Source organism: Planomonospora alba, from assembly GCF_039534085.1.
GTDB classification, from domain to species: Bacteria; Actinomycetota; Actinomycetes; order Streptosporangiales; family Streptosporangiaceae; genus Planomonospora_B; species Planomonospora_B alba.
On the sequence record NZ_BAAAUT010000032.1, the window covers coordinates 1 to 54,667 of the forward strand.

General features: G+C 75.0%; 54 protein-coding genes and 3 tRNA genes (1 of these 57 cut by a window edge). 25 read left to right on the plus strand and 32 right to left on the minus strand.

The features are described 5' to 3' along the window. The first annotated feature begins 260 nt into the window (after positions 1-260). A complete protein-coding gene (locus ABD823_RS19920; RefSeq protein WP_344861746.1) occupies positions 261-1,880 on the plus strand; it encodes an MFS transporter in 1,620 nt (539 codons plus the stop codon). Positions 1,881-2,027: 147 nt separating this feature from the next. Here the strand turns inward: ABD823_RS19920 and ABD823_RS19925 are convergent, their stop codons facing one another. The 6 genes from ABD823_RS19925 to ABD823_RS19950 all read right to left on the minus strand — a co-directional run bounded on the left by ABD823_RS19925 (position 2,028) and on the right by ABD823_RS19950 (position 10,239). Next, complete coding sequence (locus tag ABD823_RS19925; RefSeq protein WP_344861748.1) at positions 2,028-4,862, minus strand: DUF5682 family protein; 2,835 nt, start codon at positions 4,860-4,862, stop codon at positions 2,028-2,030. Beyond that, entirely contained in the window at positions 4,859-5,962 is a 1,104-nt protein-coding gene (locus ABD823_RS19930) for an ATP-binding protein (RefSeq protein WP_344861903.1), read from the minus strand. The genes ABD823_RS19925 and ABD823_RS19930 overlap by 4 nt, the downstream gene beginning before the upstream one ends. Before the next feature lie 27 nt (positions 5,963-5,989). Continuing rightward, the gene (locus ABD823_RS19935) at positions 5,990-7,555 is read right to left on the minus strand and encodes a vWA domain-containing protein (RefSeq protein ID WP_344861750.1); all 1,566 of its coding nucleotides are present in this window, start codon (positions 7,553-7,555) and stop codon (positions 5,990-5,992) included. Further along, a complete protein-coding gene (locus ABD823_RS19940) occupies positions 7,552-8,952 on the minus strand; it encodes a hypothetical protein (RefSeq protein ID WP_344861752.1) in 1,401 nt (466 codons plus the stop codon). Before ABD823_RS19940 ends, ABD823_RS19935 begins: the two co-directional genes overlap by 4 nt. Further along, on the minus strand, positions 8,952-9,455 hold the full coding sequence (locus ABD823_RS19945; protein ID WP_344861754.1) for a hypothetical protein: 504 nt from the start codon (positions 9,453-9,455) through the stop codon (positions 8,952-8,954). Before ABD823_RS19945 ends, ABD823_RS19940 begins: the two co-directional genes overlap by 1 nt. A gap of 118 nt (positions 9,456-9,573) precedes the next feature. Beyond that, positions 9,574-10,239 carry an SDR family NAD(P)-dependent oxidoreductase gene (locus ABD823_RS19950; RefSeq protein WP_344861756.1) on the minus strand — a complete coding sequence of 222 codons (666 nt, stop codon included), beginning with the start codon at positions 10,237-10,239 and terminating at the stop codon, positions 9,574-9,576. 86 nt (positions 10,240-10,325) lie between these two features. On the opposite strand from ABD823_RS19950, the gene ABD823_RS19955 reads away from it, so the two are divergent. The 4 genes from ABD823_RS19955 (at position 10,326) to ABD823_RS19970 (ending at position 13,230) form a co-directional block, all read left to right on the plus strand. Continuing rightward, positions 10,326-10,688 (plus strand): MerR family transcriptional regulator, encoded by a 363-nt coding sequence (locus ABD823_RS19955; RefSeq protein ID WP_344861758.1) that lies wholly within the window; start codon positions 10,326-10,328, stop codon positions 10,686-10,688. 138 nt (positions 10,689-10,826) lie between these two features. Then, positions 10,827-11,375 carry an RNA polymerase sigma factor gene (locus ABD823_RS19960; protein WP_344861760.1) on the plus strand — a complete coding sequence of 183 codons (549 nt, stop codon included), beginning with the start codon at positions 10,827-10,829 and terminating at the stop codon, positions 11,373-11,375. Then, positions 11,372-12,334 carry a hypothetical protein gene (locus ABD823_RS19965; RefSeq protein WP_344861762.1) on the plus strand — a complete coding sequence of 321 codons (963 nt, stop codon included), beginning with the start codon at positions 11,372-11,374 and terminating at the stop codon, positions 12,332-12,334. The genes ABD823_RS19960 and ABD823_RS19965 overlap by 4 nt, the downstream gene beginning before the upstream one ends. Positions 12,335-12,489: 155 nt before the next feature. Continuing rightward, complete coding sequence (locus tag ABD823_RS19970) at positions 12,490-13,230, plus strand: Long-chain-fatty-acid--CoA ligase (protein ID WP_344861764.1); 741 nt, start codon at positions 12,490-12,492, stop codon at positions 13,228-13,230. A 142-nt stretch (positions 13,231-13,372) separates the two neighbouring features. Here the strand turns inward: ABD823_RS19970 and ABD823_RS19975 are convergent, their stop codons facing one another. Continuing rightward, positions 13,373-14,356, minus strand: coding sequence for a BtrH N-terminal domain-containing protein (locus ABD823_RS19975; protein ID WP_344861766.1), 984 nt, complete (start codon positions 14,354-14,356; stop codon positions 13,373-13,375). A gap of 165 nt (positions 14,357-14,521) precedes the next feature. Here ABD823_RS19975 and ABD823_RS19980 point away from each other — a divergent pair, with 165 nt between their 5' ends. Next, complete coding sequence (locus ABD823_RS19980) at positions 14,522-14,965, plus strand: hypothetical protein (protein ID WP_344861768.1); 444 nt, start codon at positions 14,522-14,524, stop codon at positions 14,963-14,965. Between the two features lie 284 nt (positions 14,966-15,249). Here ABD823_RS19980 and ABD823_RS19985 read toward each other — a convergent pair. The 3 genes from ABD823_RS19985 to ABD823_RS19995 all read right to left on the minus strand — a co-directional run bounded on the left by ABD823_RS19985 (position 15,250) and on the right by ABD823_RS19995 (position 17,688). Then, positions 15,250-15,322, minus strand: a tRNA-Ala gene (locus ABD823_RS19985). Between the two features lie 235 nt (positions 15,323-15,557). Beyond that, on the minus strand, positions 15,558-17,054 hold the full coding sequence (locus ABD823_RS19990) for a vWA domain-containing protein (RefSeq protein ID WP_344861770.1): 1,497 nt from the start codon (positions 17,052-17,054) through the stop codon (positions 15,558-15,560). A gap of 100 nt (positions 17,055-17,154) precedes the next feature. Beyond that, positions 17,155-17,688, minus strand: a complete 534-nt coding sequence (locus ABD823_RS19995) for a TIGR03086 family metal-binding protein (RefSeq protein WP_344861772.1) — start codon at positions 17,686-17,688, stop codon at positions 17,155-17,157. Between the two features lie 73 nt (positions 17,689-17,761). On the opposite strand from ABD823_RS19995, the gene ABD823_RS20000 reads away from it, so the two are divergent. Next, positions 17,762-19,537 (plus strand): asparagine synthase-related protein, encoded by a 1,776-nt coding sequence (locus tag ABD823_RS20000; RefSeq protein WP_344861774.1) that lies wholly within the window; start codon positions 17,762-17,764, stop codon positions 19,535-19,537. Between the two features lie 119 nt (positions 19,538-19,656). Here ABD823_RS20000 and ABD823_RS20005 read toward each other — a convergent pair whose 3' ends face one another. After that, on the minus strand, positions 19,657-20,115 hold the full coding sequence (locus tag ABD823_RS20005; RefSeq protein WP_344861776.1) for a rhodanese-like domain-containing protein: 459 nt from the start codon (positions 20,113-20,115) through the stop codon (positions 19,657-19,659). 139 nt (positions 20,116-20,254) lie between these two features. Here ABD823_RS20005 and ftrA point away from each other — a divergent pair, with 139 nt between their 5' ends. Beyond that, entirely contained in the window at positions 20,255-21,244 is a 990-nt protein-coding gene (ftrA, locus tag ABD823_RS20010) for a transcriptional regulator FtrA (protein WP_344861777.1), read from the plus strand. Between the two features lie 52 nt (positions 21,245-21,296). Here ftrA and ABD823_RS20015 read toward each other — a convergent pair whose 3' ends face one another. After that, on the minus strand, positions 21,297-21,719 hold the full coding sequence (locus ABD823_RS20015) for a MerR family transcriptional regulator (RefSeq protein WP_344861779.1): 423 nt from the start codon (positions 21,717-21,719) through the stop codon (positions 21,297-21,299). A 60-nt stretch (positions 21,720-21,779) separates the two neighbouring features. Here ABD823_RS20015 and ABD823_RS20020 point away from each other — a divergent pair, with 60 nt between their 5' ends. Together ABD823_RS20020 and ABD823_RS20025 are read left to right on the plus strand one after the other, a co-directional pair. Beyond that, on the plus strand, positions 21,780-22,334 hold the full coding sequence (locus ABD823_RS20020) for a class I SAM-dependent methyltransferase (RefSeq protein ID WP_344861781.1): 555 nt from the start codon (positions 21,780-21,782) through the stop codon (positions 22,332-22,334). Positions 22,335-22,476: 142 nt separating this feature from the next. Continuing rightward, the gene (locus ABD823_RS20025; protein WP_344861783.1) at positions 22,477-23,748 is read left to right on the plus strand and encodes a serpin family protein; all 1,272 of its coding nucleotides are present in this window, start codon (positions 22,477-22,479) and stop codon (positions 23,746-23,748) included. A 43-nt stretch (positions 23,749-23,791) separates the two neighbouring features. On the opposite strand, the gene ABD823_RS20030 is transcribed toward ABD823_RS20025, so the two are convergent. Together ABD823_RS20030 and ABD823_RS20035 are read right to left on the minus strand one after the other, a co-directional pair. Next, complete coding sequence (locus ABD823_RS20030; RefSeq protein ID WP_344861785.1) at positions 23,792-24,625, minus strand: SCO6745 family protein; 834 nt, start codon at positions 24,623-24,625, stop codon at positions 23,792-23,794. Positions 24,626-24,743: 118 nt separating this feature from the next. Next, positions 24,744-25,484 carry an SAM-dependent methyltransferase gene (locus ABD823_RS20035; protein ID WP_344861787.1) on the minus strand — a complete coding sequence of 247 codons (741 nt, stop codon included), beginning with the start codon at positions 25,482-25,484 and terminating at the stop codon, positions 24,744-24,746. 174 nt (positions 25,485-25,658) lie between these two features. Between ABD823_RS20035 and ABD823_RS20040 the strand changes: the two genes are divergently transcribed. Continuing rightward, positions 25,659-26,477 carry a MerR family transcriptional regulator gene (locus ABD823_RS20040; RefSeq protein ID WP_344861789.1) on the plus strand — a complete coding sequence of 273 codons (819 nt, stop codon included), beginning with the start codon at positions 25,659-25,661 and terminating at the stop codon, positions 26,475-26,477. On the opposite strand, the gene ABD823_RS20045 is transcribed toward ABD823_RS20040, so the two are convergent. Next, positions 26,464-27,414: a diacylglycerol/lipid kinase family protein gene (locus tag ABD823_RS20045; protein WP_344861791.1), complete on the minus strand. Its 951-nt coding sequence runs from the start codon at positions 27,412-27,414 to the stop codon at positions 26,464-26,466. The genes ABD823_RS20040 and ABD823_RS20045 overlap by 14 nt on opposite strands. 304 nt (positions 27,415-27,718) lie before the next feature. Between ABD823_RS20045 and ABD823_RS20050 the strand changes: the two genes are divergently transcribed. Continuing rightward, positions 27,719-28,387, plus strand: coding sequence for an enoyl-CoA hydratase-related protein (locus ABD823_RS20050; RefSeq protein WP_344861793.1), 669 nt, complete (start codon positions 27,719-27,721; stop codon positions 28,385-28,387). Between the two features lie 22 nt (positions 28,388-28,409). Here ABD823_RS20050 and ABD823_RS20055 read toward each other — a convergent pair whose 3' ends face one another. Then, the gene (locus ABD823_RS20055) at positions 28,410-28,796 is read right to left on the minus strand and encodes a nuclear transport factor 2 family protein (RefSeq protein WP_344861795.1); all 387 of its coding nucleotides are present in this window, start codon (positions 28,794-28,796) and stop codon (positions 28,410-28,412) included. Further along, on the minus strand, positions 28,793-29,437 hold the full coding sequence (locus ABD823_RS20060; protein WP_344861797.1) for a GNAT family N-acetyltransferase: 645 nt from the start codon (positions 29,435-29,437) through the stop codon (positions 28,793-28,795). Before ABD823_RS20060 ends, ABD823_RS20055 begins: the two co-directional genes overlap by 4 nt. Before the next feature lie 251 nt (positions 29,438-29,688). On the opposite strand from ABD823_RS20060, the gene ABD823_RS20065 reads away from it, so the two are divergent. The 7 genes from ABD823_RS20065 to ABD823_RS20095 all read left to right on the plus strand — a co-directional run bounded on the left by ABD823_RS20065 (position 29,689) and on the right by ABD823_RS20095 (position 37,253). Continuing rightward, positions 29,689-30,612 carry an RNA polymerase sigma-70 factor gene (locus tag ABD823_RS20065; RefSeq protein ID WP_344861799.1) on the plus strand — a complete coding sequence of 308 codons (924 nt, stop codon included), beginning with the start codon at positions 29,689-29,691 and terminating at the stop codon, positions 30,610-30,612. Positions 30,613-30,726: 114 nt separating this feature from the next. Then, positions 30,727-31,164, plus strand: coding sequence for a S26 family signal peptidase (locus tag ABD823_RS20070; RefSeq protein WP_344861800.1), 438 nt, complete (start codon positions 30,727-30,729; stop codon positions 31,162-31,164). A gap of 11 nt (positions 31,165-31,175) precedes the next feature. Next, positions 31,176-34,049, plus strand: a complete 2,874-nt coding sequence (locus ABD823_RS20075) for an AfsR/SARP family transcriptional regulator (RefSeq protein WP_344861801.1) — start codon at positions 31,176-31,178, stop codon at positions 34,047-34,049. A 73-nt stretch (positions 34,050-34,122) separates the two neighbouring features. Next, positions 34,123-34,317, plus strand: coding sequence for a hypothetical protein (locus tag ABD823_RS20080; protein ID WP_344861802.1), 195 nt, complete (start codon positions 34,123-34,125; stop codon positions 34,315-34,317). A gap of 58 nt (positions 34,318-34,375) precedes the next feature. Continuing rightward, positions 34,376-34,897, plus strand: coding sequence for a MauE/DoxX family redox-associated membrane protein (locus tag ABD823_RS20085; protein ID WP_344861803.1), 522 nt, complete (start codon positions 34,376-34,378; stop codon positions 34,895-34,897). Positions 34,898-34,911: 14 nt separating this feature from the next. Further along, a complete protein-coding gene (locus ABD823_RS20090) occupies positions 34,912-35,406 on the plus strand; it encodes a TlpA family protein disulfide reductase (RefSeq protein WP_344861804.1) in 495 nt (164 codons plus the stop codon). Then, complete coding sequence (locus ABD823_RS20095; RefSeq protein ID WP_344861805.1) at positions 35,403-37,253, plus strand: ABC transporter ATP-binding protein; 1,851 nt, start codon at positions 35,403-35,405, stop codon at positions 37,251-37,253. The genes ABD823_RS20090 and ABD823_RS20095 overlap by 4 nt, the downstream gene beginning before the upstream one ends. Before the next feature lie 131 nt (positions 37,254-37,384). On the opposite strand, the gene ABD823_RS20100 is transcribed toward ABD823_RS20095, so the two are convergent. Further along, a tRNA-Ala gene (locus ABD823_RS20100) sits at positions 37,385-37,457 on the minus strand. Positions 37,458-37,570: 113 nt separating this feature from the next. Here ABD823_RS20100 and sigJ point away from each other — a divergent pair. Then, positions 37,571-38,551, plus strand: a complete 981-nt coding sequence (gene sigJ / locus ABD823_RS20105) for an RNA polymerase sigma factor SigJ (RefSeq protein WP_344861806.1) — start codon at positions 37,571-37,573, stop codon at positions 38,549-38,551. Positions 38,552-38,686: 135 nt separating this feature from the next. Here sigJ and tuf read toward each other — a convergent pair whose 3' ends face one another. Then, a complete protein-coding gene (gene tuf, locus ABD823_RS20110) occupies positions 38,687-39,886 on the minus strand; it encodes an elongation factor Tu (protein WP_344861807.1) in 1,200 nt (399 codons plus the stop codon). 320 nt (positions 39,887-40,206) lie between these two features. On the opposite strand from tuf, the gene ABD823_RS20115 reads away from it, so the two are divergent. Continuing rightward, a complete protein-coding gene (locus ABD823_RS20115; RefSeq protein ID WP_344861809.1) occupies positions 40,207-41,370 on the plus strand; it encodes an NAD(P)-binding protein in 1,164 nt (387 codons plus the stop codon). Between the two features lie 12 nt (positions 41,371-41,382). Here the strand turns inward: ABD823_RS20115 and ABD823_RS20120 are convergent, their stop codons facing one another. The 5 genes from ABD823_RS20120 to ABD823_RS20140 form a co-directional block, all read right to left on the minus strand. Continuing rightward, positions 41,383-42,231, minus strand: coding sequence for an alanyl-tRNA editing protein (locus tag ABD823_RS20120; protein WP_344861811.1), 849 nt, complete (start codon positions 42,229-42,231; stop codon positions 41,383-41,385). Positions 42,232-42,295: 64 nt separating this feature from the next. Beyond that, complete coding sequence (locus ABD823_RS20125; protein WP_344861813.1) at positions 42,296-43,528, minus strand: CynX/NimT family MFS transporter; 1,233 nt, start codon at positions 43,526-43,528, stop codon at positions 42,296-42,298. Positions 43,529-43,715: 187 nt separating this feature from the next. Further along, positions 43,716-44,234, minus strand: a complete 519-nt coding sequence (locus tag ABD823_RS20130) for an SRPBCC family protein (RefSeq protein WP_344861815.1) — start codon at positions 44,232-44,234, stop codon at positions 43,716-43,718. Between the two features lie 61 nt (positions 44,235-44,295). Further along, positions 44,296-44,745, minus strand: a complete 450-nt coding sequence (locus ABD823_RS20135; protein WP_344861817.1) for a hypothetical protein — start codon at positions 44,743-44,745, stop codon at positions 44,296-44,298. After that, on the minus strand, positions 44,742-45,104 hold the full coding sequence (locus tag ABD823_RS20140) for a hypothetical protein (protein ID WP_344861820.1): 363 nt from the start codon (positions 45,102-45,104) through the stop codon (positions 44,742-44,744). Before ABD823_RS20140 ends, ABD823_RS20135 begins: the two co-directional genes overlap by 4 nt. An 86-nt stretch (positions 45,105-45,190) precedes the next feature. Between ABD823_RS20140 and ABD823_RS20145 the strand changes: the two genes are divergently transcribed. After that, a complete protein-coding gene (locus ABD823_RS20145; RefSeq protein ID WP_344861822.1) occupies positions 45,191-45,706 on the plus strand; it encodes a 2-thiouracil desulfurase family protein in 516 nt (171 codons plus the stop codon). Positions 45,707-45,784: 78 nt separating this feature from the next. On the opposite strand, the gene ABD823_RS20150 is transcribed toward ABD823_RS20145, so the two are convergent. Continuing rightward, positions 45,785-46,492 (minus strand): hypothetical protein, encoded by a 708-nt coding sequence (locus ABD823_RS20150; protein WP_344861824.1) that lies wholly within the window; start codon positions 46,490-46,492, stop codon positions 45,785-45,787. A gap of 50 nt (positions 46,493-46,542) precedes the next feature. Here ABD823_RS20150 and ABD823_RS20155 point away from each other — a divergent pair, with 50 nt between their 5' ends. Continuing rightward, on the plus strand, positions 46,543-47,220 hold the full coding sequence (locus ABD823_RS20155; RefSeq protein WP_344861826.1) for a response regulator transcription factor: 678 nt from the start codon (positions 46,543-46,545) through the stop codon (positions 47,218-47,220). Beyond that, positions 47,217-48,557: a sensor histidine kinase gene (locus tag ABD823_RS20160; protein WP_344861828.1), complete on the plus strand. Its 1,341-nt coding sequence runs from the start codon at positions 47,217-47,219 to the stop codon at positions 48,555-48,557. The genes ABD823_RS20155 and ABD823_RS20160 overlap by 4 nt, the downstream gene beginning before the upstream one ends. Positions 48,558-48,769: 212 nt before the next feature. On the opposite strand, the gene ABD823_RS20165 is transcribed toward ABD823_RS20160, so the two are convergent. From ABD823_RS20165 to ABD823_RS20175, 3 genes are all read right to left on the minus strand, one after another. Further along, complete coding sequence (locus ABD823_RS20165; protein WP_344861831.1) at positions 48,770-49,963, minus strand: NAD(P)/FAD-dependent oxidoreductase; 1,194 nt, start codon at positions 49,961-49,963, stop codon at positions 48,770-48,772. 92 nt (positions 49,964-50,055) lie between these two features. Further along, positions 50,056-51,000 carry an RNA polymerase sigma-70 factor gene (locus ABD823_RS20170; RefSeq protein WP_344861833.1) on the minus strand — a complete coding sequence of 315 codons (945 nt, stop codon included), beginning with the start codon at positions 50,998-51,000 and terminating at the stop codon, positions 50,056-50,058. A 46-nt stretch (positions 51,001-51,046) separates the two neighbouring features. After that, the gene (locus ABD823_RS20175) at positions 51,047-51,610 is read right to left on the minus strand and encodes a GNAT family N-acetyltransferase (RefSeq protein WP_344861836.1); all 564 of its coding nucleotides are present in this window, start codon (positions 51,608-51,610) and stop codon (positions 51,047-51,049) included. Between the two features lie 293 nt (positions 51,611-51,903). On the opposite strand from ABD823_RS20175, the gene ABD823_RS20180 reads away from it, so the two are divergent. Continuing rightward, on the plus strand, positions 51,904-52,260 hold the full coding sequence (locus ABD823_RS20180) for an ATP-binding cassette domain-containing protein (RefSeq protein WP_344861906.1): 357 nt from the start codon (positions 51,904-51,906) through the stop codon (positions 52,258-52,260). 54 nt (positions 52,261-52,314) lie between these two features. On the opposite strand, the gene ABD823_RS20185 is transcribed toward ABD823_RS20180, so the two are convergent. From ABD823_RS20185 to ABD823_RS20200, 4 genes are all read right to left on the minus strand, one after another. After that, positions 52,315-52,387, minus strand: a tRNA-Ala gene (locus tag ABD823_RS20185). 129 nt (positions 52,388-52,516) lie between these two features. Then, positions 52,517-53,149, minus strand: coding sequence for a histidine phosphatase family protein (locus tag ABD823_RS20190; protein WP_344861838.1), 633 nt, complete (start codon positions 53,147-53,149; stop codon positions 52,517-52,519). Between the two features lie 67 nt (positions 53,150-53,216). Next, entirely contained in the window at positions 53,217-53,633 is a 417-nt protein-coding gene (gene rsfS / locus ABD823_RS20195; RefSeq protein ID WP_344861840.1) for a ribosome silencing factor, read from the minus strand. A 153-nt stretch (positions 53,634-53,786) separates the two neighbouring features. Further along, on the minus strand, positions 53,787-54,667 hold the 3' portion of the coding sequence (locus tag ABD823_RS20200) for a lytic transglycosylase domain-containing protein (RefSeq protein ID WP_344861842.1). Its footprint extends 202 nt past the window's final position; only the last 881 of its 1,083 coding nucleotides appear in the window; the start codon falls outside the window, past its right edge; its stop codon occupies positions 53,787-53,789.

Consider the following 54,667-nt stretch of genomic DNA (forward strand, 5'->3'; position numbering starts at 1 on the left):
GCCCGCTGCCGCGCCCGGATCGGCGCCGCCGCCTACGACGCCGCCCACGCGCGGGGGGCCGAGGCCGTGCGCCGCAGGACGGCGCCCGCGCCCGCCACGAGATCGCTGACCGTCATCGCCGAGCACCTGTCGGCGCTCGGCAGGTGACCGGTGCGCGGGAGGACCGGCGGTCACCCGCGCACCGGGCCCGTCAGCGGCCGTTAGGCGGCCGTCAGCCCGCGGTAGGCGGCCCGTCAGCGCCGGCCGCGACGCTGACGGGCATGAGGAACGACTCCCGCAAGTGGGGCACGCTGGTCATCGCGTGCCTGGCCATGCTGATGCTCTCCGTGGACCTGACCGTGCTGCACCTGGCCGTGCCCAAGCTGGTCGAGGACCTGGACCCGTCGGCGCCGCAGCAGCTCTGGATCGCCGACGTCTACGGCTTCGCACTGGCCGGCCTGCTGGTGACCATGGGCAACGTGGGCGACCGGATCGGGCGCAGGCGGCTGCTGCTGATCGGCTCGGCCGCGTTCGGCGCCGCCTCCCTGCTGACCGCCTACGCGCCCAGCGCCGAGCTGCTCATCGCCGCCCGGGCGCTGCTCGGCGTGGCGGGCGCCACCATCATGCCGTCGACGCTCTCGCTCATCCGCAACGTCTTCACCGACCCGGTGGAGCGGACCACCGCGGTGGGCGTCTGGAGCAGCATCGGCGCGGCGGGCTTCGCCCTGGGCCCGCTGGTCGGCGGCGCGCTGCTGAACGAGTTCTTCTGGGGCTCGGTCTTCCTGATCAACGTCCCGGTGGTCGCGGTGATCATCGGGGTGGGCCTGGCCGTGCTGCCCGAGTCGCGCAACCCCGCCCCCGGCCGGCTCGACCTGCCCAGCGTGCCGCTCTCCGTCGCCGGTGTGATCGGGATCATCTACGCGATGAAGGAGGCCGCCCACGGCGGCGCCGGCCGGGTCCCGGTGATCGCCGCCGCGGTGGTCGGCGTCGCCGCGCTGGCCGTGTTCGTCCACCGGCAGACGCGGCTGGCCGAGCCCCTCATCGACGTGCGGCTCTTCCGGAACCGGGCGTTCTCCGCCTCGGTCGGCTCCGCGCTCATCGCGATGTTCGCGATGATCACCATGTCGCTGGTCTTCGCGCAGTACTTCCAGCTCGTCCTGGGCTGGTCACCGCTGGTCGCGGGCCTGGCGGGGCTGCCGGGCGGCCTGGGCGCGGCCATCGGCGGGTCCGCCGCGGGGGCGCTGGTGGCCCGGCTGGGCCGCAACGGGACCGTGGCGGCGGGCCTGGGCCTGGCCGCGGCGGGCTTCGCGCTCTACAGCCGGATGGGCCTCGAACTGGCCTACCCGTACCTGCTCGCGGCCATGATCGTCACGAGCGCGGGCATCGGGCTCACCTTCGCCGTCGTCAACGACACCATCATCGCCACCGCGCCCAGGGAGCGCGCCGGAGCCGCCGCGGCGATCTCCGAGACGGCGGGCGAGATGGGCGGCGCCCTGGGCATCGCCGTCCTGGGCACCGTGCTGAACACCGCCTACCGGACCGCGCTCGACCTGCCGGCCGGGCTGCCCGCCGCGGCCGCCGAGCAGGTCCGCGACACCCTCGGCGGCGCGCTCGCCGCCGCCGCCGCGCTGCCGGAGGAGCTCGCCGGGACCGTCGCCGCCTCGGCCCGCCGGGCGTTCGTGGACGGGCTGCAGGCGACCGTGCTCACCGGGGCGGGCATCCTCGCCGTCCTCGCGGTGGCCGCGCTGTTCGCCCTGCGCGGGGTGCCCAAGGTCCTGGACGGGGCGGCCACCGAGCCCACCGAGCCCACCGAGCCCACCGAGCCCCCCGAGTCCACCGGACCCACCGGGCCGGGCGAGAGCGGCGAGACCGCCCGGGACGCCCGGACCGGCCGGGTCTGACCCCCGCACCCGGGCCCGGACCGGACGCGCGGCTCCCACCGCGCGCCGGCCCGGGCCCGGCCGCGGCCGACGTGTGACCGCGCCGCGTCCGGGCCGCGTCCGGGCCGCGTCCGGGCCGTGGTCACCGCCGCTCCCCCGGGCCGGGGCTCAGCCGCCGAGCAGCGCCGCGACCGCGCCGGCCGCCTCCGGGTGGCGGGCGATCAGCTCCCGCACCCGCGCGTCCCGCGGGGCCGGCTCCCCGTCCGCGCGCCACTCCCCCGCGCAGCCGAGCAGTCCCGCCACGGCATCGCACGCCTGCGGGTGCCGGGCCAGCAGCCGGGCGACCGGCCCGCCCGGCGCGGGCGCCGCCCGGGACGCCCGGGCCGGAACGGCCGGCCGCTCCCACGGCGGAGTCCACCCGTCCAGCTCGGCCAGGCCGCCGGGGAAGGTCCGCCCCGCCTCCCGCACGAGCACGGGCACCAGCTCCGCCGCGTGCCGGCGCAGCGTCGTGATCAGCGTCGGCAGCCACGGCAGCAGGACGGAGTCGGGCAACCGAGCGAATGCCTTCGACAGCACCTCGACCACGAACGGCGCCAGCGCCGGGACGGACTCCAGCGCCTGGACGAACCCGCTCAGGTAGAGCGGGAAGGACGGCACGACGAGCGGGTTGTCCAGCAGCCCGTCGCAGCGGGCGCGCAGCTCCTCGCGCGGCAGCAGGCCCAGCTGCGTCTGCGCCGCCCACAGCAGGGCCGTCTTCTCCGGCGCCTGCGGGTGCGACTGCCGTACGGCCAGCTCCAGCTGGGCCCGGTCGCAGCCCAGCGCGAGCGCCAGGCCCTCCATGGAGAACAGGAAGCCGAGCATGGCGCCGACCTGGCGGACGCCGGTGCCGTCGTCGGTGAAGGCGGTCGGCAGCAGCGTGCAGTAGTGCGCGTACCCGGTGGTGACGAACGCCTCGCACCAGGCCGGCAGCTCCGGTCCGATGGCCCTGTGGTGCGCCAGCAGCCGCCGGATCCGGCGCAGCACCTCGGGCGCGTCGTCGACGGTGCGCTCGGCGGCCAGCAGCTCCACCGCGCGGGCGCCGAGCTCGTCGGCGAGGCGGCGGCCGCCGAGGTAGAGGAGGGCGTCCTCCACCGCCTCCAGCGCGGTCCCCGCGGTGGCCCGCGGCTCCCACACCTTCCGGCGGAGCCGCTGCTCCAGCACCTGCTCGACGGTGACGCCCTCGTAGCCCAGCTCGATGATCGAGCGCTGGTGGCGGCCGATCGCCAGGTCCCAGCTCTCCTGGATCGGCCGCTCGCCGAGCCGGCGCGCGCCCATGACGGGCCGGACCGCGTCGTCGGGCAGCAGGTAGCGCAGCCGCCACAGCAGGTCCGAGCAGGGCTCCAGCTCCGGGTCCGAGCGCAGGTCGAGCAGGACCCGCTGCTGGGTCCGCCTGGTCAGGTCCACTCCGAGCGGTTCCAGCCGGTCGTGGACGTCACGGGCCAGCGGGGGCAGCGAGTGGTAGCCGACCTGGCCGATCCGGTCGCCGCCCAGCAGGATCTCGCAGAGGCGGCGGACGTCCCGGCGGCCCGGGACGACGTCCTTCTCGATGCAGGTGACCGCGGCGTCGGCGAAGTCGTACGGCGTCGGCCTGGCCCGGCCGCGCAGACCGGCCAGCAGGATCGACGTCTCGAACACCGCGATGGCGTCGGCCGTGCTGGCGAGGTAGCCGTTGCGGCGGGCCAGCCGCACGATGTCGACGCACCACCCGCGCAGCTCGTCCTCGTCGAGGCCGTCCGGCGCGGGCGCGGCGGCCAGGAACCCCGTCAGCCGGTCGGCGGCCGGGCCCGGCGGGGCGGGCGGCGCGGCGGCGCCCCCGGCGGCCTTCGCGCCCTTGGCCGCCTTCGACCGGCTCCCGCCGCCCTGCCCCCCGGCCAGCCGGTACGGCGTGAGCCCGTCGCGGGCGACCGCCTTGGCCCAGGTCGCCGCGGCGATCGACACCGACCCCTGGGCCAGGCCGAACTGGGCCTCGATGGCCGAGTGGCTGGAGGGGATGAGCCCGTACAGCCAGCGGGTGGCCGTCCGGGGGGTGATCGTGTAGGGCGGCGCGCCGGACGCCAGGCCGGACTCGGCGACCCTGCTGACGGCGTGGAAGGCGCCGCACACGTACACGCACTCGGCGGGGTCGGCGCCCGAGGCGGCGAGGTGCTCGCGGATCCGGGTCCACATGTAGCGCTCGCGCTCCTCGTCGCGGGCCAGGCGGCCCGTGTCGGAGGGGCGCAGCCGCCGGAACAGGCTGCCGATCAGCGCCATGGCCTGCCGGTAGGTGTCGTGGTCGGCGCCGGTCAGCGGCTGCTCGACGTACTGGTCCCACCACTCGGACCAGTGCCGGACCTTGCCGTGGTGGAGCAGGTGCTCCTCCAGCTCGGCGAAGCCGGGCCGCAGGTCGCCGATCTCTACGCCCACCGCTCCGCCGTGCAGGGCCGCCTCCTCCCCGTGCCCGCCGTCGTCGCCGGCGGTCCCGGCGGGCGGGGCGGGGACGGGCGTGCCGTCCGCCTCCCGGGGCAGCCACTGGAAGACGTGGTCCACCGAGCGGTCGACCAGGACCAGCTCCACGCCGGGGGTGTCGAGCGCGTAGGCGATGGCCTGGTACTCCGCCGACGCCTCGGTGACGGGCGCCACGACGCTGAGCGGGCCGGAGCCGGGCGGGAAGCCGTCGAGGTCGGTGGCGTAGGCCTGCAGCGCCACCGGCAGGCGGCAGTTGCGCAGCTCGTCCAGGAGCGGCCGCAGGTCCTCGCAGAGCTCCAGGTAGACGACCTTGGGCCGTTTGGCGCGCAGCCGCCGGGTCATGGCGAGTGCGGAGGCCGGCGAGTGGTGGCAGACCGGGAAGATCTCCAGCTCCTCGCGGAGCATCCGGTCGACGTCGTCGACCATGCCGGACAGGATGCCGGACAGGGCCTCCCCGCCGCCGGAGAAGGCCTCGGCGGCGGAGAGGAGCTGCTCTCTCAGTGCGTCGAAGGTGCTCATGACAGCGTGGAGATCGCCTGGCGGCCGCCCTCGAGGAAGCCCGTCCACTCGCCGCCGTCCTGCTTGCTGCGCGGCTCGACGACGCCGTGCCAGTACTTGTTGAGGATGGCCAGGTCCTCGGGGGCGCGCCGGGCCAGCGAGCCGACCAGCGCGCCGGCGAGCGTCTCGGCGCGCAGCGTGCGGTCGCCGAAGAAGTGGCTGTGCAGGATGGCGTCCTCCAGGACGCCGATCTGCTCGGCCGTCGACAGCGCCGACTCCAGCTTCTCGTCCTCGCTCGCCGCCGAGGCCGTCGCGGCCCGCAGGTCGGCGAAGCTCTGCAGCAGGATGTCCAGGAGCGTGGGCGGCACGTCCAGCTCGATGCGGTGCCGGCGCAGCAGCTCCGTGGTGCGGAAGCGGACGATCTCCGCCTCGGCGGTCCTGCTGGTCACCACCGGGATGCGGACGAAGTTGAAGCGCCGCTTCAGCGCCGAGGACAGGTCGTTCACGCCGCGGTCGCGGCTGTTGGCCGTGGCGATGATCGAGAAGCCGGGCTTGGCGAAGACGGTGTTGTCGGTGTCGAGCTCGGGGATGGAGACGTACTTCTCGGACAGGATCGAGATCAGGGCGTCCTGCACGTCGCTGGTCGAGCGGGTCAGCTCCTCGAATCGGCCGATCATGCCCCGCTCCATCGCCGTCATGATCGGCGAGGGGATCATCGACTCGCGGGACTGCCCCTTGGCGATCACCATGGAGACGTTCCACGAGTACTTGATGTGGTCCTCGGTCGTGCCGGCCGTACCCTGCACGACCAGGGTGGAGTTGCGGCAGACGGCGGCCGCCAGCAGCTCCGCCAGCCAGCTCTTGCCGGTCCCGGGGTCGCCGATCAGCAGCAGGCCGCGGTCGGAGGCGAGCGTCACGATGCTGCGCTCGACGAAGCTCCGGTCGCCGAACCACTTCTGCGGGATCTCGCGGTCCAGGCCGTCGGAGCGCTCGGATCCGAGGATGAACAGCCGGACCATCCGGGGGCTGAGCCGCCAGGAGAACGGCTTGGGACCGTCGTCGACCGACTCCAGCCAGTCGAGCTCCTCGGCGTACTTCACCTCGGCGGGGGCGCGCAGCATCTCATTGGCGGTCAAGGGGGATCACTCCTAGGCGAGGAAGTTCTTCAGTTCGGTGACGAGCTTGCGGATGTGGCCGGACAGGACCGGTGTGCCGAGGTCCTTGAGCTTCTGCCGGAACCACGGGTTGACGCTCTCCTGGCCGCCGCCGCTGACCGAGCCCACGGGGATGACCCGGACGCCGGAGCGGTGCAGGGACTCCAGTCCGGCGTAGACGGCGTCGCAGTCCCACTCGTAGAAGTCCGAGATCCACACGACCACGGTGTTGCGCGGGTCGGCGATCTTGGGCCGGGTGAGGGCCAGGGCGGCCGTGCCGTCGGTGCCTCCGCCCAGCCGCGTGCGGAGCAGCACCTCGAACGGGTCGTGCACCCACGGGGTGAGGTCGAGGGCGCGGGTGTCGTAGGCGACCAGGTGCACGTCGACCTTGGGCAGCCCGGCGAAGATCGACGCCAGGATGGTGCAGTTCACCATGGCGTCGACCATGGAGCCGGACTGGTCGACGACCACGATCAGCCGGGCCGGCGTGATCCGCCTGGCGGTGCGCCGGTAGTAGAGCCGGTCGACGTAGAGCCGCTGGTCCTCGGGGTTGTAGTTGACGAGGTTCTTCCAGATGGTCCGCTCGACGTCGAGGTTGCGGAAGACCCGCTTGGGCGGGACCGACCGGTCGATGACGCCCGCGGAGGCCTTGGCGACCTGGGTGCGCAGCACCTCGGCGACCTCGTCGACGAACCTGCGGATCAGCGCCTTGGCGTTGGCCAGCGCCGTCCCCGACAGGTTCGCCTTGTCGCGCAGCAGCTGCTCGACGAGCGACATGCTGGGCGTGAGCCGCCGCGCCAGCGCGGGATCCGCCAGGACCTCGCGCAGCCGCATCCGGCTGACCAGGTCGGCCTCCAGGCCGGCCAGCACCGCGGCCAGCTGGCCGTCGAGGTCGGCGCCCACGCCCGGGCCGGGGCCGTACCCCGCCCGGGGTCCGCCGCCCGCCGCCGTGCCCGTGCCGGAACCGCCCGCCGCCGTGCCCGCTCCCGGGCCGTCCGCGCCGGGGCCGTCCTCCGGGCCGGAGGCGCCGCCCGCCCCCTCACCGGGGCCGGTGCCCGCCCCGCCGCCGGCGCACAGGGCCCGCCTGAACCAGCCGGCGTCCTGCTGCCAGGCCGCGAGCCGCGCGGCGGTGACGTCCCCCGTCCCGGTGGCGAAGACGTTGAGCAGCAGCTTCGAGACCAGGGCGGCGCTGCGCACCTCGTCATCCGGCAGGTGCTCCGCGGGCCGCCCGTCCCGCCCGGCGGGTGCGAGCAGGTTCGCGAAGTCGGCGGCGAGCTCGGGGAAGCGCTGCACCAGCGTGTCGACCGAGACCGAGGGGTCGAGCAGCGCCCCGGGCAGGCCGAGGTCGCCGACGACCGCCATGGCCGCGGTCTCCAGCGCGGGCTGCTCGTCGTGGTCGAAGAGGCGGGCGAGCAGCCGCCAGTAGAGCACCTGGCGCCGGTTGCGCGCCGCGGCCGCCGCGCCGTCCGTGCGCTCCGGAGCGGCGCCGTTCCCGGCGGGGGCGCCCGCGGGGACGTCTGCGGGAGCGCCGGCGGCGCCCGTGAGGATGTCGTCGCTCATCGTCGCAGCAACCGCCCGGCCCGCTCGCGCAGCACGGCCACGGCGTCCCCCGCCCTGGCCTCGGCCTTGACCACCTTGGGGTCGGTGGGGCCCAACGCCCAGTCACCGGTGGTGATCGCGGTCGTCTGCCTCTTGACCTTCGCCTGCACGGCGAGCGGTTGCAGCAGCCAGCGGCCGCCGTCCCAGCGGACCAGTCCGACGCACGCCGTCGAGCCCGCCACCAGCTCCGGGGTGAGGGGGCCGCAGGAGGGCAGCCGCTCGGTGTCCACGGCCAGCACGGTGCCGTCCAGGTCGAACGAGCCGTCCGCGGTGACGGTGTAGCCCTCCACCAGCACGGGCTCGGCGATGCGCACCGGGTGGCGGTCCAGGGGCGGCTCCGCGGGGGCGAGCGCGCCGTCGAGCAGCAGCCGGGCCGTGGTGAACGGGTCGGCGGGCTTGCCCAGCACGGCCCGGTCGTCGTGCCAGACCAGGTCGCCGCCGCCGAGCAGGGGCAGGTCCGTGACGTCCACCGCACGGCGGTCCGTCAGCGCGCCCAGCAGCACGCGGTGGCGGTGCAGCAGCTTCCACAGCGCGGGACCGGTGATGGTGTCCACCTTGGCGGCGGCGGCGGAGGCCCGCACCAGCCGGGCCCGGCCGCCGTCGGCGGGCTCCAGGACGGCGTGGACCTGCACCTGGACGGCGGTGGCGTGCTCGTGCACGTCGGCGCCGAGGATCAGCAGCCGCCCCGACACCGTGCCGACCGGCTCGCCGGCGCCGGGCGGGGCGCCGTCCTGCGCCAGCAGCAGGGCCCGCGTCCACAGATCGGCCCAGCGTCGCACCGGCAGGCGCTCGGCCGTACCGGCCGGGCAGCAGGCGCGCAGTTCGGCCGCCAGGCCGTCCAGCAGCACCGCGAGCCTGCGCCGCCCCGGTACGGCCAGCAGCGCCTCGGTGATCTGGTCCGCGGCGGTGACGAGGTCGTGGTCGACGCCGCGCCAACCGGTGATGGCCAGCTCGCGCAGCCAGGACCGGGCGCCGCCGAGCAGGTGGGCGGCCCCGTCCGCCTCGGGCTCCGGCGCGGCCTGCCAGGGGGCGCGCTCCCGTCCCAGCGCGGCGTCCAGGTCCGCGAGCAGGGCGTCGTGCACGGCGCCGAGCAGCGCGGCCCGGCCGCCGGCCAGGGCCGTCAGGTGCTCGTCGGCGACGGAACCGGAGGCGACCTTCTCGGAGGACTCCGCCAGCCGCTCGCCGAGGGGGGTGCCCGCGAGGGCCGCGGCCAGGGCGGCCGGCGCCTCGGCGCGCTCCGCGGAGAGCCGGGCGAGGCCGTGCACCAGGGCGTCGTCGAGGCCGTTCACCAGGGCGAGCGCCTCCTGCACGCCCTCCGGGTCTCCGTCCGGCAGCGCGGCCAGCTGTGCGGCGAGCATCAGCGCCTCACCCCCGCGGCCGGGAACCAGTGCAGCTCGGGGATCGGCACGGTGGTGTCGGGGACCTCCAGGTAGGCCAGGTGGCGCAGGAAGCGGCTGAACACCATGGCGGCGGGGGCCGGCTCGTGGGACCCGTCCAGGCAGTCGACCAGGTCGGCGCCCTCGGGGACGTCGGCCCGCAGGTAGCGGGCCACCCGGTCGAGGCCGTACTGCAGGACGGCCTCGGCGGCCAGGGCGCGCAGGTGCTTGCAGGGGCTGCCGTACAGGCCGCCGCACGGGCGGTTGTTGTTGGTGCTGCAGTTGTAGGCGTGCGTGCCGGAGGCGATCGAGGAGACGTAGACCCGGCCGATGTCCGAGCCGCTCGACACCACGCCCTGCAGCCTGCCGTCCGCCAACTCGACGAAGGGGACCTTCGCCAGCTTGCGGGGCTGGACGGGCGGCACCACCCGCACCCTGCTGTGTTGTTCCCACACGGCTCCGCCGTCGGGTGAACGTTCGATCATGAACCGGGAACGTAGCGGACCGATCCGACAGAAACCGGGTGCGCGGCGCTCCTCCTGGCGGCCGGATCCGCCCGGGACCGCGCCGGAGCGGTGGCGCGGTCCGGGACGGCGGCGCCGCTCAGCCCGGGCCCGCGGCTCCCGCGTGGACGACCTCCCGCTCCCACCCGGGCCGCTGCTGCGAGTACAGCCGCCAGTAGTGCTCGGCGATGTCGTCGGGGTCGAAGTCCGTTCCGGGGGCGACCGGACCGGCCACGGTGACGCTCGCCACGTGCACCCCGAAGGGCCCGTACTGCTCGTCGAGGAGCGCGACCAGGGTGCGGACCCCGGCCTTGCCCAGCGAGAGGCTCAGGTAGCCGGGCTTCGGCTCGGGCATGCCTCCGGTGATGAGGAACGTCCCGCCGCCACGGGCCGCCATCCCGGGGACGACGTGCGCGGCGGCGGTGAGAGCGCCGACCACGTTGACCGCCCAGGCGTCCAGGTGACCGCGTGCCGGCAGCTCCCCCAGGGCGTCGGCCTGGATGACCGCCGCGTTGTAGACGACGACGTCCGGCTCGCCGAGTCCGCGGGCGATCGTGTCGAGAGCCGCGCGCAGCGCCTGCTCGTCGGTGCTGTCGGCCGCCGCGGTGACCACCGGGACGCCGCTGGGGGCGAGGGCCTCCGCCGTGAGCCGCAGCGACCGGTCGCTCCGTGCGATCAGGCCGATCGGCAACCCCTCCCGGGCGAACCGGCGGGCCACCGCCCGCCCGATCCCCGGTCCCACCCCGATGACCACTGCTCCGGGCATCGCTGTCTCCTTCGCTTCCCTTGATCGGTGACACTGGGGAAGCTAAGGCGTCACATCCATGTGAAGGTCAAGCCGGAAGGAGCCGCATGCGCATCGGCGACCTGGCCCGGGAGACCGGGGTGAGCAGACGGTTGCTGCGCTACTACGAGGAGCAGGGCCTGCTCAGGCCGGTACGGCTGGGCAACGGGTACCGGGAGTACACCGAGGCGGACGTCGAGGCGGTGAACCGCATCCGCGCCCTGCTCGCCGCGGGACTTCCCACCGCGGTCATCGCCCGGCTCCTGCACTGCGTCCACGAGGAGGACGGAGAGGCGGTGCCGTCGGGCTGCCCGGCCATGATCGACGGCCTGCGGCGGGAGCGCGCCCGCATCAGCGAGGCGATCACCCGGCTGCAGGCCTCCCGGCAGGCGCTGGACTCGCTCCTCGACACCGCTCTGCGGGGGTCCTAGTCCCGCCCCGCCCGTCCGCCGCATTCGGCGGTGCGCGGAACGATCTCCTGACGGCCGGAAATGATGGGCCGTCGGCGCACATAGACGGAATCGTCCACTCAAGTACGCCGACGAGGAGATCTGTGATGGGAACCGCCCGTGGATGACGAGCGGCTGGCCAGATTCGAGGCCGTCTACGAACACGCCTATGGCCGGATCACCGCGTACGCCGCGCGCCGCTGCGACTCGCCGCAGGACGCGGCCGACGTGGTGGCGGAGACCTTCACGGTCGCCTGGCGCCGGGTCGACGAGCTGCCGGAGGGGGCGCAGGCCCTGCCGTGGTTGTACGGCGTGGCACGCAAGGTGCTGGCCAACCACCACCGCAGCGACAACCGCCGGCGGGCGCGGACGGTCGAGCTCGACGCCGAGATGACGGACCTGTACGGGGGCTCCCCGGACGGCGGGGCCGAGCTGGCGGCGATCGGCCAGGCGTTCCGGGCCCTGTCCGACGACGACCGCGAGCTGCTGTCGCTGCTCGCCTGGGAGGGGCTGGACCGCCACGAGATCGCGGCGGTGCTCGGAGTGTCGCGCAACGCCGTGCGCATCAGGCTCCACCGCGCCCGCAGGCGCTTTTCCCGGGCGCTCGCCGAGGCGGGCGTCCACCACACGTCGACGAGCCGGTTCGTCCCGGCGGGGAGGTCGCTGTGAAGGACATCGACGAGATCGCCGCGATGGGGTCGCTGGCCAGGGTCGCCCCCGGAAGCCGGGGAGGCGACCCGGCCGGCGCGGGGGCCCGGGCGCTGCTGGCCGCCGTCACGTCGGAGGAGCCGCCGGCCGCGCCGGCGGGAACCCGCACACGCGCCTACCGGCGGCCCCTCCTGGGGCTGGCGGCCGCGGTCGTGCTCGCCGCGGGCGCCGTGGTGGGCCCGAGCCTGCTGGAGAGCGGCCCCGGCCTGCCGAGCTCCTACGCCGTCACCCGGTCCCCCGACGGGGCGGTGACCATCTACGTCCGTGACTTCAGCGACGCCGCGGGGCTGGAGAGGAGGCTGAGGGAGCTCGGCGTCCCCGCGATCGTCGACCGCGTCCCCTACGGGAAGATGTGCCGCGAACCGCGGGGCAGGCACGTGCTGGACATCCCCAAGGGCCTGTACAGCGTCCCGGAGGGCATCCCCGGGGAGGAGTGGGGCTGGAGGATGCGGATCGACACCAGGTTGTTCCGGCCGGGCCAGACCTTCGTCTGGACCGTCAGCGCCCATCCGAGCGGGGAGGGCGGCAGCACCACCACCTACCTCATGGAGGGCCCGGTGGCCCCCTGCGAGCCCGTTCCCGCTCCCGAGCCGAAGGTGCTGAAGCCGGAGTTCCAGGTGGCGACCTTCGAGGGCGGCTCGCTCGAGGGGTTCCGCGTGGACGAGAAGACCGTCGGCGAGGTCCTGCCGGAGCTGCGGAGGCGCGGCAGGAAGGTCCTCTTCGCGGTCATCTCCGTCCCACCGGGCAACCCCGGAGGGTACGGCGTGCAGCGCGTCCAGGACGAGCCCGTCGGCGACCACTGGACCGTCTGGGAGGCGGAGGAGAACGACGAGGGCGTGATCCGCCTGCTCGTCTCGGAGGAGCGCCACGACAGGAACCCCGTCTACGGAGGCCCGAGAGACGCCACCTTCCCCGAGTGACCGCGCCTCGCCGATCCGCCCCCGCCGTCGCTCCCTGCCCGTCAGCGGGCCGGGAGCAACGGCGGGCAGCGGCCGCCCGCGCGGACCGGATTCCCGTAAGATCGTTTCCGCAACAGCGGTGATCATGTTCCGACGACCTTGCGGAGGTGGCCCGGATGCCCGTCGAAAGTCTCGCCACACGGCCGGACCTCCTCGGGCCCGCTCTGGAACTCGGTGACATCGGCGCCGAGTTCATGCAGCACGACCCCGTCGCCACCCTGACCAGGGCGAGGCGGCTGGCCGAGCGGTGGCCGGACTACTTCCTGGTGGTGCTCGACGGCGACGTCCCCGTGGCCCGGGCGGTCGGCGTACCGGTGGCCTTCCCGACGCCCGAGCGGACGGAGCTGCCCGACCACGGATGGGACGGTGCCATCCTCTGGGCGGCGGAGGACGCCCTCGACGGCCGGCCGCCGACCGCACTGGTCGCGCTGGACGTCCAGGTCGCCGGGCACCTGCGCGGCCGGGGCATCGCCTCTCAGGCGCTGGAAGGGCTGCGGGCCCGCGCCCGCGACCGGGGGCTGAGCAGGCTGGTGGTCCCCGTACGCCCGACGGGCAAGGTGCGTCATCCCACGCTGACGATGGAGGAGTACGTCGCACGGCGTCGCGCCGACGGGCTCCCCGAGGACCCGTGGTTGCGCACCCACGAACGGCTGGGCGCGCGATTCGTGAAGATCGCCCCGTTCGCCATGACCATCACGGGGACGCTGGAGCAGTGGCGCCGGTGGACCGGCGCACCGCTCGCCCCCGGGGCCAACCTCGTCGAGGGAGGCATCGCCCCCGTCCTGGTCTCGCCCGAGCAGGATCTCGGCGTCTACGTGGAGCCGAACGTCTGGCTGGAGCACCCCCTCACCGGGTGACCTCCCCCGCCGGCCGGATCCGGCGGCCGCGGGACACGGGCCGGGCGGTCGCCGCCGGCCGCCGGCGCCGGGCACCCCGGAACGACGCGCGGCGGGCCGCCGCGACCCGGACCGTCCCCGTACGGCCGGCTCCTCTCCTGCGCTACAATCGGCTCAGCACCCGCATGGCCTCCCTCTCGATGCGCGCGAGATCGCGGAGGACGGCCCCGGCCCGCTCCAGGTGCCCCGCGTCGCCGCTCTCCCCGGCTTCCGCGATCAGGGCGGCCACGTCCGTCCACAGGACGGCGGCCTCGGCGTACAGCCGGTGACCGGTGCGCAGGCGGCCGTCGTCGACCAGCCGGGTGCACTCTTCGAGGAAGTCGCGGTAGAGGGCGCGGAACAGGGCGCCGCCGGTGCCTCCCCGCTCCATGAGGAGGGCGGCCTGCGGCAGGTCCCGCTGCGGCTCGCCCGCGCGCAGCAGCCATCCGGGCACCTGCCTGCCCGCTTTCTCGATGCCGCGGTGGCCCAGGTTCGCGATGGGAGGGGACAGGAAGGCCTCGGCGCAGTCCCTGACGGCGGGGACGATCCGCTCCTGCCAGCGGACCGGGTGAGCCGGCAGGGCGATGGTGAAGGACCGGTTCCTGGCGGTCATCGGGCCGCGTTCGGCCCGCGCCCTGGCGAGGCCGGCCCGGCTGGTGCGCACCGCCCCTCCCTGCGGACCGGTGTCCACCAGGTGGGCGTCGTGCTCGTCGTAGCCGTACATGGCGACGATATGACCGCCGAAGTGCACCTTGGAGGTGAAATAGTCCAGGTGGTAGCAGTCGAGCTGGAGGCCGACCGGCCGGCCGGCGTCGATGGGGGCGGCCACGTTCTCCCACGCCTTGCGCGCCGAGGCGGTCTCCGCGACCGTCAACGTCAGCCCCAGCCTGGCGGCCAGGTTCCTGGTGAGCTCGAAAGGCTTGACGCGGCCTCCCAGGAAGGGGAACGCCATGCCCTTGCCGTCCCAGTAGACGAAGGACAGGCCCGATCCCAGCCCGAACAGCATGGGCTCGGACAGGTCGAGTCCCTCGTGCCGCAGCAGCACCCCCAGCGCCGTCGTCTCGCAGTGGTGCGTGCCGCGGGCCTCGATGCCCTCCACGATGGTCATGCGTCGCCCTCTCCACGCCGGTGCGGCGAACGGTCACCCCGTCCCCGCCCCCGGCGTCTCCATGATCGACCGCTGGGAACAGCATGAGGTCTCCCACGGTGGGAGGGTCCAGCCGCACGACGGGACGGCGGCCGCGCCGGCGGCGCCGATGACCGCCGCGCGCCGGTGCTCGACCGCGCCACCGCCGAGTCGGGCACGTCGGTCGCGGGCACGAGGCGGCTCCCCGCCCGGGACGAGGGTTCAGGCTTCGGCCAGCGCGGCGTCGGCCCTGTCCAGGACGGTTCCCAGGACGCGGCCGGCGACGGCCAGGTCCTCGGCGGGCAGGTCGCCCAGAGTCTCTGGGTGATCGGACCGAGGGCGTTGCGGACCTCCGTCCACCGGGTCCGCCCCGCCTCGCTCACCTCGACGACGCCGCCGTCCCCGTCGTCGCACAGCAGTCCCGCGGCGGTCAGCTCGCGTCGGCAGCTGCGCCGGCTCGACAAGGTCCTGGACGATCTCCACGACGAGCTGCTCGCACCGCTGACCCCGGCCGAACGCGACCAGCTCGTACGGTTGCTCATCCGCCTGGTCGACCACCACACCCCGGGCGGCGCGTCCCCGCCCTCCTGAGCGGCAGGACCTCCGGGCGGGCGCGGCCCGGCCGACCACCCGGTGGTAGTCGGCGTGGACCGTGGTGATGGCCGCGAGCACGCCCTGTCCCGGCCCGTCCACGGCGAACACGGCCATGCCCCGGCGCGGCAGGGCGTCGGCCACATCGTGGAACCCCCCTCGCCGGAGTCCGGCCCGGGGACCACGACCGCACCGGCCCGGGAAACGAAGAGATCCCGCCCGGTCGAAGTGATCGGGCGGGATCTCGTCAATCCTCTTCGGGCCGTTTCGGGAACGGCCCCGCGTGGAGCTATGGGGATTCGAACCCCAGACCTCTTCCATGCCATGGAAGCGCGCTACCAACTGCGCCATAGCCCCGCGGAGTGCGCGTCCGGGGCGTTCACCCCGGCGGCACCCCGCCAGTGTATAGGACATCGCGCGGCACTCCGTAATCGTCGTCCGCGCGGGTGCGGTCCCCGGAGACGGGGCGTGCGCCGCACCCGGGGGACCGTGCCGGCCCGGAGGCCGCGCCGCCGGATCCACCGCCCGGCCCGCCGCCGAGCCCGCCGGGGAGGTCGGCGCGCGAGGAGGCCGGGGAGCCCGGCGGGCGGGGTCAGGCGAGCCCGGCGGCCCGGTCGATCAGACCGGCCAGCTCCCCGACCATCGGGTCCTCCGTGGTCTCCGCCAGGCGGTCCGCGCGGTCGCCGAGCTCCCGGAGCCCGATCCCGGCCGTCTCCTCGCGGCTGCGCAGGTACTCGGCGAACGAGGCCGCGACCACGGACACCTGGAACCGGGGCGACGGCCCCTCCCACGGGGAGCCGGCCAGGTCCCCGGTCTCCAGCGAGCGGCTTGTCTCGGCGGGCCCGCGGGTGTCCGGGTCCTGCCAGCGCACGGTCGCCGCGGCGAGCTGCCCGGAGGCGCCGCCGCGCAGCGTCACCCGGTACAGGGCGGTCACCGAGTGGCCCGGTCCGATCTCGCCGCCGTCCTTGGCGTCGTCGCGGAAGTCCTCCGCCGCCAGCGCGCGGTTCTCGTACCCGATGAGCCGGTAGGACTCCACGACCGCGGGATTGAAGGCGACCTGGGCCTTGGCGTCGCGGGCCCGCAGGTCGAGGGTCGTGGCGAGCCTTTCGGCGAAGACCCGGTGCGCGTCGCCGGCCGAGCCGACGTAGACGGCGGCGCCGTCGCCGTTGTCGGCGAGCTGCTCCATCAGCGCGTCGCCGTACTCGCGGCCGACGCCGACGCAGAGCAGGGTGATCCGCCGTCCGGCGGACTCCTTCACCCGGTCCAGGATGCCCTGCCAGGTCGTGTCGCCGGTGTTGGCCAGGCCGTCCGAGAGCAGGATGACCCGGTTGGTGGCCATCGGCCGGAACGACCGGGCGGCCTCGCCGTACCCGGCGACCAGCCCCGCCTCCAGGTTCGTCGACTCCTGTACGGCCAGCCGGTCGACGGCGGCGTGCAGTGCGGCCCGGTCGGTCACCGGGGTCATGGGGACGAGCGTCTCGGCCTCGCTGCTGAAGGCCGTGATCGCGACCCGGTCCCCCGGTCCCAGCTGGTCGACGAGCTTGTGCAGCGCCTCCTTGACCAGGTCGAGCCGGCCGGGCTCGCCCATCGAGCCGGACACGTCCACCACGAAGGTCAGGTTCGCCGGGCGCCGCGTCTCCGGGTCGGCCCCGCGGGTCTGCAGGCCGACCCGGACCAGCGCGGTGCCGCCGCCCGGCAGGCGCGCCCCGTCCAGGTGCACGGCGAAGCCGTCGCCGGAGGGCTCGGCGTAGTCCTGCCGGAAGGAGTTGACGAACTCCTCCGGCCTGACCTGGGAGGGATCGGGCAGGCGGCCCTCGGTGAGGGCCTGCTTGGCGTAGCCGTACGAGGCGGTGTCCACGTCGAGGGCGAAGGTGGACAGCCGCCCGGGGTCGGTGTCCCGCCGCTCGGGGGCGCCGGCCGGCGCGGGCTCGGCCTCCGCGTCGCCCTCCCCGGGCGACGCCGGGGAGGGGGCGGCCCGGCCGAGGTCGTCGATGGGCAGGCTGGTGCTCTGTTCCGAGGAGCCGCCGCAGGCGGCGGCGAGCAGCAGGGCGAGTACGGCGAGGGCGAGGGCGAGTGGACGCATCTTCATGTCGCCTCCTGGGGGATGCGCGTCACCCCCTACGACGACCCCCCGCCGGCCCGCGCCGGTGGCTTGACCCAAGCGAGCGCGAACCGTGTCCGGTGTGTGATCAGGGCTTCCAGGCGGGGTCGCGCCCGCTGAGCCCGAGCGCCCGCTCGAACGGCGGAGCGTCGGCAGGCACGGCGACCTCCTCGCCGATGACCCCGTTCTGCCGCGCCATCGGCGCCATCTGCTCGATGTAGGCGAGCGTCGCCTCAGCGGTCTCGGTGTCCACCTCGTAGTCCTGCCCGGTGGCGCGGGCCAGGTCCCAGCCGTGGAAGACCAGGTCGCCCAGGCCCATCTGGAACACCACCGTCATGGGCAGCCCCATCATCGGGCTCTCCCCCTCGAACGCCGCCGGGTCCGCCCAGGCGGCGACCATGTCGCGGACCCGCCCCTCCAGGGCGGCGGGCTCGGTGTCCTGCGGCGGCACCTGCTCCTTGCGGGCCAGCGCCGCCATCATCGCCGCCACCCAGGACAGGTGGCCGAGCAGGGCCCGCACGTCGTACTCCGTGCAGGGGGTGGGCAGGCCGAACCGGTCGTCCCCGATCCCCCGCACCACGCCGATCGTGCGGTCGGCCGCACGCGAAAGCATCTCGTTCATGGCGTCCATGATCCCCCACCGGCCCCGGCCCGTCCCGGAGAAAGCCCGGAAACACCGCATATGATCCGGGGCCATGCGCGTGTATCTCGGACTCGCGGCCAAGGACCCCGCGGCGGGCGTCCCCGACGCGGTGCTGCACACCGTCAGGAACGCGATCGACGCCGCCTTCCCGGTCCCCCCGGAGGTCATCAGGGCCCGTGAGTGGCACCGGCCCGGCGTCTCCCTGTTCGCCTGGACCAACGAGCCCGACGACTCCCGGCAGCCCACGCTGCTGTTCACCGAGCCCGACCGGGTGACCGGGGTCAACGGCCACCTGGCCGAGCCGCGTGACGTGGAGTGCCTCGCGCACGCCCCCCGCCTGCGCACCGAGGGGGTGGGCGGGTGCTTCTCGGTCTTCCGGGCGGCCCCCGGCGAGCTGTCCGCCGCCACCGCGATCAACCGGGTCTGCCCCGTCTTCCACGCCGAGACCCCCGAGCTGCACGTGGTCGGCAGCCGCGCGCTCCTGGTCCACCTCGCCTGCGGCGGCGACCGGGTCACCTGGGACGTGCCCGCACTGCAGACGATGATCCGCCAGGGCTTCTTCGTCTCCGACGAGACGCCGTACGCCGGGGTCTCCGCGCTGCCCCCGTCGGCGACGGTCACCATCCGGGACGGCCGGCGCACGGTCACCGCGGACCCGCTCCCGGCCGCCGCGCCCGCGCCCACCTCCCGCAGGCGGAAGCGGGCGCTCATCGAGGAGCTGGCCGACGCGCTGCTGGCGACCGTGGCGCCGCTGCGCGAGGCGGGCGAGCCGGTGAACCTGGCGCTGACCGGCGGCCGGGACACCCGGGTGCTGGCCGCCCTGCTGCACGCCGCGAAGGTGCCGTTCCGGGCGACGACGAACGGGCTCGACACGCACCCGGACGTGATCCTCGCCGGGCGGATCGCCCGCGCGCTCGGCGTCCGGCACACCGTGATCCCGCCGGCCCGCGCCGAGAAGAAGGACGCGGTCCTGGTGGAGCACCCGCTGGCGCGGGCCTACGAGACTCTGCGCACCTGCGAGGGCATGACCTCGGCCTACGAGTCGATCGTCACCTACCTGCCCTACAGCGCCAAGCCCACCATGTCGGGGCAGAGCGGGGAGACCCTGCGCGCCGGGAGCCTGCTGCTGCTTCAGAGCGACCTGAGCGACGCCGCCCTGCGCAAGCGGATCGACACGACCTTCTTCGCCAAGGACGCCGCGCTCTTCACCGACGCCGCCAACGAGCACGCCCGCGCGCTGGCGCAGCCGTGGCAGGCCCGGCCGGACGCCATGGAGGCGCTCGACCACATGTACGTCTGGTACAAGGTCGGGCGCTGGCAGGCCAGCGCCCGGGCGGGCTCGCTGCGCCGGGGCGACCCGGTCCGGCCGTTCCTCGACAACCGGGTGGTCCGGGCCGCGCTGGGCCTGGACCAGGGGTGGCGCCTGTCGGAGGAGGTCATCCACGAGCTGATCACGGCGTTCGCGCCGCAGCTGAGGCACGTGCCGATCGAGGGCAAGCCGTGGCGCTTCGCCGCGGGCCGGAAGTACTACCCGTGGCAGCGCAGGCCCGAGGTCCTGACCGCGCCGAAGACCGGCGGCGGCTGGAGCTGGCGGACCAGCCCCGGCGAGGCGCTCAGCGCCGTGCTCCGCGACCACGTCCTGGCCCGCCTCGACCTGCTGGCCCCCATCGTCAAGCCGGACGAGGTGCGCAGGCTCTTCGCCGACCCCGTGGTGAAGAAGCCCGCTACGGCCTGGCACCTCTACACGGTGGCGACCATGCTCGGCGGCGCCTACCCCGGCAAGGAGCCCGAGGGGCTCGAACCGGTCCAGGTCCCCGTCCCGTCCTGACCGCTCTCACGTGCCCCGCCCGGCGCCCCGCCTCGCCGGGCACCGGGGCCCGCCCGGAGCCACGGGGGCCATCGGAGGCACCGGAGGCACCGCCCTCCCCGCTCCCGGCGGCCCGGGGCTCAGCAGGCGCAGGAGGCGCCGGAGACCGGGGCGGTCAGGGGGTCGGCCGGACGGCGTGCGACACCGGCCGGCGTCTCCACCGGGAAACCCTCCCGCGCCCAGTACTCGAAGCCGCCCAGCATCTCCTTGACCGGGTGGCCGAGCCGGGCGAACTCCAGCGCGGCGCGGGTGGCGCCGTTGCAGCCCGGCCCCCAGCAGTAGGTCACCACGGTCGCACCCGGGGGGACCACCTCGGCCGCGCGGGCGGCGATCTCGGCGGTGGGCAGGTGGACGGCTCCCGCGATGTGCCCCTGCTCCCAGCTCTCCCGGCTGCGGGAGTCGACCACGACGATGCCGGGGACCCCGGCGGCCAGGTCGGCCGCGACGTCGGACACGTCGGTCTCGAACGCCAGGCGGGCGGTGAAGTGGGCGACGGCGGCGGTGCTGCCTGCGGCGGGGACCGCGGTGACGGCGGACATCTCGGGCGTCCTTTCGCTCGTGCTCGGTGGCGTGCCCGCGGTCGCGGCCGGCCGCGACCGGGGCGGTCGGAACAGATCCTTCCGCTCCCCGGCCGCGCGCGACAGCGGCGTGAATGCCGCATGTCGCTAAGATCCCGCCATGACGCCCCTCCTCACCGCACCGGAGCGGCGGGCCGCCCGCCGTACGGTCTCCGTCCTCGCCGCCGACGGGATGTCGGTCTTCGAGCTGGGCTGCGTGGTGGAGATCTTCGGCATCCCCCGGCCCGAGCTGGACGTGCCCTGGTACGAGCTGGCCGTCTGCGCCGAGACGCCGGGGGTGGAGCTGCGGGTGGTGGGCGGGTTCGGCCTGCGGGCCGAGCACGGGCTCGACGTGCTGGCCGGAGCCGACACGGTGATCGTGCCGGGTGTGCCCGACGTGCGGGACGAGGTGCCGCGGGCGCTCGTCGCGGCCCTGCGGTCGGCGCACGGGCGGGGCGCCCGGATGGTGTCGATCTGCTCGGGGGCGTTCGCGCTGGCCGCGGCCGGGCTGCTGGACGGGCGGGAGGCGACCACCCACTGGAAGTACGCCGAGCTGCTGCAGCGGCGCTTCCCCCGCGTCCGGGTCGACCCCGACGTGCTCTACGTGGACGGCGGCGACGTGCTGACCAGCGCGGGCAGCGCGGCCGGGCTCGACCTGCTCATCCACCTCGTCCGCTCCGACCACGGGCCGGGGGTGGCCAACGCGGTCGCCCGCCGGCTGGTCGTGCCGCCACACCGGGACGGCGGCCAGGCGCAGTTCGTCCGGGCCGCCGTGGCCCCGGTGGAGGGCGACGACGCGGTCGCCGCCGCGATGGCGTGGGCCCTGGAGCACCTCGCCGGGCCGATCACGGTCGCCGCCCTGGCGAAGGCGGCGCACATGTCGGAGCGCACCTTCCTCAGGCGCTTCGCCGAGCGGACCGGGACCAGCCCGATCCGCTGGGTGGTCTCCCAGCGGATCGCGGCCAGCCTGCCTCTGCTGGAGTCCACCTCCGCCCCGGTGGAGGAGATCGCCGCCGCGGTCGGCTTCGACAGCCCGGCGACGTTCCGCCACCACTTCACCCGGGCGATGCGCACCTCGCCGTCGGCCTACCGCCGCACGTTCGCCGCCTGAGACCCCGCTTCCGCGGTCCCGCCGGGGCGGCGGGCCCGGTCGCCGGCGGCCCTCAGGCGGAGTCGCACGCCTCCCAGGTGGGACCGGCGGTGAGCATGCGCTGGAACTGCGGGCACTCGAAGACGTCCTCGTGCGGGCACTCCAGCACGTGCTCGATCGCCTCCAGCTCCGAGCGGAGCCGCTCCATCCGGCGGGCGAGCGCGTCCCGGTGCCGCACGAGGATCTCGCGCCTGCGCGTCCCGTCCCCGGCGGCCACGAGGTCGCGGATCTGCTCCAGCGAGGCCCCGGTCTCCTTGGCCCGCACGATCAGCGCGACCCGGGCGTCGTCCTCGGGGCCGTAGCGGCGGCGGCCGTTGGGCTGCCGGGCGGGGCTGAGCAGTCCCACCGCCTCCCAGTGGCGCAGCACGTGCGCGGCCAGGCCGTACCGGGCCGCCAGCTCGCCGATCCCCATGGCCGGAACGGTGCTTGACTTCATGTTCACATTAACTTGCAGAGTGAGGGAGGAGGTCAAACCCCGAGAGGAAGTGGTTGTCGCATGTCCTACTTCGAAGGCCGCAGCGGTGAGCGGTACGACCGCCGGGCGGCCCGGCTGAACCGGCCGCTGTTCCGCAGGATCTGCCGGGACCTCGCGGCCGTGGCCCCACGGGACGGCGCGGTCCTCGACGCCGGCACCGGCTCCGGCCACCTGCTCCTGGAACTCGCCCGGGTCCGTCCGGACCTCCGGCTGACCGGCGTGGACCTGTCGAAGGACATGATCGCGATCGGCCGCCGCCACGTGCGCGCCGCGGCGCTGGAGGACCGGATCACCCTGGACGTGGCCGACGTGGCCGAGCTGCCCTACCCGGACGACCGGTTCGACCTGGTCGTCTCGACGCTGAGCATGCACCACTGGGACCGGGTGGAGCGCGCCGTGGCCGAGTTCTCCCGGGTGCTGCGGCCGGAGGGGGCGCTGTGGGTCTACGACTTCCGGTTCGTCTCCGCCGGGAGGCTGGCGCAGGCCGTACGGGAGCGCTTCCCCGGCCGGACGATGCGGCGCACCCCGGTCCGCGCCCTGCTGCCGTTCCCCGTCTTCGCCGCGTACACGGTCTGAGCGCCGCAGCCGCAGCCGCAGCCGCAGCCGCAGCCGCGACCGTACCGCGCCCGCGCCCGCGCCCGCGCCGGTGAACCGTACGGCCGCCGCGCCCGCGCCCGCATCCGTGAACCGTACGGCCGCCGGGCACGTTGCAGAGGACATGCGCCGACGCACGCTCGCCATCGCCCTGCCCGCCCTGGCCGCCCTCGCGGCGGCGTGCCGCGCCTGCGGACCCGGACGCCGCCCGGCCCCCGGGCCGGTCACCGCGCGGGGGGCGGCACGGGAGTCCTACGCGGGACCGGAGCCGGGGCCTCCGGTGGCGAACCTCCAGCCGGGCCTGGCGGCCTTCGGCCACGCCCTGCTCGCCGCGGTCGCGGAGCCCGGTGCCAACACCGTGCTGTCCCCGCTGGGCATCGCCTACGCGTACGGCATGGCCCGGGCGGGCGCGGACCCGGCCACCGGGGCCGAGCTGGACGAGGTCTTCGGCTTCCCGCCGGAGGGGCCGCACGCGGCGTTCGGCACGCTGGCCCGGGTGGTCGCCGGGACCGGTGAGGTCCCCCCCGCCCCGGAGCGGGACGCGCCGCAGGACCCGGAACCCCCGGTCGTCCGCCTCGCCGGCGGCCTGTTCGCCGCCGGGGACCTGACCGTCCGGGAGGGGTTCCTGCGCGTGCTCACCGCCCGGTACGGCACCGGCGCGCACCGGGTGGACTTCGCCGCGGACGCCGCCGAGGTGATCAACGCCTGGGCCGGGGAGCGGACCGCCGGGCGGATCACGAAGGTCGTCGACCGGCTGGATCCCGGGACGCGGCTGGTCCTCGCGAGCGCCCTCTACCTGAGGGCCGGGTGGGCCGTGCCGTTCACCGACCCGCCCGAGCCCGGCGCCGCCTTCACCCGCGCCGACGGCACGGCGGTGCGCACGGACCTGATGCGCCTGGAGGCGGAGCTGCCCTACGCGAGCGGGCCCGGCTGGCAGGCCGTCGAGCTGGCCTACGCCGGCGGCGGGCTGGCCATGTGGGTCCTGCTGCCCGCGCCGGGCGGCGCCCCCGCCGACCGGCTGGCCCCGGGGGAGCTCACCCGGGTGCGCGACGGGATGAGGCCGACCCGGATCCGGCTCGCCCTGCCCCGCTGGGACTTCTCCACCGCGCTGGAGCTGGGGCCCGCGCTGGAGGGGCTCGGCCTGCGCGGCCGGGGCTACTCCGGCATCGCCGACGGCCTCGTCCTCGACCGGGCGGTCCACGGCGCGGACGTCACCGTGGACGAGTGGGGCACCGAGGCCGCGGCCGTCACCGGTCTGGCGTTCCGGCTCTCCGCTCCGCCGCCCGCCGAGGTGGAGGTCCGCGCGGACCGGCCGTTCGCCTTCGCGGTGCTCCACCGGCCGACGATGGTCCCGCTCTTCACCGGGCAGGTCGCCGATCCCGCCGCGACCGGCTGACCGCTCCGGTGGGAGCGGCCGGCCCGGACCCGGCTCGGGCAGGTCAGCCGCCGATGTTCAGCAGGCCCGCGTCGACCACCCGGCGGCCGAAGGCGCGGGCCAGCTCGGCCAGGCGGGCCAGCTCGCCGTCCGCGAGCGCGCCGTAGGCCGGGGCGGCCAGCTCGTCGGTGCGCTCCTCGATCCGCCGGCGCAGCGCCCGCCCCTCCCGGGTGAGCTCGTCGCCGGCCAGCAGCCCGCGCTCGCGCAGCGACTCCTCCGCCGCCAGCCACTCCTGCGCGGGCCAGGCCCGGCTGACCTTGAGGAAGACCGCCGGAGCGGTCCCCTCGGCTGCGTGCAGGACCAGCGCCTCCAGCGGGCCGACCCCCTCGGCGAGCAGGGTCGCGACGTGCCCGTCGCCCCGGAACTCGCGCAGCAGCGTCTGGGCGTGCCAGAGCTCCATCAGCGGGCCGGACGGCCACGGCAGCGTGGCGTGCGCGGCGAACAGCGGGCGGCCCTGGGGGTGCTCGCAGGCGCGCTCGGCCGCCCGCCTGGCCAGCGCGGCCGTCTCGGCCAGGCCGGGCAGCTCGTGGATCCCGGCCCGGCGCAGCGCGGCCTCGGCCGCCTCGTAGCGGGCCCGGAGCACCTCGGCGGGGGTCGTCTTCTCCCAGGCCGCCGGGAGCGAGGCACGCACGAGGTCGGGGCAGAAGTTGTAGAAGGTCGCGATGACGAGGTCGGGCGAGGCGGCGCCGAACGCCGCCGAACGGGAGGCGAAGTAGCCCGCCCGCTCACCGAGGCCCAGCGCGGCGTAGCGCTCGGCGGCCTCGCGGGCGAAGTAGATCATCGCGTGGACGGGCTCCAGGCGGCGCCAGGCCTGCCGGGCGAGCTGGACGTCGGTCATCCTGCCTCCAGGAGTCGGCGGAGCGGGCTCCTCCGGCCGGGGGCGCCGCACCCCGGACGGGCACAGCCTTGAACCGACCGGCCGGTATGTCGAACCTAACCTTACTCGCCGGTAACCGTCAACGGCGGCGCAGCACGAAGACGCCCCAGCCCAGGTAGCGCCGGCCGTACTCGACGTGGGAGCGGCGGGCGCGCTCCAGGAACGCGCGCATCTCCGCCGCGTCGGGGTCGCCGGGGTTGGCCCGCAGCCAGTCGCTCACCGTCCACCACTGGCTCGCCGCGTACCGGTCCCAGCTGTCGGGGTCGGCCAGGACCATCTCCAGCACCTCCGTCCCGGCCGCCTCGAACCGGTCGAACGTCCCGGCCAGCGAGGTGAAGTCGTCCGGCCCGAAGCCGAACGCCGCACGCGCCGCGGCGGGCGGCTCCTCGGTCCAGTACGGCTCGCCGACGAGGAGGATCCCGTCCTCGGCCAGCGCGGGGAGCATGAGCTTGACCGTCCCCTCCACCCCGCCGCCGATCCAGGTCGCGCCCAGGCAGGAGACCACGTCGAAGGCGCCCGGCTCGGCCCGGTAGGCTCCGGCGTCCCCCCGCTCGAAGCGGATCCGCCCGGCCACGCCGAGCTCCACGGCCCGCTCGTGCGCCGCGTCGAGGAAGACCTCGCTGATGTCGACGCCCACCCCCTCGATCCCGTGCTCGGCGGCCCACCGGCAGAGCATCTCGCCCTTGCCGCAGCACAGGTCGAGCAGGCGCATGCCGGGGCGGAGCCGGGCGACCTCGCCGAGCAGCGCCAGTTTCTCGTCGGTGAACGGGTTCAGGATGCGGTGACCGCCCTCGGCGATCTCATGGAAGCGCAGTGGCATGCCGCCATGCTGCCCGTTCCCCCGGCGCACACCAACCGGTTATCGCACCGGCCACCCGCCGCCCGCGTCCGCCGTCCGCCGCCCGCGTTACGGTGCGGACCGGACGCGGGCCCGGGACGGCGCCCCGGCGGCCTTGAGTCTGACACCGTGTCAGGCCCTACACCTGGAAGAGCCATGTTCACCATCGGAGACTTCGCCCAGCTCGGCCGCGTGTCGGTGCGGATGCTGCGCCACTACGACGCGCTCGGGCTGCTGCGGCCCGCCCACGTCGACCCGGCCAGCGGCTACCGCTACTACCAGGCCGCCCAGCTCTCGCGCCTCAACCGCATCATCGCGCTGAAGGACCTCGGCTTCACCCTGCAGCAGGTGGCCGCGATCCTCGACGAGCGGGTGAGCGCCGAGGAACTGCACGGCATGGTACGGCTGCGCCGCGCGGAGCTGGCGCAGCGGATCGCGGCCGACACCGCCCGGTTGCTCCGGGTGGAGGCGAGACTCCGCACGATCGAGAGGGAAGGGCGTATGAGCACCGAGGAAGTGCTGGTCAAGCGGGTCGCGCCGGTCCGCGTCGCGGAACTGTCCGCGGTGGCGGCCAGCTACGAGACCGAGGACGTCGGCCCGGTCATCCAGCCGCTCTACCACGAGCTGTGCGCGCGGCTGGAGCGCGCCGGGGTCGCGATCACCGGTCCGGGCGTCGCCTACTACGAGCCCGCGGAGGACGGCACGGTCGTCGTGCACGCCGGCATGCAGGTCGCGGTGGAGCCGCAGGAGGACTACGACTTCGCGGTCGTGGACCTGCCGGAGATCGGCACGGCCGCCACGGTCGTCCACCGGGGTCCGATGGAGGAGGTCGGCCCGACCTTCCAGGCCCTCGCCCACTGGGTCGAGGAGAACGGCCACCGGGCCGTCGGCCTCGCACGCGAGGTCTACCTCGACTGCCCGCCGGACGAGGCGCGCTGGGTGACGGAGCTGCAGATGGCGGTCACCCCGGCGTGACGCCGGGCTCCTCCGCGTCCCCGGCGTCACCGGCGTCCCCGGGTGCGGGGACGCGGAGGGTCAGGCCGCCGGGGACGACCTCGGCCCGCAGCTCGGTGACGGTGCCCTTGGCGCCGCCGTCGAGCTCGTAGGCCATGGGCGCGCCGAACTTGACGGTGATCCTCCTCGCCCGGGTCATCCGGACGAAGGGCGAGGAGTCGGAGCGCCCGACGCTCATCCGGCCGAGCGTGCGGGCCCACTGGACAGGCCCCTTCGCCGTGGTCACGCCGACCTCCAGCCAGCCGTCGTCCGGCCGCGCGTCGTCGAACGCCTCGATGCCGCCGGTGATCGTGCCGACGTTGCCGAACAGCACGCAGCTGGCCTCACCGTCGAACCACTTCGCCCCGTCGACCTTGATCTTCATCGGCACGAGGTCCCCGCGGACGTGCCGCAGGCCGGTCCAGAAGTAGGCCGCCCGGCCCATCCGCTCCTTCAGCCCCCGGTCGGCATCCTTGATCATCTCCGCGTCGAACCCGGCTCCGGCCATGACCGCGAAGTGCTCCCCGTTGACCCGGCCCAGGTCCAGTCGGCGCTCCCGCCCGTGGAAGGCGATCCGCACCGCCTCCGGCAGGTCCTCGGGGATGCCGAGGTTGCGGGCGAACATGTTGGCCGTACCGGCCGGGATGATGCCGACGGGCACCCCGGACTCCGCGGCCGCGTCCACGCACCGCTGCACCATGCCGTCGCCGCCCCACACCAGCAGCAGCCGGGCACCCGCCTTGAGCGCCTTCTTCACCTTCTTGGGCGCCTTCTTGCTCTTGGGCACCTCGTACCAGAGCAGTTCGCCCACGCCCTCGTCGGCCAGGAGCCGGCGCAGCTCGTCCAGTCCTCCGCCGAGCGACTTCTTCCGGTGGGCGACCACCGCGACCGTGCCGATCCGTGGCCGCTTCCGCAGCATGGCCGTCCTCCTGTCACCTACCGCCGCCGGGACGGCCGACGGCTTCCCGGAGCCGCGGGCTCCAAACGCGGGATCCGCGGCCGGTACGGCGTTCCCGGCCCGGGAGCCCAGGTGGGGGGGCGGGCAGGCGGGCCGTCTCCCGGTACGATGCCGATCAAGGTTACCGACCAGTAGCATGAGTGCCCACGCAGAACCCGTAGGTCCCGCCGGCCCCGTCCGGCGCGGGCCGCCCGCCGTACGGGGGACGGCGGCCCCGGCCACGCGCCGCGGCCGCGGCCCGACCGATCCTCGTGAAGGAGCCGCCATGCCCACGCTCGACCGCCAGGACGACGTCTTCGTCCTCGACCTCGGGGACACGGAGAACCGCTTCCACCCCGACTGGATCGCCTCCGTCAACGCCGCGCTGGACGAGGTGGAGAAGGCGGAGGGGGCACGGGCCCTGGTGACCGCCGCGACCGGCAAGTTCTTCTCCAACGGCCTGGACCTGGAGTGGCTGGGCGCCAACCCCGACCGGATGACCGGCTACGTCGCCGCCGTCCACGAGCTCTTCGCGCGGACGCTGAGCCTGCCGCTGGTCACCGTGGCGGCCCTGCAGGGGCACACCTTCGCGGCCGGCGCCATGTTCTCCCTGGCCCACGACTTCCGCGTGATGCGCGCCGACCGGGGTTTCTGGTGCCTGCCCGAGGCCGAGATCGACATCCCCTTCACCCCGGGCATGTCCGCGCTCATCCAGGCCCGGCTGGCCCCGCGGACCGCGCACGAGGCCATGACCACCGCCCGCCGCTACGGCGGCCACGACGCGCTCGCCGCCGGGATCGTCGACCACGCGGTGGACGAGGACGCCGTACGGCCGAGCGCCCTGGAGATCGCCCGCGCCCACGCGGCCAAGGCGGGCCGCACCCTCGGCACCATCAAGACCCGCATGTACGCGCCGGTCCTGGAGACGCTGCGGGACCAGGACGCCCCGCTCTAGCCGGGAGCCGCGCGCCGCGGCCTCACTCCAGCGGTCCCGCGAAGACCACGATCTCGTCGATGTCGCCGGCAGGCGTGACGTGCACCACGTCGACGCCCGACAGCAGGGGGTCGCCGTCACCGGTCTCGAAACGCCAGCCGAAGCGGGCCCACTCCTGCGGCGCGTCCACCCGTGTCGTGCGCACCATCCGGCACCGTCCCGCCGGGTGGTTGCGCACCACCTCGGTGATGAAGTCCTCCACCGCGCCGCGGCCGACGCCGCGCCCCAGCGGGCCCCAGAACACGACGTCCGCGGTGAGCGCCCTGCCGAGCAGCACGGCCCGCCGCTCCGGATCGTCGGTGTTGGCCGCGGCGATGAAGGCGTCGACCGCACGGGTGTGCGCCTGCTCCTGCGTCCGGATGTCCGTCATCCCAGATCCTCGCTTCCTGCGCCGCTCGTGGTGGGGGCCATCCGCCGGGCCGGGCCCCGGTGCGCGGCGGGGAGCCGGAACAGCACGTGGCGGCGGAGCCGGTGGCCGGGCGGCAGGGCGGGGTGGTCGAAGTCCTCGGCGGGGTCGCGGGTCATCCCCAGGCGCTCCATGACGGCGCGGGAGCGCAGGTTCGTGGTGGCGGTGAACGACACCACCTCGTCCAGGCCCAGGCGGTCGAAGGCGAAGTCGAGCGCGGCGGCGGCCGCCTCGGTGGCGTACCCCTTCCCCCAGGAGCGGCGGCCCAGCCGCCAGGCGACCTCCACGGCGGGCGTGAAGTGGGCCTCGAAGGCCGGCCGGTGCAGGCCGGTGAAGCCGATGAACTCACCGGTCGCGGAGACCTCCAGGGCCCAGCGGCCCCACCCCTGCCGCACGATCGCCTCGGCGGTCGCGGTGGCGAACGCGTCGCTCTCCTCCCGGCTGAGCGGGGCGGGGAAGTGCTCCATGACCTCCGGGTCGGCGTTGAGCTCGGCGAAGGGCTCCAGGTCCGAGGCGCGCCAGGGCCGCAGCAGGAGCCGCGCCGTGCGCAGCTCGACCGGTGACCCGTTCTCCCACGGGTCCCGATGGCCGGTATTCGCTGTCATTCAGGACAACCTACCGTGGTCCGCTCCGGCCTCCGGAGAGTCCGGGAACGGAGGGGGCCGCACGCACCGGGTGGCCGGAGATGTCACTGACAGGGTCGCTGTCTCGTCTAGAGCGGTGCAGGCGATCCTCGCTCAGGGAGTGGGCGATGGACCTCGCGTCGTCCGTGGCGCCGGACCCGGTCCGTCCCGCGGTTGCGGCGTTCGTCGCGGGGGGCCGCTTCGGCCCCCCGGCCCTTCGGAGGAGGAGCGGCATGAGCAGGACCGAGGAGTTCCAGGAGCTGCGACCGCTGTTGTTCTCGATCGCCTACCGGATCCTGGGCAGCGTGAGCGAGGCCGAGGACGCGGTCCAGGAGACCTGGCTGCGCTTCGAGACCACCCCGGCCGAACCCAGGTCGGCCAAGGCGTTCCTGTCGGCGGCGGTGACCCGGATCTCGATCGACGTGCTGCGCTCGGCCCGCGTCCGGCGGGAGGAGTACGCCGGGCCGTGGCTCCCCGAGCCGCTGCTCACCGACCCTTACCAGGACCCGGAGCGGTCGGCGGAGCTGGCCGACTCGTTGTCGATGGCCGCACTGGTGCTGCTGGAGCGGCTGTCCCCGCTCGAACGGGCGGTCTTCGTGCTGCGGGAGGTGTTCGGCTTCGACTTCTCCGAGGTCGCGTCGGCCGTGGGGCGCTCGGAGGCGGCGTGCCGCCAGCTGGTGGTGCGGGCACGGCGCCATGTGGCCGCGGGCCGGCCCCGCTTCCAGGCGGACCGCGAAGAGCGGGAGGAGCTCGCGTCGCGGTTCTTCGACGCCCTCCGCGAAGGCGACGTCGCCGGCCTGCGGAACCTCCTGGCCGCCGACGTGTCGATGGTCGCCGACGGCGGCGGCAAGGCCCCGCAGCCGGCCAGGGCCGTCGCCGGCGCCCGGAACGTGGCCCGGCTGCTCGCCTCCGCCTTCCCCCGGATGGCCCTGGCCGGCGTGACGTTCGAGCAGCGCGAGGTCAACGGCCAGCCGGGCGCGGTCTTCCGCGACCGGGACGGCGGGGTGCTCCACACCCTGGCGCTCGACGTGCTCGACGGGCGGATCCAGACGATCCACTCGGTGATCAACCCCGACAAGCTCGGGCATGTGGGCCCGGTGGCCGACGCCTGGGCGATCGACCGCGAGGTGAGGCGGGCACGCCGGCCCGCGGGATGACGGTTCCCCGCGGGTGCGCCCCGGAGCGCGCCGTGCCTTGACAGGCGAACGCCCCACCGTAGATCGTTTCGCGGAAAGTCCCGCCCTTTCCGGGGCCGACCATTGGGGAAGTCCTTGAAACCGATCATCGGTGGGCTGGCGCTGGCGGCGGTGGCCGGTGCCCTGTGGGCGCGAAGACGCTACGTGGTGGTCACGGTCGAGGGGACGAGCATGGCCCCGACGCTGTCCGACGGCGATCGGGTTCTGGTGCGCAGACTCCGGATCGACCGGGTCAGGGCGGGTGACGTGGTCGTCCTCGAACCGCCGTTCACCCCCGCGGAGCTCGGATCGCAGGGCCCGGACGGCACGCGGTGGAACATCAAGCGCGCCGTCGCGCTGCCCGGAGACCCGGTGCCGCCGGGGATCGGCGGCGGCGCGGCCCGGGTGCCCGAGGGCGCGCTGGTCGTCCTGGGTGACAACGCCGACAGCGTCGACTCCCGGCAGCGCGGGTTCTTCGACGCCGACCGCCTGCTCGGCGTCGCCCTGCGCCGGTTGGGCGGATCACCGCTGTAGGCGGACGCGTCGTGCGGTTTCGGCTTCTCGGCCCGCTGCGGATCCAGGTCGGCGGATCGCCGGTCAGGATCACGGCGCCCAAGCAGCGCACCGTCCTGGCCATGCTGCTGGTCCGGGCGGGTCATGTCGTCCCGGCCAGGTCGCTGGTGGCGGAGGTGTGGGACGACCGGCCGCCCCGCTCGGCGGCGGCGAACCTGCGCACCTACCTCATGCAGCTGCGCAGGCTGCTGCCGGAGGAGGACCGGCTGGTCACCTCGGACGCCGGATACCTGCTGCGGGCGGGACCGGAGGAGCTCGACCTCCTCGAGTTCGAGGCGCTGTCCGCGCGCGGCCGCCGAGCGCTGGCCAGGCGCGACCTGAGCACCGCGGAGGAGTCCTTCGCCCGGGCCCTGCAGCTGTGGGACGGGCCGGTGGCCGAGGACGTGCCGCCGGGGCCCACCCTGCGCGAGGTGGCCGCCCGCCTCACCGACCACTACCTGAGCGTGGTGGAAGAGCACGCGGACCTCCAGCTCGCGCTCGGCAGGAACGCGGCGGCGGCCGCGCGGCTGCGCGAGGTGATCGGGAGACATCCGCTGCGGGAACGGCTGCACGGCCGGCTCATGGTGGCCCTGTACCGCGGCGGCGACGCGGCCGGCGCGCTGGACGCGTTCGGGGCCGCCCGCCGGGTCCTGGCCGACGAACTGGGCATCGATCCCGGGCCGGAGCTGCGCCGGCTGCACCAGGCGATCCTGCGCAGGGACACCGACCTGCCGGTGGCCGACCGCGTCGCCGCCGCCGTCCCCGTCGGCGGCGGGCACCCGCGTCCGCGCCTGCTCCCCCGGGCCCCCACGGTGTTCGTGGGCCGCTCGGCCGAGCTGGCCCGGCTGCGCGCCGTCCTGCACGGCGCGGCGGACCCGCCGGTGGTGACGCTGCACGGTCCCGGCGGCGCGGGCAAGTCGGTGCTCGCCCTGAAGGCGGCGCACGGCGCGGCCGACCGCTATCCCGACGGCCAGCTGTACGTGGACCTCCAGGGGTCCACCCCCGGCCTCGCCGCGTTGCGGCCGGCCGAGGTGCTCGGCCGTTTCCTGCGCGCGCTGGGGGTGCCGCCCGGCGTCGTCCCGGCGGTGCCTGCCGAGGCGGCCACCCGCTACCAGTCGCTGCTGGCCGACCGGCGGGTCCTCGTCGTCCTCGACAACGCCGTCGGCGCCGCCCAGGTGGCGCCGTTGCTGCCGGCGGGCGGCGGCTGCGCGGTGCTGATCACCAGCCGCGCCCCGCTGACCACCGTCGACGCCGTGCCCGTCGCCGTCGGCATGTTCGACGAGGCGGAGTCGGTGCGCCTGCTGGAGTCGCTGACCGGTCCGGAGCGGGTGGCCGCCGAGGCGGGGGCGGCCGTGGAGATCGCCCGCTGGTGCGGCCACCACCCGCTGGCGCTGCGCGTCGCCGGCGCCCGGCTGGCGGCCCGCCCCGACTGGTCCCTCGCCCGGTTCGCCGAACGGCTGGCCGACCGGCAGCGGCGGTTGGACGAGCTCCAGACGGCCGATCTGCGGGTGCGGACCTGCTTCGAGGTCGGGTACGGGACGCTGACGAGCACCGCGAAGGCGACCTTCCGCATGCTCGGCGTCCTGGAGGTGCCCGAGGCCGGGGTGGAGACCACCGCCGCGCTGACCGATGCCGACGAGACGACGGCGGAGGCCGCGCTCGACGAGCTGACCGAGGCGCGGCTGCTCGAACCGGTCGGCGGCGGCCGGTTCCGCATGCACGATCTGCTGCGGCTCTTCGCCGCGGAGCTGACCGTCCTCCACGACACGCCGCAGGAGCGCGCGCGGGCGGTCGGGCGGGCCCTGGACCGGTACCTCGACCGCTGCCGCCGCCTCCAGGGTCTGCTCCAGCCGCACCTGGTGTCCTCCGGAGGGGACGCCTCCCCGCCCGGTGCGGACCCGCAGGGCCTCGCCGCCGCGGTGCGGTGGCTGGACACGGAGCTGCCCTGCCTGGTGGCGGCGGCCGTACAGGCGGAGAAGAGCGGACGGAGCGGCTTCGCCGCCGAACTGATGAACCTGATCAGGGCCGTCATGATGAAGAACGGCTACTGGCGGGAGCTGGAGACCGTCGCGCGGCTCGCCATCGAGGTCGCGCGGCGGGACGGCGACCGCGCCGCGGAGGCGTCCACGCTGGCGACGCTGGGACTGGTGGAGTGGAGGTCCGGCCGGACCGAGGCCGCGCACGACGCCCTGAGCCGGGCGCTCGGCCTCTGGCGTGACGTGGGCGATCCGGGACAGGAGGGGATGGCGCTGCACAACCTCGGCTGGTTGTGCATGCAGACCGGAGACCTCGACGCGGCCCTCGGCCACATCGGCGCGGGCTTGCTGGTCCTCGAGACGCACGGGTCGAACCGCGTCGGGCTGGTCGCGCACAACCTGGGCGAGGTCCTGCTCCGGCTGGGCCGGTACGCCGAGGCGGTGGACCGCTTCGAACGGTGCCTGTCCATCCGGCGGGCCGATCGCGACCTGTACGGCGAGAGCATCACGCTGGCCGGGCTCGGCCGCGCCCACTGCCTGCTCGACCAGTGGGACGAGGCGCTGGAGGTGCTGGCGGAGGCGCTGGCCCGCTGCGAGGAGGTCGGCAACCGGGAGGACCAGTGGGAGGTGCTGCTCAGCAGGTCCGAGATCCATCTGCGGCGGGGCGATCCCGCCGCGGCCGCAGCGGACCTGGGCCGCGCCCTCGAACTGGCCGCCAGGACCGGTGACGCGTACGGCCGCGCCGCCTGCCTCCGCCAGCTCTCCAGAGCACGGGCGGCCCTCGGCGACCCGTGCGCCGAGGCGGACGCCGCCGAGGCCGCGGAGCTCCTCTCCGATCCGGCGACGCGGCCCGACCCGGTGCTGGAAAGGCTGCTCACCACCCGGCTGTAGCGCGGCTGTACGGGGTGCTGTACGCCCCTCGCATAGTTTCGGCTGACCGCATCGCTACGAAAGGAGTGAATCCATGAATGCCGTTCTCAGCAGGCTCGGCGATCGGATTCTCGACCGGCTGGTCCCCAAGGCGTCCGCGAAGGCGGCCGCGGAGTGGTACGTCCACTGCTACTGCAGGGAGCGCTCCGATTTCCGGAAGCTCTGCACCACCGCCGGTGGAAAGACCCGCTGCGGGGCCTGCTACGCGTTCAGGATCTGCGGCGCCTAGGTAGGACACGCGGGTCTGGCGGCGGTGCCCGCCGCCAGACCCGGTGCGAGGTGGAGACGTGCTGTATCTCATGATCACGTGCCGGGCCCTGCTGGCCGTCGTCTTCGCGGTCGCGGTCGCGGGGAAGGTCCGCGGCCGCGCGGCGTTCGGCGAGTTCGTGTCCTCCATCGCGGTCCTCGGCGTTCTCCCGCGACGGGCGTCCGCGGCGGCCGCGTACGCGCTGACGGCCGCCGAGGCTGCGGCCGTCCTCCTGCTGGCGTGGCCGCCGGCCGTACCCGTGGGGTTCGCGGCCGCCGTGGGGACGCTCGCCGTCCTGACCGGCGGCGTCCTCGCCGCGCTGCGCCGGGGGCGGCGGGTGCCGTGCCGGTGTTTCGGCGCCTCCGCCGCGCCGCTCGGCCGGGTGCACGTGGTGCGCAACCTCGTCCTGGCCGCCCTCGGCTGCGCCGGGCTCGCCGCCTGGGCCGCCGCCGGCGCGTCCGCGCCGCATCCGGCCGGTGTCGCCCTGGCGATCGCCGCGGCCGGCGTGGGTGCGCTGCTCGTGGTGCGCCTCGACGACCTGATGGAGCTGTTCACCGTCTGAAGTGAGGATGACCGATGCCTTTCCTGGTCGCCGCCGTCGTGTTCTTCGGCCTGCTGTGCCTGCTCAACCTGCTTGTCACCCTGGGTCTGCTCCGCCGGCTCCGTGAGCACGCCGCCGAGCTGGAGCGCCTGTCCGGGCGTTCGGCGTTCATGCCGTACGACCCCGGCGTGCTGGTCGGCCGTACGCTGCCGGAGGCCGCGGCGGGTGCGCGCCTGGTGGGCTTCTTCGACGTCGGCTGCGACACGTGTCACGAGCGCGCGCCGCAGTTCGCCGAGGCGGCGGAGGGGCAGCCCGCCCTGGCGGTCGTCAACGGCGACGGCGCGAAGGCCGGCGAGCTCGCCGCCGTGGTCGGCGGCGTGTCGAGTGTGATCACGGGCGAGGAGGCCGGCCGTCTCACGCACGCCCTGGGCGTGGAGGCGTTCCCCACGTTCCTGCGGGCCGACCCGGAGGGCAGGGTCGTGGCCGCGGACACGGAGCTCGCCGGGCTCGCCGCCGCGACGACGGCATGACCGCGGGAGGGGTGCGCCGGGCCGCCGCCCTGGGGTCGCTGTGCCTGCGCGCGGGACCCGCGCTGGCGGCGTCCCAGCTGGCGGTCACCGTCGTGGCCGGACTGCTGCCCACGGGTACCGTGTGGGTGACCAAGCTGCTCGTCGACGGGCTGGTGGCGGGCCCCGCGGACCGGGTGCCGGCACCGGTCGCCGGGCTCGTCGCGCTGGGGCTGGCGGCCGGGGTGCTGCCGCACGTCACCGCCTATCTGCGGGCCGAGTCGGACCGCCGGCTCGACCTTCTGCTGCAGGACCGCCTGTACACGAGGGTGAACGGATTCCAGGGACTGTCGCGGTTCGAGGATCCGGCCTTCCTCGACGAGCTGCGGATGGCCGCCCAGGCCACCGGCGGCGCGATGGGCCCGGTCACCTCGGGCCTGTTCGATCTCTGCCGCAACGTCATCACCCTGATCGGGCTCCTCGGCGCGCTGGCCGTGATGAGCCCCCTGATGGCCGGGCTGGTGGCCGTCGCGGCGCTGCCCGTCCTGGCCGCCAGGATGTCCCTGGAGAAGCGGCGGGTCAAGATGATCGCCGGGCAGTCGGCGGCGGCCCGGCGGCAGATCTTCTACTCCTCGCTGATCACCGACGTGGAGGCCGCCAAGGAGGTGCGGCTCTTCGGGCTCGGCGACTTCCTCCGGCGCCGGGTCATCGGCGAGCTCACCTCGATGCAGGCGGCCGAGCGGCGGCTGGACGGGCGGGAGGCGCTCACGCAGTCGGCGCTGGCGGCGCTGTCCGCCCTGGTCAGCGGCGCGGGACTGGTCTGGGCGGTGCACCTGGCCCTGACCGGGCGGCTGACGCTGGGCGACGTCACGGCCTTCGCCGCCGCCGTGGCCGGCACCCAGGCCGCCCTGGTGGCGACCGTGGAGAACGCGGCCAACGCGAGCCACGCACTGCTCCTGTTCGATCACCACGAGCGGGTGATGTCGCTCTCCGACGACCTCCCTTCACCGCGCGGGCCGGTCGCGCTGCCCGCCCTCCGGCGCGGCATCGAGCTCCGCGACGTGTGGTTCCGGTACGGCGAGAGCCATCCGTGGGTGCTGCGCGGCGTCGACCTGACGATCCCCTGCGGCGCGTCGGTCGCGCTGGTGGGGCTCAACGGGGCGGGGAAGAGCACGCTGATCAAACTGCTGTGCCGCTTCTACGACCCGTCCCGCGGGGTGATCCTCTGGGACGGCGTGGACATCCGCGACGTGCCTCCGGCCGAGCTGCGCGCCAGGATGGGCGTGCTCTTCCAGGACTACATGAGCTACGACCTCACCGCAGCGGAGAACATCGGCGTCGGCGAGGTCGAGGCGATGTCCGACCGGGCCAGGATCGAGAACGCCGCCGAGCTGTCCGGGGCCGACCAGGTCGTGCGGGCCCTGCCGCAGGGATACGACACGTTGCTGAGCCGGATCTTCCTCGGCCCGGAGGACGACGCCGGGGTGGTGCTCTCCGGAGGCCAGTGGCAGCGGGTGGCCCTGGCCCGCGCGCTGGTGCGCGGGCACCGCGACCTGCTCGTCCTCGACGAGCCCAGCTCGGGGCTCGACGCGCAGGCCGAGCACGAGGTGCACCGGCGGCTGCGCGAGCACCGGGCGGGACGCACCAGCCTGCTCGTCACGCACCGGCTCGGCGCGATCCGGGACGCCGACCTCATCGTGGTGCTCCGCGACGGGAGGATCGTCGAGCGGGGAACCCACGACGACCTCGTCGCCGCGGGCGGCGGCTACGCCCGTCTCTTCGAGACCCAGGCCAGCGGCTACCGCGTCGACGCCCGGACTCCGGCCGCGCACCGCGGGACCGGGCGGGATCGCGCACCGCTGAACCGGTGAGGACGGGGCCGCCGGGCCACGGCTGCGCGGGGCGGGCGCACCGGCCCGGAGAACGACGAGATCCCGCCCGATCGGGTGATCGGACGGGATCTCGTCAATCCTCTTCGGGCCGTTTCGGCGACGGCCCCGCGTGGAGCTATGGGGATTCGAACCCCAGACCTCTTCCATGCCATGGAAGCGCGCTACCAACTGCGCCATAGCCCCTTGCGACGCAGAGAAATACTAGCCCACTCCGGACCCGCCTCGCGCCACCGTCTCCCGGCGGGGAAGATGCCGGGCATGTCACGCGGGAGCGGCCGTGGTACGTCTGTGTGTTCATGGCCGTCGAACGCTTCGAGGAACACCGCGACCTGCTGACCGGCGTCGCCTACCGGATCCTGGGCACCGTCGCGGACGCCGAGGACGTCGTCCAGGAGGCGTGGCTGCGCTGGTCCGGCACGGACACCTCCGCCGTCGAGGACGACCGGGCCTACCTGATCCGGGTCACCACCCGCCTGTCCATCGACCGGCTCCGGCGGATCAGGGCCCGCCGGGAGTCCTATGTCGGAGCGTGGCTGCCCGAGCCGGTGACCGCCGACCCGGCGGGACGGGTGCCCGACGTGGCCGAGCGGGTGGAGCTGACCACGTCGGTGGAGCTGGCGCTGCTGGTGGTGCTGGAGACGCTCTCGCCGCTGGAGCGCGCGGTGTTCGTGCTCCGGGAGGCGTTCGGCCTGCCGTACGCGGACATCGGCGAGGCGATCGGCCGCTCCGAGGCGACGGTCCGCCAGCTCGCGCACCGGGCCAGACGGCACGTCGGCGAGCGGCGGCCGAGGTTCGACGCGGACCGGGCGAGCCGGCGCCGGATCACCGAGCGCTTCATCGGCGCGTGCGTCGACGGCGACCTCGACGGGCTGGTCGCGATGCTCGCCGGCGACGCCACGCTGGTGGCCGACGGCGGCGGCAGGGCGAGGGCCCCGCTGCGGGCCGTCGAGGGCCCCCTCAAGATCGCGCGCCTCCTCACCGCGATCGCCACCGACGCGGGCGCCCGGCGGTTCCTGGACTCCCTGGGCGTGCGGGCGCCGGACGGCATCGCGGTGGAGTTCACCGACGTGAACGGCGCCCCGGCCGCCGTGGCGACCGCCGGCGGGCGGCCCATCACGGTGTTCTCCCTCCTCCTCCGCGACGGCCTGGTCGGGACGGTCTACCTGATCTCCAATCCGGAGAAGCTGTCCCGTCTCTCCCTCCCCGGGGACCACCGGCCGTCCCGGGGCTCCGGCGGGCGGGCCCGGCCGCCGCTCGGTCCTCCCCGGCCCGCGTGACGGACCGGAGGGGACCGGGCGGCCCGCAGGCCGCTCCAGGGAACGCCCGCGAAGGGTGCGGGCCCGCCCCGAGCGCTCGGCCGGGCACCGCCGGCCCCGGAGGATCGGCCGGGCACCGCCGAGCCGCCGGAGCGCTCAGCCGGGCACCGCGACGACCGTCCCCGCGCCCACGGTCCGGCCGCCCTCACGGATCGCGAAGCCGAGCCCGGCCTCCAGCGCGACCGGCCTGCCGAGCTCGACGGTCACCTCGACCGTCTCCCCCGGCAGCGCGCTCGGCGTCCCGTGCAGCTCCATCCGGCCCGGCACGTCCGCCGTGCGGAGGTAGAACTGCGGCCGGTACCCGGTCGCGACCGCCGTGCTCCGCCCGCCCTCGGCGGCCGCCAGCAGGTAGACCCGGGCGGTGAAGCGTTGGTGCGCCGTCTGGCTGCCGACGGCGGCCAGCACCTGGCCGCGCCGCACCTGGTCGCGGCGGATCCCGCGCAGCAGCAGCGCGGCGTTGTCACCGGCCTCGCCCCGCTCCATGGTCTTGCCGAAGGTCTCCACCCCGGTCACCACCGCGGTGAAGCCCTCGCCGAGGCCGACGGCCTGGACGGTGTCGCCGACCCCGACCGTGCCGCGCTCGATCGCCCCGGTGACCACGGTGCCCCGCCCGGTGACGGTGAGCGCGTTCTCCACCGGCAGCAGGAACGGCGCGTCGGTGTAGCGGACCGGCACCGGCACGTGGTCGTCGACCGCCTGCAGCAGCCGCCCGACGGAGGCCGTCCACTCGGGGTCGCCCTCCAGCGCCCGCAGGCCGGAGACCCGAACCACGGGCGAGCCGGGGTAGCCGTGCTCGTCGAGCAGCTCCCGCAGCTCCAGCTCGACGAGGTCGGCGAGCTCGGGGTCGGCGCCGTCGGCCTTGTTGAGCGCGACGACGACGTGCTCGACCCCGACCCGCCGCGCGAGCAGCACGTGCTCGCGGGTCTGCGGCATGATCCCGTCCAGCGCGGAGACCACCAGGATGGCCCCGTCGAGCTGCGCCGCCCCCGTGATCATGTTCTTCACGTAGTCGGCGTGGCCCGGCATGTCCACGTGGGCGTAGTGCCGCGTGGCGGTCTCGTACTCGACGTGGGAGATGTTGATGGTGATGCCCCGGGCCGCCTCCTCGGGCGCCCGGTCGATCCGCTCGAACGGCACGTACTCGGCGCCGCCCCGGTCGCCGAGCACCTTGGTGATCGCCGCGGTGAGCGTGGTCTTGCCGTGGTCGACGTGCCCCATCGTGCCGATGTTGAGGTGCGGCTTGGTGCGCGTGTAGACCTTCTTGGACCCTGTGGTCCGGTCGGCCCTGCCGGCCATGTTCCCTTCCTTCGCTGCTCGTCTCCCCGGTGACCCGCGCGTACGGCCGACCCCTCCCCGCCGGGTCACCCGGACTCACGGGAAGAGGTCAGCGCTCCGCGCCGCCGAGGGGCATCGAGGCACGCGCCGCGGCGCCCGCGGTGGCGGGCGCTGCGAGGAGGGCGTGCCGGAACATGCCTGCCATGCTCCGGTACGGCGCCGCGTCCCGGCAAACGGTTTTCCGCCGCCCTCCTCCCGGCTCCCCGGTTCCACCGCCCTCCCCGGAGGCCGGACGCGACGCCGGATGTCACGGACGACCGCCGCCGGTGCGTCGTGAGGGCATGAGACGAGAGATCACAGTCATCGGGGGCGGGCTCGCCGGGCTCACCGCGGCCATCGCGTGCGCCGAGGGCGGCGCGCGGGTCACCCTCCACGAGGCCCACCGGTCCCTCGGTGGCCGGGCCCGCTCCTCCGCGGCGCCGTACATCGTCAACGACGGACCGCACGTGTTCTACTCCGACGGTGCGCCGTGGCGCTGGATGGCGGCCCGCGGGCTGGTCCAGCCGTTCCGCAGGCCGACGCTCGGCGAGCTCGCCCGCGTGCGCTTCCGGCACGGCGGCCGCCTCGCCCTGACGCCGCCCTGGCCGCTGGTGAGCGCGCTGACCAAGCGGAAGGCGGCGGCCCCGGTGGAGCGGGACTTCCGCACCTGGGCCGCGGAGCGCTTCGGCGAGGAGGCGATGCGGGCGGCCTGCGGGCTCGTCGGCGTCATCACCTTCGACGCCGACCCGGGGCGGCTGTCGGCCGCCTTCGTCTGGGAACGGGTGCTGCGGGCCGCCGCCCCGCAGTACCCGGCTCCCCGCTACGTCGTCGGCGGCTGGCAGCGGGTGATCGACCGGATGGCCGCCCGCGCGCGGGGGCTCGGCGTGCGGATCGAGACCGGCTCGCGGGTGGACCGCCTCCCGGAGGACACCCCGGTGATCATCGCCACCTCGCTGGAGGCGGCCGGGAACCTGCTCGGGGACGGGTCGCTGCGCTGGGAGAGCGGCCGGGCCGTCCTGCTGGACCTGGGCCTCGTGCGCGGCCCCCGGGACGCCTTCGCCGTCTTCGACCTGGACGAGGGCGGGTTCGCCGAGCAGTACGGCCTGGTGGACCGCACGCTCGCCCCCGCCGGGCACACGCTCGCCCAGCTGCAGATGCCGCTGCGGGCGGGCGAGTCGAAGGCCGGGGGGCTCGCCCGGCTGGAGCGCCTGGCCGATCGCGCCCTGCCCCGCTGGCGGGAGCGCACGGTCTGGCGGCGGGAGGCGGTCGCCGGCGCCCGTACCGGCGCGCTGGACCTGCCCGGCACCTGCTGGCGGGACCGTCCGGCGATCGACCGGGGCGGCGGCGTCTGGCTGGCGGGCGACTCGGTCGCGGCCCCCGGCCTGCTCAGCGAGGTCTCCACGCACAGCGCGCTGGCCGCGGCGCGGTCCGCGCTGCGGGCGGTCGGCGCGCCCGCGCCCGCCTGACCGCCCCGGCCGTCAGCCGGTGGTGGTGCGCATGGTCAGCTCGGAGCCGTCGGCGGACAGCTCCAGCGCGACGGCGACCGCGCCGAGCTCGGAGGTGCGCGCCAGGTGCGTGCCGCCGCACGGGATGCTCGCCTCCCCGCCGGGCAGGCCGCAGTGCCAGGTACGGCGGGCGGTCAGCTCGGGCCCCGGGCTGTCGATCCAGACCGGGGCGTCGGCGGCGACCCACTCCTTGAGCAGTTCGCCCGCCCGCGCGGCGATCTCCGGGAGCTCCTCGGCGAGCCCGTCGGCGGTGAAGCCCTTGCGGCGCAGCGACTTGCCCAGGCGGTAGACGTCGCGGCTGCCGCCGGGCACGATCCGCGAGGCGGTGATGGCCGCCTGGTCGAAGTCGGGGTTGCCGAGCGCGTCGGCGGGGGCCTCCTTGCGCCAGCGCCCGGACAGCGCGGCGTTGAGCGCGAGGGCGGACAGGTGGCAGGCGGTGTGCCCGGCCGACAGGGAGCGGCGGACCCCCGGGTCCACCTCCAGCTCGACCTCGCCCTCCAGGGGCGCGTCGGTGACGTGCACCACCAGCCAGTGCCAGCCGGGGGTGCCCCGGCGCACGGGGATGTCCCCGCCGAGGTGGACGGTGTCCGTGCCGTGCTCCACGGCCCCGGTGACGCAGTCGCCCACCGGCCGCCCGGCGATCGTGCCGGTGTCGGCGGGCTGGTCCGGCCAGGTGTGGTCCAGCGGGTGGAAGGGGGTCTCGGCGACGACCACCCCGTACCGGTCCCCCACCGGCACGACCGCCGCCACCTCCGAGCGCCCCCGGGTCCCCCCGGCCGGATAGGTGACCCGTGTCGACGCCGTGAACTGAGTGGTCTGCATGATCTCCATGATGGCAGCCGGGGTCCGCGCCGCCCCCGAGGAGGCGCGGTCCCCGGCCGCCGGGTCAGCGGGCGCGGGCCGGCCGCTCGTCCTCCAGGTAGCGCGTGCGGCCGGCGTACCAGCCGGCGGCCGACTGCACGGCGACCACCGCGAACAGCAGCAGGAAGGGGACCGTCCAGCCCCCGGTCGCCTCGCGCAGCACGCCGACGACCAGGGGGCCGGCGCCCGCGATGAGATACCCGGCGCTCTGCCCGAAGGCGGACAGCGCCGCGGTGGCCTCGGGGGTGCGGGTGCGCAGGGCGAGCATGGTCAGTGCGAGCGGGAAGGAGCCCATCCCGATGCCCACCAGCACCGCGGACGCCCAGGCCCAGGAGGCGGGCGCGAGCCAGAGGCCGAGGAAGCCGGCCACGTAGAAGGCCGCGAACGCCGCCACCACGGGCCGCTGGTCGGAGAACCTCACCGCGATCGCGGGCACGGCCATCGAGACCGGGATGCCGATCGCGGTGAAGACGCCCAGCAGCAGACCGGCCTGTCCCGCGCTGAGCCCGCCGTCGACGAGGATCTGGGGCAGGAAGCCGAACATGATGTAGGCCACCATGCTCTGGGTGCCGAAGTAGGCGGCGACCGCCCAGGCCAGCCTGCTGCGCAGCAGTACGGCCGGCCCCAGGCTCCCGGTGCCGCCGGCGGCCTCCGGCTCGCTGCGCAGCAGCACCAGCCAGGGCAGGGCGGCGACCGCGGCCAGCACGCCCCACACCCCGAGCGCGAGGTGCCAGTCGCCTCCGGCGGCCTGCTCGATCGGCACGGTCGCGGCGGCCGCGAGCATCGTGCCGACCGCGAGGGCGGTGGTGTAGACCGTGGTCATGGTCCCGGCCCGGCCGGGGAAGTGGCGCTTGATCAGGGTCGGGATGAGCACGTTGCCCACCGCGCCGCCGGACAGCGCCAGCGCGCTGCTGAGCAGGAAGACCTCGGTCGAGTCGGCGGCCGCGCGGATCACCAGGCCCGCGCCGAGCGCGAGCAGGGCGAGCAGCAGCAGCCGGTGCTCGCCGGCCCTGCGGGCCAGGGGCGGGGTCGCCGCGCCGACCGTGGCGAAGATGAGGACCGGCAGCGTGGTGAGCAGGCCGACCGTCGCCCCGGACATGCCGAGGGCGGCCGAGACCTGGTCGAGGACCGGTCCGACGCTGGTGACCGCGGTGCGCAGGTTCAGCGCGGCGAGGACGATTCCCAGCACGAGCAGCCAGGCGAGGGATCCTGTCGCTCCCCCTGCGCGGCCCCGGGTCTCTTGGGTGAGCACGCTCATGCGGGTTCGGTCCTCCTTCTCGGGTCATGATCGGATCATGCATTCATGGGATGATCAGATGACTCACACGGTAACAGGACCGAAACCGTGGTTTGTTCCTGGCTTGACCGATCCGTGACAATGTGAAAGCCCGGGCCCCTCTCCGCTGACAGAGAGGAACCCGGGCCCGGAAGCCCAGCGGCTCACATCAGATCGGTCCGCCCGGCGCGGTGGGGGGAAGTCCTCCGCCGAGGGCGCCGGTGCCGCGGTCCTGCGGGCCGGGGACATCCCCGCGCCAGGCGCCGGTCTCGGCGCCGCGCGCCTCGATGAACGCCTTGAAACGCTCCAGGTCGCCCTTGACCCGCACCCGGACGATCTGCAGCCAGTCGCCGACGGTCTCGACGAAGCCCTCCGGGTCGTACTCCATCTGCAGCGTGACCCGGGTGGTGCCGGGAGTGAGGTGGTGGAAGGTCACCACGCCCGCCTGGTGCGGCCGCTCGACGGACCTCCAGGCCACCCGCTCGTCGGGGTGCTGCTCGGTGATCTCCGCCTCGAACTCGCGCCGGACGCCGGCGATCTCCACGATCCACGCCGTCCGGGTGTCGCTCAGCTGCTTGACCGACTCGACGCCTTCCATGAACTCGGGAAAGCTCTCGAACTGCGTCCACTGGTTGTACGCCGTGCGGATCGGCACGTTCACGTCGATGGACTGCTCGATCGTGCTCACGGTCTGCCTCCCTCTCTTTCGGGTTCGGGAGGCTGCACTGCCCAGCCGTACGCCGGGCTAACTACTTACGGCGCGACAACCAGTACAGGCCCAGAAGGGGAAGGACCACCGGGATGTAGACGTAACCGCTGCCGAATCCGGACCAGACCGTGGCGTCCGGGAACGCCTCCGGGTACACCAGGCTCAGCGTGCCCACGACCAGCACCCCGGCCAGTTCGATGCCGCAGGCGGCCAGAGCCAGCCGGCGCATCCCCCGGCCCAGCGCCACGGCGAGCAGCAGGTACACCGCGGCGGCGAAGGCCGACAGCGCGTAGGCCAGCGGCGCCTCGTCGAACTGCCGCGCGATCTGCACGGCCGCCCGGGCTCCGGCGGCCAGCGCGAAGACACCGTAGACCGCGACCAGGACCCGGCCCGGCCCGGAGCCGACGCCGTGCCCGGCGGCGGACGCCCCGTCCCCCGCCCCGGCCCGCGCCTCCACGGCGGCATCCTTCTCCCCTGCCCGCTCGCTCATGCCACTCCCTGCCAGATCTGCAGCATCCGTCCGACCATCCCCGGGATCGCGAAACCCGCGACCGCGATCACGGCCGGGCCCCAGCGGGAGCGCTCGCCCACACCCCAGAACGCCGCGACCGGCGGGATCACCACGGTGCCGGCCGTGTAGCCGATCAGCGTGGCCGTGTCGTCCGGCCCCTCCCCCCCGACCAGCCCCGCGACCACGAACCCGGCCTGGACGAGCAGGCCGATCTCCAGCAGGCCGAGCGCGACGAGGAGCACCGTGCCCATCGCCTTGTTCAGCGCGGTCGTCAGCAGGCTGCCCAGCGCGATCACCAGCGCGAACACGATCAGGCCGATGGCGAGCGGATCGATCATCGGGCCACTCCGGGGTTTGCGGACATGGAAAGAAGGGTACTGCGCGCCCGCGCCGGTCCCCGAGCCGGGCGCGTACCCTGAGGTGCGTGGAGAAGATCCTGGTCAGTGCCTGCCTGATGGGCCGCAAGGTCCGCTACGACGGACGCGCCAAGACGAGCGGCGACGCGCTGCTGGCCCGCTGGCGGCAGGAGGGACGGCTCGTCCCGTTCTGCCCGGAGGTGTCCGGCGGGCTGCCCGTCCCCCGGCCGGCCGCCGAGATCGAGGGCGGCGCCGGAGGGGCCGCCGTGCTCGACGGCGACGCCCGGGTGATCGCCACCGACGGGACCGACGTCACCGCGGAGTTCCTCGCGGGCGCCCGGGCCGCCCTCGCCGCCGCACGCTCGGCCGGCGCCAGGATCGCGATCCTGAAGGAGGGCAGCCCCTCCTGCGGGAGCCTGGCCGTCTACGACGGCACCTTCCGGGGCCGCCTGCTGCCCGGCCGGGGCGTCACCACCGCGCTGCTGGAACGGCACGGCGTCGCGGTCTTCGGCGAGGACCGCATCGCCGAGGCCGGGGCGCGGCTCCGCGAACTGGAGGAGCCCCCGCCCGGCGGTACCGCGTGACCGGGGCCGGCCGGGCCGCCGCCCCGCGCCGCGGCGCGCCCCGGCCCGCCTGACCCGCCCCTCCCGGAGCCGGCCGGGTCACGCCTCCCAGGAGTCGGTGCGGTTCTCGTGGCCGATGCAGAAGGCGGAGGAGGTGCGCTCGCCCTGGGTCAGGTCCACCCGGATCCACCCCGGCCCCTCCCAGACCTTGGTCTCGTAGCCCGCCTTGGGCGCCGCCGAGATCAGTCGGCAGACCCCGTTCTCGATGACGAACGAGACCGAGCCGCCCTTCAGGTTCACCACCCGCACGTCGCCGTCGGAGGCCGCCTTGGCGGCCGACGTCGGAGCGGCGGAGGTCTTGGCGGGCGCGGTCGGCGCGGAGGTCCTGGGGGGCGCCGTCGTCCGGGCCGGTGCGCTCGTCCGGGCGGGCGCGCTCGTCCGGGGGGCGCCGGAGGCCGGCGCCCGCTCCGGCGGGACGGACGCCCGGGGTGCGGAACCGGTCCGCTCCACCCGTTCCGGGGTGCTCTGCGAGGTGGGGGCGGGTGACCTCGTCCGGGTGCGGCCGTCCGGCTGGGACGAGGAGGTCGGCGTGCCGATCCGGCCGACGGGCGCGGTGGACTCCCCGGTCGCCCCCGGCGGGAGGAGGGCCACGGTCCCCGAGCCGTCGTCCACGGCGCTGATCGGCTGGACGCTCATGTCGTCGACGACTTCGCTGCGCAGGACGTCGCGGACGCCGAACCAGGCGACCCAGGCCGCCAGGACGGTGGCTCCCAGCCATACCGCGATGAACCCCAGCTTCTGTCGCATGCGGTGAATTATTACCCCAGATGTCTCTTTGTTCACTACCGTTACGCCCCATGGCGACCGTTCTCGTAGTGGAAGACGACGAGCACGTACGCTCCGCGATCATCCAGGAACTGGGCCGGCGCCGGCACGCCGTGCGCAGCGCGGGGCGTGCTCTCGACGCGTTGCGGGAGATCACCCAGCACCCTCCGGACGCGGTGATCCTCGATCTCGGCCTGCCCGACCTGGACGGGTCTGAGGCACTGAAGATGGTACGCAGCATCTCCAGCGTCCCCGTCATCGTGGCGACCGCCCGGGACGACGAGGCGGAGATCGTCCGCCTGCTCCAGGCCGGCGCGGACGACTACCTCGTCAAGCCGTTCTCCGGCGACCACCTGAACGCCCGGCTGGAGGCGGTCCTGCGCCGCGCGCGGCCCGCCGGCCCGTCGAAGGCGATCCGCGTCGGCGGGCTCGCGGTGGACCTGGACCGGCGCGAGGCCACCCTGGACGGCACGCCGGTCACTCTGACCCGGCGGGAGTTCGACCTGCTGGCCTACCTCGCGGCCCGGGCCGACCGGGTGGTCTCCCGCAAGGAGCTGCTCGCCGAGGTGTGGCAGCAGTCCTACGGCGACGACCAGACCATCGACGTCCACCTGTCGTGGCTGCGCCGCAAGCTCGGCGAGAGCGCCTCCGCCCCCCGCTACCTGCACACCGTGCGCGGTGTCGGCGTCATGCTCGTCACGCCGCCATGAGACGGACCCTCGCGCTGCTGGCCCTCGCCGGCGCCTCGATGATCGCTCTGGCCTTCCTCATCCCTCTCGGGATCATCGTCAAGGAGACCGCCCACAACCGGGCCCTGTCCGCGGCGGAGCGGCAGGCCTCGGCGCTCGTCCCGGTCCTGGCGATCACCCTCGACCCCCACCGCCTGCCGCACGCGCTGGCCAGCAGCGGAGCGCAGGACCGCATCGCCGTGCACCTGCCCGACGGCGGCACGGTCGGCGCGGTCCGCGCGCCCGCCTCGGTGGTGGCCGCGGTCTCCCGGCGGACCCGGGCCGAGACCGTCGAGACCGGAGCCGGATACCTCCTGCTCCGTCCGGTGGCCCTGGACGGCGGCCGGACCGTGGTCGTCGAGGTCTTCGTGCCCGCCGAGGAGCTCACCCGGGGCGTCGCCCAGGCCTGGGGCGTGCTGGCCGGGCTCGCGGTGGTGCTGGTCGCGGGCTCGGTCCTGGTCGCCGACCGGCTGGGCGCGCGCGTGGTGCGCGCGGCCCGGCGCCTGGGCCGGGCGGCCGGCGCGCTGGGCTCCGGCGACCTCAGCGTCCGCATCCGGCCCGAGGGCCCGCCCGAGCTGGTCACCGCCGGGGAGGCCTTCAACACCATGGCCGACCGGGTGGTCCAGTTGCTGGCCGCCGAGCGCGAGATGGCCGCCGACCTGTCGCACCGGCTGCGCACCCCGCTGGCCGCCCTGCGGCTCAGTCTCGGTCATCTGGGCCCGGAGGCGGAGCAGAGCCGCCACTCCCTCGCCCGGCTGGAGGCGGAGGTCGACCAGATCATCGCGGCGGCCCGCGCGCCCTCCCGCGCCCCGGAGGCCGTCTCCTGCGACGCGGCCGAGGTGCTGCGCGAGCGGCTGACCTTCTGGTCCGCCCTCGCCGAGGACCAGCAGCGGCCGTGGGATCTGATCGGCGCGGACGCGCCCGCCCGCGTCCCGGTCCCGGCCGGCGAGCTCAGCGCGGTGGTGGACGCGCTGCTCGGCAACGTCTTCCGGCACACCCCCGAGGGCACCGCCTTCACCGTGACCCTGCACCAGGGCTCCGGCACGGTCGGCGTGCTGATCGCCGACGCGGGACCGGGCATCCCCGACCCGGAGACGGCGCTGCGGCGCGGGGCCAGCGGCGCGGGCTCCACCGGGCTGGGCCTGGACATCGCCCGCAGGCTCGCCCAGTCCTCCGGCGGTGACCTGCGGATCGACTCGTCCTCCCTCGGCGGCGCACGGGTCCAGCTCTGGTTCCGCACCGAGCCGCGGACCCATCCTCCGCGCACGACCCGGCGGCTGGTCGGCAGCCGCTGGTCCCGCCGGAGCACGGCTTCCTGAAGGCCCCCATAAAACGGCCTTAAAGGCGGCTAAAGCCGGTTTCCTCCCCACCGGGGATCCGCCATGGTGGAGACCGGCGCCCGCCGCAACCGAGCCGGTCGGCCTCCCCCGACCGGCCGCCCCTCGTGTCTCCGCGGTGCGACGGACCCGCGGAGACGCACAAGGGCCCGCCGGACGACGTCCGGCGGGCCCCGCGAAGGGCACGGCGCCCCCTACGCCGGGGTGACGGCCGGACCCGCCCCGGCCCGGTCCCGCGCGACGCGCCGGCGCCGGGCCGGCAGTCCGAGCGTCGGGTGGGCGACGCCCCAGGCCGCGCCCCTGCAGACCAGCTCCTTGTAGACGGCGGCGAGCCGCCCGCTCAGGGCCGCCCGCACGGCGCGGTCGTCGGCGGTGACGTACTGGATCAAGCCCTCGCCGCGGCCCAGCGAGATGCACTGGTTGACGTAGCGGATCGGCGTGCTCGGCGGCCTCCCGCCGGTCAGCCGCGCCGCGATCGCGTCGGCGGCCCGCCAGGCGGTCGGGATCCCCGAGGCGCACGACATCCGCAGCGGCCTGCCCCCCGGGCCCGCCGCCATGGCCGCGTCGCCGACGGCGTACACGTCCGGATGCGAGACCGAGCGCATGGTCCCGTCGACCACGATCCGGCCGGTGCCGGTGGTCTCCAGGGCCGTCGCCTTCGCGATCGGGTGGACCGCGAAGCCGGTGGTCCACACGGTGACCGCGGCCGGCAGGACCCTGCCGCCGGCGAGGGTGACGTGGTCGGCTCCGACGCCGGTGACCTCGGCGTGCTCGTGCACCGTGATCCCGAGCCTGGCGAAGACCTTCCGCAGGTGCCCGCGGCCCCTGGGCGAGAGCCGGTCGCCGAGGCCGCCGCGGGCGGCGAGGGCGACGTCGAGGTCCGGGCGGGCCTCGGCGATCTCGGCCGCGGCCTCCAGGCCGGTGAGGCCGCCGCCGACGACGACCACGGACCGTCCCGCGCCGAGGCGGGCCAGGCGCTCGCGCAGCCGGAGCGCCCCGGGACGGCCGGCGATCTCGTGGGCGTGCTCGGCGGCCCCGGGGACGCCCTGGGCGTCCCAGCCGCTGCCGAGGGCGTAGACGAGCGTGTCGTAGGCGAGTTCTCCGGCGCCGTCCGCGTCGACGACGGCGACGGTCCTGCGGTCGACGTCGACACCGGTGACCCTCGCGACCCTCAGCTCGACGCCGGTGCCCGCGAACATCTCCCGCAGCGGCCGGGACGCGAGGTCCTGGCCGGCCGCCAGCTGGTGCAGGCGGACCCGTTCGACGAAGTCGGGCTCGGCGTTGACGAGGGTGACGGCGACGTCCTCGCGGTGCAGCCGCCTGGCCAGGCGCCCGGCGGCACTGGCTCCGGCGTATCCGGCTCCGAGGACGATGATGCGGTGCTGCATGCCCTTGCTCCTGTCTCGCGCGGTTCGCCACCTGAACCGGGCGGCCCGCCGTTTCCTGACAGGAACGCGGTGTGAAACACCTCACACGGCGATCAGATGATCGTGAACAGGGGCTCCCCGCGGTCGGCGGCCGCCCAGCGCGCGGTCGCGCGGCCGAGCTTGTCGGGGTTGACCTGGCTGCGGAGCGCGGCGATGCCCTCGGCGGTGATCTCCAGGCACATGACGCCGACGACCCGGCCGTCCACGACGGCCACGACGGCGGGCTCGCCGTTGGCGGTCCAGACGTGGACCTCGGGCGCACCGCCGACCAGCGCGCGCTTGGACCTCCCCGGTTTGAACAGGCCCCTCAGGAACTTCGCGACCGCGACGGCGCCCTCGAACGCCTTGGCGCGGGCCGGGACCTTGCCGCCGCCGTCACCGATCGCGACGGCGTCCTCGGTGAGCAGGCGCACGAGCGGCTCGATCCGGCCGCTGGCGGCGGCCGCCAGGAACTCCTCGACGACCCGCCGGGCCGCGGCCTCGTCGATCCCGGCGCGGGTCCTGCCGCCCGTGACGTGCCTCTTGGCGCGGTGGAGGAGCTGCTGGCTGGCGGCCTCGGTGATGTCGAGGATCTCGGCGATCTCCCGGTGCGGGTAGTCGAAGGCCTCCCGCAGCACGTACACCGCCCGCTCGTTCGGGGAGAGGCGCTCCATGAGGGTGAGGACCGCGTACGAGACCGATTCGCGCTGCTCGGCGGTGTCGGCCGGGCCGAGCATCGGGTCCCCGGCGAGCAGCGGCTCGGGAAGCCACCGGCCCACGTAGGTCTCCCGGCGCGCCCGCGCGGAGGCGAGCTGGTTGAGGCACAGGTTCGTGAGGACCTTCGTCAGCCAGGCCTCGGGGACCTTGATGCGGTCGACGTCGGCGGCCTGCCAGCGCAGGAACGTCTCCTGCACGGCGTCCTCGGCCTCGCCCGCGGAGCCGAGGAGGCGGTAGGCGATGGCCTCCAGGCGCGGCCTGGAGGCCTCGAACCGGTCGACGTCGTCCGCGGTCAGGGGCATGGCCCGATCCTAGACGGCGCGGTGCGGGCCGGCCGCCGTCCCGCGATCAGCCGTCGGCCGGCCGCACCCGCAGGGCGTCGTGGGCGGCCTTGGTGATCTCATGGACGGCGACGGGCCGCCCGTGGGCGGGCACCACGGTCTCGAAGGCGAAGCGCATCCCGAGCTTGTCCATCACCCGCTCCGAGCGGAGGTTGCCGACGTGCCGGATGCTGACGACGCGGTCCAGCCCGCACTCGGCGAACCCGAAGCGCAGCAGCTCGCCGGCCGCCTCGGTCGCGTAGCCGTGCCCCCAGCACTCACGCCGCAGCCGCCAGCCGATCTCCACCGCAGGCAGGACCTGCGGCAGGAAGTCCGGCACGGTCAGGGTCACCCACCCGGCGAACCGCCCGGTCTCGCGGACGACGACGGAGAGCATGCCGAAGCCGCGCTCGTCCCACTCCCGCCGGACGCGCGCGAGCCCGGCCGCGGTCCGGTCGAGGTCCGGCGGCAGGGCCGAGCCGTCGCCGATGTACCGCATGACCTCGGGGTCGGCGTTCATCAGGGCGAGCGGTTCGACGTCCTCCTCGCCCGGCCGGCGCAGCAGGAGCCGTTCGGTCATCATCGAGACCATGCGGTGATCATCCCAGAACGCCGGCATCCCGTCCGCTCGGGATGAGGCGGGATCCCGCCGGCGTCCTCCGGGCGTCCTCCCGGCCGGCCAGAGGACCCCCTCCGCGTGGAGCGCTCACGACAGGGCCTGATCCGGGGCGCGGGGACGGTGCGAGAGATCACTTCCCGCACGGCGGACGACCGCTTCCCGCCCTCATCGGACCGCCCGACGCGAACCGCTCGTCCCTACCGGATGCCTCAGAGGTTGCTCAGGGCGACACCGGATTGATGCCGGCGGCGGCGCTCAGCAAACTCATGATCATAGGTTGTGACGCGGTTCTCCTCGAAGAGGTGACCAGGTCATACGGCGGAGGCGTCACCGAGGTGGTCGCGCTCCGCCGGGTCAGCGTCGGGTTTCCCCGTGGCAGCTTCACCGCCGCCGCAGGCCCCTCGGGATCGGGGAAGAGCACCCTGCTCCAGTGCACGTCAGGGCTGGACCGGCCGCAGTCGGGCGTCGTCCGCGTCGCCGGAGAAGACATCACGCGTCTGCGGGAGGAGGGGACTGGCCGTGCCCCGCCCGCGCCCTTCCCCGTGACCGCCGCACCCGCCCGGACGAGCCCGCCGGCGGCCGCACCGGCCGGGAAACGACGGGATCCCGCCCGATCGAGGTGATCGGACGGGATCTCGTCAACTTCCTTCAGGCCGTCTCGGGAACGACCTTCCGTGTGGAGCTATGGGGATTCGAACCCCAGACCTCTTCCATGCCATGGAAGCGCGCTACCAACTGCGCCATAGCCCCTGGTCACCGCTCCGAGTGCTCTCGTTGCGGCGCTCCGGAAGCATATAGGGAGATCGCCCCGTTCACCTAATCGGCGCCCGCACGGCCCCGCCGCCCGGTCCTGCGGGCGGCGGGCCGTACGGTGTGCGGTCAGGCCCGGGTGGCCTCGGGGCTGTCGTCGCTCTGCACCGGCTCCGGCAGGGTCCCGGCGTTGTGCTCCATCAGGCGCCAGCCCTTGCGGCCCTCCTCCAGCACCGACCACGAGCAGTTGCCCAGCCCGCCGAGGGCGGGCCAGTGCTCCTGGGGCAGGCCCATCAGCCTGGCGATGCCGAGGCGGATCGCGGCTCCGTGGGAGACCACGACCAGCAGCCCGTCGGGCTCGATCCTGGCGGCCCAGCGGCGGATCGCCGCCGAGACCCGGTCGGCGACGTCGGCGACGTCCTCACCGCCGGGGGCCTCCCAGGCGGCGAACTCCCGGGGCCAGCGCTCGGAGATCTGCTCGCGGGTCAGGCCCTCCCACTCGCCGCCGCCGCGCTCGCGCAGCTCCTTGTCGACGGCCACCTCCAGCCCGGTGACACCGCCCAGCGCTCTGGCGGTGTGCAGGGCGCGCTGCAGGTCGGAGGAGACGATCAGGCTGGGCCGGAGGTAGGCCAGCAGCGAGGCCGCCCGGGCCGCCTGCGCGACCCCGGTCTCGTCCAGCGGGATGTCGGTGTGGCCCTGGAAGCGGCGCTCGACGTTCCACAGCGTCTGACCGTGCCTCAGGCAGACGACACGGCGGCTCATGCGGCCCCCTGGCGGGCGGCGCGGCTCACCGCGCCGCCGGTGCCTCCGGCGGGCGCGCGCCGCAGCCTCACAGAGCGTCCTTCGCCGGCGCCGTCCTGGCACGCTGCGCGGCGACCTGGGCCACGCTCTCCGGCAGGGTGATCAGGGGGCAGTCCTTCCACAGGCGCTCGAGCGCGTAGAAGGTGCGGTCCTCCTCGTGCTGGACGTGCACGACGATGTCGACGTAGTCCAGGAGGACCCAGCGTCCCTCGCGCTCCCCCTCGCGCCGGACGGGCTTGGCGTCGGCCTCGACGCGCAGCCGCTCCTCGATCTCGTCGACGATGGCGCGGACCTGGCGGTCGTTGGTGGCGGAGCAGAGCAGGAACGCGTCGGTGATGACGAGCTGGTCGCTCACGTCATAGGCGAGGATGTCGTCGGCCAGCTTGTCCGCTGCGGCCTCGGCGGCGATCCTGACGAGCTGGACGGATCTTTCGGTTGCGGTCACGGTGTGGGTACGTCCTCCGGTAGTCGGCGCTGTCACCCCTAAGGATGCCCGGCACGGCCCGCGTCATGAGCGGGCAGTCATTACAACGCCTATCGTGTGCCACCCGATTCCATGCCGCAAACCAATTGCCGGACCGCCGGGGCGCCCGCCCCGTCAGGGACCGGTGAGACGGCGCTCGCCGCGGGTGGTCACCACGAAGACCTGCCAGTTGTAGTAGGCGTAGTAGTTCCTGATGTCCCGCTTCATCTGGCGCGCGTGCAGCAGCACCGCGTCGACGTACGCCCAGGAGTGGTTGTAGGCGTACAGCGCGCGCCGGTAGTTGCGCGGCGCCCCCGAGGCGTGCAGGTAGTTGGCCGCGCCGAGCACGGCGTCCCGGGTGTCGTGGACGTCGCCGCCCATCCCGTAGGCCTCCCAGGTGCGCGGCATGAACTGCATGGGGCCCTTGGCGCCCGTGTGGCTCGGCGACCGCACGCGGCCGAACTTGGTCTCGACGAGCATCACCGCCGCCAGCACCTCCCACTCGACGCCGAAGCGGCGCTCCGCGTGCCGGAAGTGGCCGAGCAGGACGTCGGCGGGCTCGGGCTCCTTGACGCGGAACCTGGCGGGCCTGCTGACGGGGTGGACGAGCGTGAGCAGCTTCCTGATGGCCGTGACGTCGGCCTTCGCCGGCCCGGCCACGGCCTTCGGCAGCCTGGCGTAGGTGCGGGCGGCGGTCTCCGGGTGGCGGGCGAGGTATCGGTAGACGCGCTGCTGGTACAGGGCCAGCAGCGCCACCGGCTCGGGAGCCCGCCCCTCGGCGGGGTTCCCCTCGCGCCTCCAGTCGTCGATGGCCTGCCGCAGCCGTTCGGCGGTGCCGGTCAGGGCGCGGGCCAGCCGTACCGGGTCCTTGGGGATCGCCTCGCCGGGAGCGGGCAGGGCGGGATCGCGGCGTGCGGTCTCCGTCGCCCCCGCCGTCTCCGGCCGCTCCCGGGCCGCCTGCGGCACCTGTGTCGCGGGGGCCGCGGCCGGGCCGGGGGCGGCCCCCGGCGCGGCGG

Coding starts and splice junctions, on each gene's coding strand:
- ABD823_RS19920 (WP_344861746.1), top strand. CDS start 261: ATGAGGAACGACTCCCGCAAGTGGGGCACGCTGGTCATCGCGTGCCTG.
- ABD823_RS19925 (WP_344861748.1), bottom strand. CDS start 4,862: ATGAGCACCTTCGACGCACTGAGAGAGCAGCTCCTCTCCGCCGCCGAG.
- ABD823_RS19930 (WP_344861903.1), bottom strand. CDS start 5,962: ATGCTGCGCGCCCCCGCCGAGGTGAAGTACGCCGAGGAGCTCGACTGG.
- ABD823_RS19935 (WP_344861750.1), bottom strand. CDS start 7,555: ATGAGCGACGACATCCTCACGGGCGCCGCCGGCGCTCCCGCAGACGTC.
- ABD823_RS19940 (WP_344861752.1), bottom strand. CDS start 8,952: ATGCTCGCCGCACAGCTGGCCGCGCTGCCGGACGGAGACCCGGAGGGC.
- ABD823_RS19945 (WP_344861754.1), bottom strand. CDS start 9,455: ATGATCGAACGTTCACCCGACGGCGGAGCCGTGTGGGAACAACACAGC.
- ABD823_RS19950 (WP_344861756.1), bottom strand. CDS start 10,239: ATGCCCGGAGCAGTGGTCATCGGGGTGGGACCGGGGATCGGGCGGGCG.
- ABD823_RS19955 (WP_344861758.1), top strand. CDS start 10,326: ATGCGCATCGGCGACCTGGCCCGGGAGACCGGGGTGAGCAGACGGTTG.
- ABD823_RS19970 (WP_344861764.1), top strand. CDS start 12,490: ATGCCCGTCGAAAGTCTCGCCACACGGCCGGACCTCCTCGGGCCCGCT.
- ABD823_RS19975 (WP_344861766.1), bottom strand. CDS start 14,356: ATGACCATCGTGGAGGGCATCGAGGCCCGCGGCACGCACCACTGCGAG.
- ABD823_RS19990 (WP_344861770.1), bottom strand. CDS start 17,054: ATGAAGATGCGTCCACTCGCCCTCGCCCTCGCCGTACTCGCCCTGCTG.
- ABD823_RS19995 (WP_344861772.1), bottom strand. CDS start 17,688: ATGAACGAGATGCTTTCGCGTGCGGCCGACCGCACGATCGGCGTGGTG.
- ABD823_RS20000 (WP_344861774.1), top strand. CDS start 17,762: ATGCGCGTGTATCTCGGACTCGCGGCCAAGGACCCCGCGGCGGGCGTC.
- ABD823_RS20005 (WP_344861776.1), bottom strand. CDS start 20,115: ATGTCCGCCGTCACCGCGGTCCCCGCCGCAGGCAGCACCGCCGCCGTC.
- ftrA (WP_344861777.1), top strand. CDS start 20,255: ATGACGCCCCTCCTCACCGCACCGGAGCGGCGGGCCGCCCGCCGTACG.
- ABD823_RS20015 (WP_344861779.1), bottom strand. CDS start 21,719: ATGAAGTCAAGCACCGTTCCGGCCATGGGGATCGGCGAGCTGGCGGCC.
- ABD823_RS20020 (WP_344861781.1), top strand. CDS start 21,780: ATGTCCTACTTCGAAGGCCGCAGCGGTGAGCGGTACGACCGCCGGGCG.
- ABD823_RS20025 (WP_344861783.1), top strand. CDS start 22,477: ATGCGCCGACGCACGCTCGCCATCGCCCTGCCCGCCCTGGCCGCCCTC.
- ABD823_RS20030 (WP_344861785.1), bottom strand. CDS start 24,625: ATGACCGACGTCCAGCTCGCCCGGCAGGCCTGGCGCCGCCTGGAGCCC.
- ABD823_RS20035 (WP_344861787.1), bottom strand. CDS start 25,484: ATGCCACTGCGCTTCCATGAGATCGCCGAGGGCGGTCACCGCATCCTG.
- ABD823_RS20040 (WP_344861789.1), top strand. CDS start 25,659: ATGTTCACCATCGGAGACTTCGCCCAGCTCGGCCGCGTGTCGGTGCGG.
- ABD823_RS20045 (WP_344861791.1), bottom strand. CDS start 27,414: ATGCTGCGGAAGCGGCCACGGATCGGCACGGTCGCGGTGGTCGCCCAC.
- ABD823_RS20050 (WP_344861793.1), top strand. CDS start 27,719: ATGCCCACGCTCGACCGCCAGGACGACGTCTTCGTCCTCGACCTCGGG.
- ABD823_RS20055 (WP_344861795.1), bottom strand. CDS start 28,796: ATGACGGACATCCGGACGCAGGAGCAGGCGCACACCCGTGCGGTCGAC.
- ABD823_RS20060 (WP_344861797.1), bottom strand. CDS start 29,437: ATGACAGCGAATACCGGCCATCGGGACCCGTGGGAGAACGGGTCACCG.
- ABD823_RS20065 (WP_344861799.1), top strand. CDS start 29,689: ATGAGCAGGACCGAGGAGTTCCAGGAGCTGCGACCGCTGTTGTTCTCG.
- ABD823_RS20080 (WP_344861802.1), top strand. CDS start 34,123: ATGAATGCCGTTCTCAGCAGGCTCGGCGATCGGATTCTCGACCGGCTG.
- ABD823_RS20090 (WP_344861804.1), top strand. CDS start 34,912: ATGCCTTTCCTGGTCGCCGCCGTCGTGTTCTTCGGCCTGCTGTGCCTG.
- ABD823_RS20095 (WP_344861805.1), top strand. CDS start 35,403: ATGACCGCGGGAGGGGTGCGCCGGGCCGCCGCCCTGGGGTCGCTGTGC.
- sigJ (WP_344861806.1), top strand. CDS start 37,571: ATGGCCGTCGAACGCTTCGAGGAACACCGCGACCTGCTGACCGGCGTC.
- tuf (WP_344861807.1), bottom strand. CDS start 39,886: ATGGCCGGCAGGGCCGACCGGACCACAGGGTCCAAGAAGGTCTACACG.
- ABD823_RS20115 (WP_344861809.1), top strand. CDS start 40,207: ATGAGACGAGAGATCACAGTCATCGGGGGCGGGCTCGCCGGGCTCACC.
- ABD823_RS20120 (WP_344861811.1), bottom strand. CDS start 42,231: ATGCAGACCACTCAGTTCACGGCGTCGACACGGGTCACCTATCCGGCC.
- ABD823_RS20125 (WP_344861813.1), bottom strand. CDS start 43,528: ATGAGCGTGCTCACCCAAGAGACCCGGGGCCGCGCAGGGGGAGCGACA.
- ABD823_RS20135 (WP_344861817.1), bottom strand. CDS start 44,745: ATGAGCGAGCGGGCAGGGGAGAAGGATGCCGCCGTGGAGGCGCGGGCC.
- ABD823_RS20140 (WP_344861820.1), bottom strand. CDS start 45,104: ATGATCGATCCGCTCGCCATCGGCCTGATCGTGTTCGCGCTGGTGATC.
- ABD823_RS20150 (WP_344861824.1), bottom strand. CDS start 46,492: ATGCGACAGAAGCTGGGGTTCATCGCGGTATGGCTGGGAGCCACCGTC.
- ABD823_RS20155 (WP_344861826.1), top strand. CDS start 46,543: ATGGCGACCGTTCTCGTAGTGGAAGACGACGAGCACGTACGCTCCGCG.
- ABD823_RS20160 (WP_344861828.1), top strand. CDS start 47,217: ATGAGACGGACCCTCGCGCTGCTGGCCCTCGCCGGCGCCTCGATGATC.
- ABD823_RS20165 (WP_344861831.1), bottom strand. CDS start 49,963: ATGCAGCACCGCATCATCGTCCTCGGAGCCGGATACGCCGGAGCCAGT.
- ABD823_RS20170 (WP_344861833.1), bottom strand. CDS start 51,000: ATGCCCCTGACCGCGGACGACGTCGACCGGTTCGAGGCCTCCAGGCCG.
- ABD823_RS20175 (WP_344861836.1), bottom strand. CDS start 51,610: ATGGTCTCGATGATGACCGAACGGCTCCTGCTGCGCCGGCCGGGCGAG.
- ABD823_RS20180 (WP_344861906.1), top strand. CDS start 51,904: ATGATCATAGGTTGTGACGCGGTTCTCCTCGAAGAGGTGACCAGGTCA.
- ABD823_RS20190 (WP_344861838.1), bottom strand. CDS start 53,149: ATGAGCCGCCGTGTCGTCTGCCTGAGGCACGGTCAGACGCTGTGGAAC.